The sequence below is a fragment of the Caballeronia sp. LZ024 genome, assembly GCF_031451455.1.
In the GTDB taxonomy this organism is placed as follows: domain Bacteria; phylum Pseudomonadota; class Gammaproteobacteria; order Burkholderiales; family Burkholderiaceae; genus Caballeronia; species Caballeronia telluris.
The window spans coordinates 623,067-680,384 of the sequence record NZ_JARUXL010000003.1 but is presented as its reverse complement, the minus strand read 5'-3'; the positions used below and the strand labels follow the sequence as shown (position 1 = coordinate 680,384).

At 65.7% G+C, this 57,318-nt stretch carries 49 protein-coding genes (2 of these 49 running past the window's edge); 28 read left to right on the top strand and 21 right to left on the bottom strand.

The genetic code is table 11. The annotated features are described in order from the left end of the window. Positions 1–1,565, top strand: the 3' portion of a protein-coding gene (locus QCE48_RS20590) for a DUF3857 and transglutaminase domain-containing protein (RefSeq protein WP_309785031.1). It extends 274 nt beyond the left edge of the window; 1,565 of the gene's 1,839 nt are visible here — the last part of the coding sequence; its start codon lies off the left edge, out of view; its stop codon occupies positions 1,563–1,565. Positions 1,566–1,700: 135 nt separating this feature from the next. After that, a complete protein-coding gene (locus QCE48_RS20585) occupies positions 1,701–4,274 on the top strand; it encodes a response regulator (RefSeq protein ID WP_309794295.1) in 2,574 nt (857 codons plus the stop codon). Positions 4,275–4,304: 30 nt separating this feature from the next. On the opposite strand, the gene QCE48_RS20580 is transcribed toward QCE48_RS20585, so the two are convergent. Together QCE48_RS20580 and QCE48_RS20575 are read right to left on the bottom strand one after the other, a co-directional pair. Further along, the gene (locus QCE48_RS20580; protein WP_309785029.1) at positions 4,305–4,730 is read right to left on the bottom strand and encodes a phasin family protein; all 426 of its coding nucleotides are present in this window, start codon (positions 4,728–4,730) and stop codon (positions 4,305–4,307) included. 269 nt (positions 4,731–4,999) lie between these two features. Then, the gene (locus QCE48_RS20575) at positions 5,000–5,374 is read right to left on the bottom strand and encodes a DUF3564 domain-containing protein (protein ID WP_116561583.1); all 375 of its coding nucleotides are present in this window, start codon (positions 5,372–5,374) and stop codon (positions 5,000–5,002) included. A 582-nt stretch (positions 5,375–5,956) separates the two neighbouring features. Between QCE48_RS20575 and QCE48_RS20570 the strand changes: the two genes are divergently transcribed. Further along, entirely contained in the window at positions 5,957–6,943 is a 987-nt protein-coding gene (locus tag QCE48_RS20570; protein ID WP_309785028.1) for a zinc-dependent alcohol dehydrogenase family protein, read from the top strand. On the opposite strand, the gene QCE48_RS20565 is transcribed toward QCE48_RS20570, so the two are convergent. Further along, complete coding sequence (locus QCE48_RS20565) at positions 6,940–7,593, bottom strand: glutathione S-transferase family protein (RefSeq protein WP_309785026.1); 654 nt, start codon at positions 7,591–7,593, stop codon at positions 6,940–6,942. The genes QCE48_RS20570 and QCE48_RS20565 overlap by 4 nt on opposite strands. 281 nt (positions 7,594–7,874) lie before the next feature. Between QCE48_RS20565 and QCE48_RS20560 the strand changes: the two genes are divergently transcribed. Next, complete coding sequence (locus QCE48_RS20560; RefSeq protein WP_309785025.1) at positions 7,875–9,377, top strand: polyhydroxyalkanoate depolymerase; 1,503 nt, start codon at positions 7,875–7,877, stop codon at positions 9,375–9,377. Positions 9,378–9,435: 58 nt separating this feature from the next. On the opposite strand, the gene QCE48_RS20555 is transcribed toward QCE48_RS20560, so the two are convergent. Together QCE48_RS20555 and QCE48_RS20550 are read right to left on the bottom strand one after the other, a co-directional pair. Continuing rightward, positions 9,436–10,773, bottom strand: a complete 1,338-nt coding sequence (locus QCE48_RS20555) for an ATP-binding protein (RefSeq protein ID WP_309785092.1) — start codon at positions 10,771–10,773, stop codon at positions 9,436–9,438. Further along, positions 10,767–11,480, bottom strand: a complete 714-nt coding sequence (locus QCE48_RS20550) for a response regulator (RefSeq protein ID WP_309785024.1) — start codon at positions 11,478–11,480, stop codon at positions 10,767–10,769. The genes QCE48_RS20555 and QCE48_RS20550 overlap by 7 nt, the downstream gene beginning before the upstream one ends. A 145-nt stretch (positions 11,481–11,625) precedes the next feature. Between QCE48_RS20550 and QCE48_RS20545 the strand changes: the two genes are divergently transcribed. The 11 genes from QCE48_RS20545 (at position 11,626) to QCE48_RS20495 (ending at position 21,189) form a co-directional block, all read left to right on the top strand. After that, positions 11,626–12,504: an RNA polymerase sigma-70 factor gene (locus tag QCE48_RS20545; protein WP_309785023.1), complete on the top strand. Its 879-nt coding sequence runs from the start codon at positions 11,626–11,628 to the stop codon at positions 12,502–12,504. A gap of 182 nt (positions 12,505–12,686) precedes the next feature. Next, entirely contained in the window at positions 12,687–13,166 is a 480-nt protein-coding gene (locus tag QCE48_RS20540; RefSeq protein ID WP_309785022.1) for a carboxymuconolactone decarboxylase family protein, read from the top strand. A gap of 116 nt (positions 13,167–13,282) precedes the next feature. Then, entirely contained in the window at positions 13,283–13,687 is a 405-nt protein-coding gene (locus QCE48_RS20535) for a cupin domain-containing protein (protein ID WP_087631326.1), read from the top strand. Between the two features lie 88 nt (positions 13,688–13,775). Next, positions 13,776–14,786 (top strand): LysR substrate-binding domain-containing protein, encoded by a 1,011-nt coding sequence (locus tag QCE48_RS20530; RefSeq protein ID WP_309785020.1) that lies wholly within the window; start codon positions 13,776–13,778, stop codon positions 14,784–14,786. A gap of 210 nt (positions 14,787–14,996) precedes the next feature. Beyond that, positions 14,997–15,755 (top strand): SDR family oxidoreductase, encoded by a 759-nt coding sequence (locus QCE48_RS20525; RefSeq protein ID WP_309785019.1) that lies wholly within the window; start codon positions 14,997–14,999, stop codon positions 15,753–15,755. Between the two features lie 32 nt (positions 15,756–15,787). Beyond that, complete coding sequence (locus QCE48_RS20520) at positions 15,788–16,315, top strand: Ohr family peroxiredoxin (RefSeq protein ID WP_309785018.1); 528 nt, start codon at positions 15,788–15,790, stop codon at positions 16,313–16,315. A gap of 151 nt (positions 16,316–16,466) precedes the next feature. Beyond that, the gene (locus QCE48_RS20515; RefSeq protein WP_309785017.1) at positions 16,467–17,675 is read left to right on the top strand and encodes an efflux RND transporter periplasmic adaptor subunit; all 1,209 of its coding nucleotides are present in this window, start codon (positions 16,467–16,469) and stop codon (positions 17,673–17,675) included. 1 nt (position 17,676) lies between these two features. Beyond that, positions 17,677–18,369, top strand: a complete 693-nt coding sequence (locus QCE48_RS20510) for an ABC transporter ATP-binding protein (protein WP_309785016.1) — start codon at positions 17,677–17,679, stop codon at positions 18,367–18,369. A 9-nt stretch (positions 18,370–18,378) separates the two neighbouring features. Further along, complete coding sequence (locus QCE48_RS20505; RefSeq protein ID WP_309785015.1) at positions 18,379–19,533, top strand: FtsX-like permease family protein; 1,155 nt, start codon at positions 18,379–18,381, stop codon at positions 19,531–19,533. An 8-nt stretch (positions 19,534–19,541) separates the two neighbouring features. Beyond that, a complete protein-coding gene (locus QCE48_RS20500) occupies positions 19,542–20,708 on the top strand; it encodes an ABC transporter permease (protein ID WP_309785014.1) in 1,167 nt (388 codons plus the stop codon). Positions 20,709–20,844: 136 nt separating this feature from the next. Beyond that, positions 20,845–21,189 (top strand): response regulator, encoded by a 345-nt coding sequence (locus QCE48_RS20495; protein ID WP_309785012.1) that lies wholly within the window; start codon positions 20,845–20,847, stop codon positions 21,187–21,189. A gap of 8 nt (positions 21,190–21,197) precedes the next feature. On the opposite strand, the gene QCE48_RS20490 is transcribed toward QCE48_RS20495, so the two are convergent. From QCE48_RS20490 to QCE48_RS20460, 7 genes are all read right to left on the bottom strand, one after another. Next, positions 21,198–22,445 carry a LysR family transcriptional regulator gene (locus QCE48_RS20490; protein WP_309785010.1) on the bottom strand — a complete coding sequence of 416 codons (1,248 nt, stop codon included), beginning with the start codon at positions 22,443–22,445 and terminating at the stop codon, positions 21,198–21,200. 199 nt (positions 22,446–22,644) lie between these two features. Further along, positions 22,645–23,598: an ATP-grasp fold amidoligase family protein gene (locus QCE48_RS20485; protein ID WP_309785009.1), complete on the bottom strand. Its 954-nt coding sequence runs from the start codon at positions 23,596–23,598 to the stop codon at positions 22,645–22,647. 67 nt (positions 23,599–23,665) lie between these two features. Further along, positions 23,666–25,951 carry a polysaccharide biosynthesis tyrosine autokinase gene (locus QCE48_RS20480; protein ID WP_309785008.1) on the bottom strand — a complete coding sequence of 762 codons (2,286 nt, stop codon included), beginning with the start codon at positions 25,949–25,951 and terminating at the stop codon, positions 23,666–23,668. Positions 25,952–25,963: 12 nt separating this feature from the next. Then, a complete protein-coding gene (locus tag QCE48_RS20475) occupies positions 25,964–27,205 on the bottom strand; it encodes a glycosyltransferase family 4 protein (protein WP_309785007.1) in 1,242 nt (413 codons plus the stop codon). 707 nt (positions 27,206–27,912) lie between these two features. After that, positions 27,913–29,040: a VIT1/CCC1 transporter family protein gene (locus QCE48_RS20470; protein WP_309785006.1), complete on the bottom strand. Its 1,128-nt coding sequence runs from the start codon at positions 29,038–29,040 to the stop codon at positions 27,913–27,915. A 172-nt stretch (positions 29,041–29,212) separates the two neighbouring features. Continuing rightward, positions 29,213–30,553: a metallopeptidase TldD-related protein gene (locus QCE48_RS20465; RefSeq protein ID WP_309785005.1), complete on the bottom strand. Its 1,341-nt coding sequence runs from the start codon at positions 30,551–30,553 to the stop codon at positions 29,213–29,215. Continuing rightward, positions 30,550–31,989, bottom strand: coding sequence for a TldD/PmbA family protein (locus tag QCE48_RS20460; protein WP_309785004.1), 1,440 nt, complete (start codon positions 31,987–31,989; stop codon positions 30,550–30,552). The genes QCE48_RS20465 and QCE48_RS20460 overlap by 4 nt, the downstream gene beginning before the upstream one ends. Positions 31,990–32,114: 125 nt before the next feature. Between QCE48_RS20460 and QCE48_RS20455 the strand changes: the two genes are divergently transcribed. Beyond that, on the top strand, positions 32,115–34,535 hold the full coding sequence (locus QCE48_RS20455) for a penicillin-binding protein 1A (protein ID WP_404982617.1): 2,421 nt from the start codon (positions 32,115–32,117) through the stop codon (positions 34,533–34,535). A gap of 292 nt (positions 34,536–34,827) precedes the next feature. Here the strand turns inward: QCE48_RS20455 and QCE48_RS20450 are convergent, their stop codons facing one another. Both QCE48_RS20450 and QCE48_RS20445 read right to left on the bottom strand, forming a co-directional pair. Next, complete coding sequence (locus QCE48_RS20450) at positions 34,828–35,052, bottom strand: hypothetical protein (RefSeq protein ID WP_309785003.1); 225 nt, start codon at positions 35,050–35,052, stop codon at positions 34,828–34,830. 91 nt (positions 35,053–35,143) lie between these two features. Beyond that, positions 35,144–36,049: a DMT family transporter gene (locus QCE48_RS20445; protein ID WP_309785002.1), complete on the bottom strand. Its 906-nt coding sequence runs from the start codon at positions 36,047–36,049 to the stop codon at positions 35,144–35,146. Positions 36,050–36,395: 346 nt separating this feature from the next. On the opposite strand from QCE48_RS20445, the gene QCE48_RS20440 reads away from it, so the two are divergent. Then, on the top strand, positions 36,396–38,903 hold the full coding sequence (locus tag QCE48_RS20440) for a PAS domain S-box protein (RefSeq protein WP_309785001.1): 2,508 nt from the start codon (positions 36,396–36,398) through the stop codon (positions 38,901–38,903). A gap of 126 nt (positions 38,904–39,029) precedes the next feature. Further along, on the top strand, positions 39,030–39,380 hold the full coding sequence (locus QCE48_RS20435; protein WP_309785000.1) for a hypothetical protein: 351 nt from the start codon (positions 39,030–39,032) through the stop codon (positions 39,378–39,380). Positions 39,381–39,401: 21 nt separating this feature from the next. Here QCE48_RS20435 and QCE48_RS20430 read toward each other — a convergent pair whose 3' ends face one another. Continuing rightward, positions 39,402–39,770 (bottom strand): hypothetical protein, encoded by a 369-nt coding sequence (locus QCE48_RS20430; protein ID WP_309784999.1) that lies wholly within the window; start codon positions 39,768–39,770, stop codon positions 39,402–39,404. A 363-nt stretch (positions 39,771–40,133) separates the two neighbouring features. On the opposite strand from QCE48_RS20430, the gene QCE48_RS20425 reads away from it, so the two are divergent. Both QCE48_RS20425 and QCE48_RS20420 read left to right on the top strand, forming a co-directional pair. After that, positions 40,134–41,114: an aldo/keto reductase gene (locus QCE48_RS20425; RefSeq protein ID WP_309784998.1), complete on the top strand. Its 981-nt coding sequence runs from the start codon at positions 40,134–40,136 to the stop codon at positions 41,112–41,114. Between the two features lie 49 nt (positions 41,115–41,163). Further along, the gene (locus QCE48_RS20420) at positions 41,164–42,552 is read left to right on the top strand and encodes an FAD-binding oxidoreductase (RefSeq protein ID WP_309784997.1); all 1,389 of its coding nucleotides are present in this window, start codon (positions 41,164–41,166) and stop codon (positions 42,550–42,552) included. A gap of 18 nt (positions 42,553–42,570) precedes the next feature. On the opposite strand, the gene QCE48_RS20415 is transcribed toward QCE48_RS20420, so the two are convergent. Next, complete coding sequence (locus QCE48_RS20415) at positions 42,571–43,356, bottom strand: spherulation-specific family 4 protein (RefSeq protein ID WP_309784996.1); 786 nt, start codon at positions 43,354–43,356, stop codon at positions 42,571–42,573. A gap of 191 nt (positions 43,357–43,547) precedes the next feature. On the opposite strand from QCE48_RS20415, the gene QCE48_RS20410 reads away from it, so the two are divergent. Next, positions 43,548–45,830, top strand: a complete 2,283-nt coding sequence (locus QCE48_RS20410; RefSeq protein ID WP_309784995.1) for an EAL domain-containing protein — start codon at positions 43,548–43,550, stop codon at positions 45,828–45,830. Between the two features lie 94 nt (positions 45,831–45,924). Here QCE48_RS20410 and QCE48_RS20405 read toward each other — a convergent pair whose 3' ends face one another. Then, positions 45,925–46,260 (bottom strand): hypothetical protein, encoded by a 336-nt coding sequence (locus QCE48_RS20405; RefSeq protein ID WP_309794294.1) that lies wholly within the window; start codon positions 46,258–46,260, stop codon positions 45,925–45,927. A gap of 30 nt (positions 46,261–46,290) precedes the next feature. Between QCE48_RS20405 and QCE48_RS20400 the strand changes: the two genes are divergently transcribed. Next, positions 46,291–46,587 carry a hypothetical protein gene (locus tag QCE48_RS20400; protein WP_309784993.1) on the top strand — a complete coding sequence of 99 codons (297 nt, stop codon included), beginning with the start codon at positions 46,291–46,293 and terminating at the stop codon, positions 46,585–46,587. A gap of 39 nt (positions 46,588–46,626) precedes the next feature. Next, positions 46,627–48,282 (top strand): PepSY-associated TM helix domain-containing protein, encoded by a 1,656-nt coding sequence (locus tag QCE48_RS20395; protein WP_309784992.1) that lies wholly within the window; start codon positions 46,627–46,629, stop codon positions 48,280–48,282. An 85-nt stretch (positions 48,283–48,367) separates the two neighbouring features. Here QCE48_RS20395 and QCE48_RS20390 read toward each other — a convergent pair whose 3' ends face one another. Next, positions 48,368–50,560 (bottom strand): TonB-dependent siderophore receptor, encoded by a 2,193-nt coding sequence (locus QCE48_RS20390; protein WP_309784991.1) that lies wholly within the window; start codon positions 50,558–50,560, stop codon positions 48,368–48,370. Positions 50,561–50,797: 237 nt separating this feature from the next. Here QCE48_RS20390 and QCE48_RS20385 point away from each other — a divergent pair, with 237 nt between their 5' ends. The 5 genes from QCE48_RS20385 (at position 50,798) to QCE48_RS20365 (ending at position 55,387) form a co-directional block, all read left to right on the top strand. Next, positions 50,798–51,697 carry a LysR family transcriptional regulator gene (locus tag QCE48_RS20385; protein ID WP_309784990.1) on the top strand — a complete coding sequence of 300 codons (900 nt, stop codon included), beginning with the start codon at positions 50,798–50,800 and terminating at the stop codon, positions 51,695–51,697. Between the two features lie 194 nt (positions 51,698–51,891). Further along, positions 51,892–53,214 (top strand): MFS transporter, encoded by a 1,323-nt coding sequence (locus QCE48_RS20380; RefSeq protein WP_309784989.1) that lies wholly within the window; start codon positions 51,892–51,894, stop codon positions 53,212–53,214. A gap of 23 nt (positions 53,215–53,237) precedes the next feature. After that, entirely contained in the window at positions 53,238–54,278 is a 1,041-nt protein-coding gene (locus tag QCE48_RS20375) for an amidohydrolase family protein (protein WP_309784988.1), read from the top strand. Continuing rightward, the gene (locus QCE48_RS20370) at positions 54,275–54,943 is read left to right on the top strand and encodes an RraA family protein (RefSeq protein ID WP_309784987.1); all 669 of its coding nucleotides are present in this window, start codon (positions 54,275–54,277) and stop codon (positions 54,941–54,943) included. The genes QCE48_RS20375 and QCE48_RS20370 overlap by 4 nt, the downstream gene beginning before the upstream one ends. Positions 54,944–55,006: 63 nt before the next feature. Then, a complete protein-coding gene (locus QCE48_RS20365; protein WP_309784986.1) occupies positions 55,007–55,387 on the top strand; it encodes a hypothetical protein in 381 nt (126 codons plus the stop codon). Between the two features lie 5 nt (positions 55,388–55,392). Here the strand turns inward: QCE48_RS20365 and QCE48_RS20360 are convergent, their stop codons facing one another. The 3 genes from QCE48_RS20360 to QCE48_RS20350 form a co-directional block, all read right to left on the bottom strand. After that, on the bottom strand, positions 55,393–56,226 hold the full coding sequence (locus QCE48_RS20360) for a siderophore-interacting protein (protein ID WP_309784985.1): 834 nt from the start codon (positions 56,224–56,226) through the stop codon (positions 55,393–55,395). A 7-nt stretch (positions 56,227–56,233) separates the two neighbouring features. Further along, the gene (locus QCE48_RS20355; RefSeq protein WP_309784984.1) at positions 56,234–56,953 is read right to left on the bottom strand and encodes a PadR family transcriptional regulator; all 720 of its coding nucleotides are present in this window, start codon (positions 56,951–56,953) and stop codon (positions 56,234–56,236) included. 172 nt (positions 56,954–57,125) lie between these two features. Further along, on the bottom strand, positions 57,126–57,318 hold the 3' end of the coding sequence (locus QCE48_RS20350; protein WP_309784983.1) for an ABC transporter permease subunit. Its footprint extends 719 nt past the window's final position; the window shows 193 of its 912 coding nt (coding positions 720–912); its start codon lies off the right edge, out of view — the gene reads right to left on this strand; it ends in the stop codon at positions 57,126–57,128.

Sequence of the window (57,318 nt, the reverse complement as noted above, 5' to 3'; positions counted from 1 at the left end):
TCCGCGACATCCAGGAGCCGCGCTCGGCGGGTGCGCCCACTTTCCAGGACGCGAAGCTGCGCGCCGTGATCTATCCGGGCGTCGGCACCGGGTCGAGCGTCTATCTGCGCTTTCACAAGAGCCAGTCCGCGGCCGTCGTCGCGGGACAGTTCAATTACTTCGTCGAACCGGGACGCCGCCCGGTGCAAAGCCAGAAGCTGATCTTCGACCTGCCTGCCGGCAAAACCCTCTACGCCGATGCGCGCGGTTACGTCGCCCGGCCGCCCGTCACCGAGAATGGCCGCACGCGCTACCAGTTCGACTACAGCCGCGAGCGCTTCGAGCGCGTCGAAAGCGGCTCGGTGGGCTACGCGCAGTACGGCGACCGGCTGATGGTCTCGACCTTTCCCGACTACGCCGCGTTCGCCGCGAGCTACCGCGACCCAGCGGCCGATCCGACGGCCGACGCGCCCGCGATCCGCGATCTCGCGCGCTCCCTCACGCTGAACGATACCGACGATCGCGCCCGCGCGAGGACGCTCTACGACTGGGTACGCCGCAACGTCCGCTACGTGGCGCTCTTCATCGGCCAGAGTCCGGCGGTGCCGCACCGCGCCGCCGACGTCCTCGCGAACCGCTACGGCGACTGCAAGGACCACGTCGCGCTCTATGGCGCGTTGCTTTCGGCAGTCGGCATCCGCAGCGAGCCGGCGCTCATCGCGCTCGGTTCCGTCTACACATTGCCGGCGGTGCCGGGCTACGGTTCCGGCGCGATCAATCACGTCATCACCTGGCTGCCGGACCTGAACCTCTACGCCGACGCGACCGCGGCGAGCGTCGAATTCGGCTATCTGCCGCTCACCGACATGGATCGCCCGACGCTGCTCGTCGATTCCGGCACGCTCGCCCGCACGCCTGCCGTGCAGCCGCTTTCGCGCGACGCGCGCCTGCAAGTGGACGTCGCGGCTGGCGGCACGGCGGCGCTGTCGTACTGGGTGCGGGACGCGGGCTGGAGCGCGGAGATGGAGCGCTCGAACCTGCGCGCGGCGAGCGCCCAGCGCCGCGAGCTGATCGCGGCCGACCGGCTGCGCGCGACCGGCCTGCGCGGCAGCGCGACGCTTACGACGAGCGACGTCGATGCGACCGGCGGCCCGTTCGTCACGACCATCGACGGCTCGCTCGACGAAGTCGTCTGGCCGACCGGCACGACGGCGCTCCCGGCGCTGTCGAGCCTCTCGGGCGGCATCGCGACGCAGGTCCGCAACTGGCTTTCCGAGCGCACGCGCGAGCAGCCCTACGTGTGCGTCGGCGGCGACTTCGACGAGGTGTCGCAGATCGCGCTGCCGAAAGACGTGCGGGTGGTCGAGATACCGGACGGCGCGGATGTCGCGGGCCGTTTCTTCGATTACCGCTCGCGCTATTTGTTCGATCCGTCCTCCAACGTGATTCAGGTGACGCGCCGCCTGCGCGCGGATTTCGGCAAGCAGGTGTGCTCGCCCGCCGATTTCGAGGCCGCGCTCGCGCTTTTGAAAAGGATCGAGCGCGACACGCAGTCGCAGATCATCGTGAAAGCGGCGGCGCGCTGAGCGGCGGCCTACGGCGCTAAGTCTTGTCAAAGTCTGATGGCATAAAATTGGCACGAGGCGCGAGCGCCGGCCAAAACGACAAACCGACAATACCAATAGAAGCCCCATCGTTCGAATGGGCGGAGAGAACGTTACATGCCCTTTTTGATTGAGGATCACGGCTGCCCGGGGTGGAAGGGCGAGATGGCCGGACGCATCAGGACGTTCGAGTGGTCGCAGACCGAACTCGGTCCGATCGAATCCTGGTCGCGCGCGCTCGCGACCGCCGTGCAACTGCTTCTGGCCTCGCCGGTGCCGCTCGTCATGTTGTGGGGGCGCCAGGGCTACATGATCTACAACGACGCCTACGCGGGCTTCGCGGGCGGCCGGCATCCCTATTTGCTCGGCTCGCCGGTCGAGCTTGGCTGGCCGGAGGTCGCGAGTTTCAACCGCAACGTCGTGGATACCTGCCTCGCGGGCGGCACGCTCACGTATCGCGACAAGGCGCTCGTGCTGCTGCGCAACGGCCGGCCGGAAGAGGTGTGGATGGATCTGTACTACAGCCCCGTTCCCGGCGACGACGGCGCGCCGGCCGGTGTCCTCGCGGTCGTCGTGGAAACGACCGGGCGGATCCTCTCCGAGCGGCACCGCGAGACCGCCGAAGCCGCTTTCCGCGCGACCGACGAACGCCTGCAACTGGCGCTCAACACCGGCGCGGTGCTCGGCACCTGGGTCTGGGACATCGCCGCTGACACGGTCACGGGCGATGAGCGCTTTGCGCGCACCTTCGGCGTCGACGTGGACGAAGCCGCGCGCGGCCTGCCGCGCGAGATCGCGAACCAGGCGATTCATCCCGACGACCGCAAGCGGATCGAATGCACGGCGCACGAGACGCTCGTCACGCGCCAGCCGCTCAACGCCGAATACCGCATCCGGCGGCCCGACGGCAGCTACGGTTGGGTGCAGGCGAACGGACGCTGCGAATTCGACGAAACGGGTGCGCCCAGCCGCTATCCGGGCGTGCTGATCGATATCCACGAGCGCAAGATCGCCGAGGAAGCGTTGCGCCACTTGACGGGCACGCTGGAGCAACGCGTCGCCGATGCGGTCGCCGCGCGCGCGGCAGCCGAGGCGCAGTTGCGCCAGGCGCAGAAGATGGAAGCGATCGGCAGCCTGACGGGCGGCGTCGCGCACGATTTCAACAATGTGCTGCAGGTCATCAGCGGCAATCTGCAAATGCTCGCGACGAGCGCTGGCAACGACGCCGCCACGCAACGCCGGATTTCCGCCGCGACCGACGCCGTGCAGCGCGGCGCGCGGCTCGCCTCGCAACTGCTCGCGTTCGCGCGGCGCCAGCCGCTTTCGCCGGCGGTGGTCAATCCGGCGCGGCTGCTCGCGGGCATGAAGGAAATGCTGCATCGCGTGCTGGGCGAGACGGTCGCCGTGGAGACGCATAGCGACGGCGCGCCGTGGAACGTGCTCGTCGATCGCAATCAGCTAGAAAATGCGCTGCTCAATCTCGCCATCAACGCGCGCGACGCGATGCACGGCGAAGGCACGCTGACGCTGACGGCGACCAATGTCGTCATCGGTGCGCAGAAGGAGACGGGCCAGGCGTGTTGTCGCGAGTCCGACGAACTGCCGCGCGGCGATTATTTGCGCTTTTCCGTGTCCGATACCGGAGCGGGCATGGCGCCCGAGGTGCTGGAACACGCGTTCGAACCGTTCTTCACCACCAAGCCCGATGGCCGCGGCACGGGCCTCGGCCTCAGCATGGTGTTCGGCTTCGTCAAGCAGAGCGGCGGGCACACCGCCATCGAGAGCGCGCCGGGCCGTGGCACGACCGTGTGTCTGTATTTCCCGCGCTGCGACGAGGACGAGACGCCCGAAGCCGCCGATACGAGCGGCGTGCCGCTCGGGGCGCACGAAACGGTGCTGGTCGTCGAGGACGATGCCGATGTGCGGATCACCGCCGTCGAGCTCTTGACTGAACTCGGCTACGACGTGCTGACGGCGGCGAACGGCGACGAGGCGGCGAGGCTCATCGAGGGCGGCACACCGGTTGACCTGCTGTTCACCGACGTCGTGATGCCGGGCGAAGTGAAGAGCGCCGAACTCGCGCGGCGCGCGGCGGCGCGCACGCCGCCGATCCCGGTGCTGTTCGCCTCGGGCTATACGCGCGACGTGATCTTCCATCAGGGCAAGCTCGATCGCGGCGTGACGCTCCTGAACAAGCCGTATCGGCGTGACGATCTCGCGCGCAAGATCCGCGCGGCGCTCGATCGCGGTCCGCAAGGCGACGTTCAAACGCGCGCCGAAGCGGACAAAAAATCCGGCGCGGTCCTGGCGCGGTCGTCGGCGCATGCGGCGGGCGTGCATTCGGTCCTGCTCGTCGAGGATGAAACCGACTCGCGCGAAGCAATGCACGATCTGCTGACGATCCTCGGTCTCGACTGCACTGCCGTGGCAAGCGCGGAAGAGGCGCTCGCCGTCGTGGCGCGGGAGAAGTTCGACGCGCTCCTGAGCGACATGAACCTGCCCGGCATGTCAGGAGCCGAACTCGCGCGGGAAGTGCGGCGCACGTGGCCGGGCATGCGCGTGCTGCTGATATCGGGCTATGGCGACAGCGCCGAAATCGGCGAGCCGATTCCGGACGTGCGCATGCTGGCGAAGCCCGTCGACTTCGCGCTGCTCCAAAGCGAACTGACCGGCCTGACCGACGGCGCGTAAAGCGCGCCGCCGTGCTCGTGTTTCAGGGCTTCAGCTGGCTGGCCGGGAGAGCGATGCCTTCAGCTCCTTGAGCGCGTCGTCCATGCGCTGCGCAACGAGCGCATAGGCTTCGGCCTGAGTCTGCTGGGTGGTGCGCGCGATGTCTTCCATGTCGGCGAGACCGTCGCGTAGCGCGCGTTGCACGACTTCGGTGGCATCGAACGAAAGCTTTTTCGGCGACGCTTCCAGTTGCTGCGCAATGACTTCGAGTTCGCTCAGCGTGCGGCGCAGGATTTCGAGTTGCTTGTCGCGCAGTGCCTGCATGCCGCCGAACGCCACCTGATTGGCGGCGGCGAGCGCTTCGACGTCCTTGCGCCGCGATTCGAGGATCGCCGTCACGTCGAAGCCGGGCAGCTTGTACTGCTGGAATATCGCGGCGAACTGGCTGAAAGGATCGGCGAATTTTGCTTGATTCATGCGTGTCTCCCAGGATCTGCGACTTGTCGCGCAGTTCGGTTTCGCAGCGCGGCGGTGCCCTCGCGCGCGCCGAGTGCGTTCGTTCGAACGACCTAGCCGGCCACTGATACTACCAACATCCGGAGACCAACAGAGCCAAGGGAAAACACCAGAGCGCCGCGCGCGTGGGCGGGACGGGGCGCGTGAGGACGCGCCCGCGTGAAGGAGGGAACGGAGCCGCTCACGCGAGAACGATGGCGTGAGCCTCCGGCGAAACCCGAACGTTCTCGCTAGACGTTTTCCTCGCCGGCGAAGACGCTGTGCTCGGCCTTGATGCGCTCGCGGTCGATGCACTGCACATGCCAGCGGCCGGCCGCCGGTTCGGGCGAACCGTGCACGTACCAGAGCGCACGGCCGGCCTGGCCTTCGGCCGGCCCGCCCGCGACGTCGAAATCCAGCCGCTCGAGCACGCAAAGCGGCGAGTCGGCGTGCTGGCCGCAGATGAGCGTGCCGTTGGGCCGTGCCTGCAGGTCGCCCCAGTCGGGCAGATCGACGCTCTGATGGCCTTCGCGCGACCAGCGGCGCGTGTCCTTGTCGAGCCACAGGATGGCGAAGGCGCCGGAATCGACGCGCTCGAACGCATCGAGCTTGACGGTAATACGCATGACATCCTCCACGACTTCGATTCAATTGAATTCGATGAACGGGCGAGGCGCGCGACACGCGCTTCGGTTGCCGGTCGATCGGCTTCGGCATGACGGCGCGGGGTGCGCGCATGCCGGCCATGTCTTGATGCTTGCGGGCGATGCCTTGCATCGCAGCAACTTCTGTCGGCGACGCTCTTGGGCGCCTGGCTGTGTGCTTCCAGTCACGTAAGAAAGCAAGCCCGATGCCGAAGTTCCATTCGATTCGCAACGCCCCATCTTTTGTCGATCCTTCGCCGCTTCTGATTCGAGTCTAGGCGTCGAATCTGACAGCAGCGAGGTGCTGTCGTGCGCCATATCGACGCGGCAAGCCCATCGCCGCGCCGCGCATTGCCTATGCTCGGAAACACCGATGAATGCTTCGTTCCCCGATGTGAACATCGGTGCGCCACGCAGGCATGGACCGTGCAGCACGATGCGGTGCAAGCGTGCACCAAGCGCGGACGCGCCGCCCCAGCAAGCGGCTTGCGCGCCCGATATGCAGATGCAGCATCCGTCGTCATCGGCCGTTGTTTAAACACTTCTATAAGAGGAGCGTTCGTCATGCGCGCGATGGTCTTCGACGGCACGTCGTCCCGGCTGGTCGAGCGCGATCTGCCCGATCCCGTTCTCGACACCGGCAAGCTCATGATCGACGTCCACGCGTGCGGCGTGTGCCGCACCGACCTGCATGTCGTCGATGGCGAACTCACGCAGCCGAAGCTGCCGCTCGTGCCGGGACACGAGATCGTCGGCATCGTGACGGCGGTGGGTGTCGGCGTGACGGACTTCGTGCCGGGCGACCGCGTCGGCGTGCCGTGGCTCGGGCACACCTGCGGACATTGCCGCTACTGCGGCGCGGGCCGCGAAAATCTCTGCGACGCACCGAGCTTCACCGGCTATACGCTCGATGGCGGCTACGCGGAACGCGTCGCCGCCGACAGCCGCTACTGTCTGCATCTGCCGCCGCGCTATTCGGACATCGAAGCGGCGCCGCTGATGTGCGCGGGACTGATCGGCTACCGCACGCTCGCGATGGCCGGCGACGCGGAGCGCATCGGCATCTACGGTTTCGGCGCGGCGGCGCATATCGTCGCCCAGGTGGCGCGGCATCAGGGACGCAGCGTGTACGCGTTCACGCGCCCGAGCGACGCAGCCGCGCAGCAACTTGCTCTCGATCTCAAGGCGCAATGGGCCGGCGGCAGCGATGAAACGCCGCCCGACGAACTCGACGCCGCGCTCGTCTTCGCTCCGGCTGGCGCCTTGGTGCCGGCCGCGCTGAAGGCGGTGAGGAAGGGCGGGATCGTCGTGTGCGGCGGGATCCACATGAGCGACATCCCGTCGTTCCCTTATGCGCTCCTGTGGGGCGAGCGGCGCGTGGCGTCGGTGGCGAACCTCACGCGCGGGGACGGCCGCGAATTCATGAAGCTCGCGGGCCAGTTCCATCTGGAGATGCGCACGACCGCTTATCCGCTCGCCGACGCCAACCGCGCGCTCGACGACCTGCGCGCCGGCCGCGTCACGGGCGCGGCCGTGCTGAAGGTGCGCTAGAACTCGACGTCGAGTTCGTCGATTTCCTCGGCTTCGTGCTGCGCGTCCGAGATCCACTGCTGCATCTCCGGCATCGCGAGAATGCGCTGCCCGTATTCGACGATCTCGGGATCGAGCTTCACGTCGTAGGTCACGAAGCGCGTCACGACCGGCGCGAACATCGCGTCCGCCGCACTGCGCTCGCCGAACAGGAACGGGCCGCCGTACTGCGCGAGACACTCGCGCCAGATCGTCGTCACGCGTTCGATGTCGGTCTGCGCCCGCGCCCAGACCTTGAAGCCCGGGAAGTGCGCCTTGAGGTTCATCGGCAAAGCGGAGCGCAGCGAGACGAAGCCCGAATGCATCTCGCCGCAGATCGCGCGGCAGTGCGCGCGTTCGCGGCGGTCGGCGGGAAGGAGCCGGGCGTCGGGGCAGACTTCGTTCAGGTATTCGGCGATCGCGAGCGTGTCCCACACCTTGATGCCGTTGTGAACGAGGCAGGGCACAAGAATCGACGGCGAAAGCAGCAGCAGTTCGGCGCGGGCGACGGGATCGTCGACGGGCATGACGACTTCCTCGAACGGCAGGCCGCTGAATCGCGCGAGCAGCCACCCGCGCAACGACCAGGACGAATAGTTCTTGCTGCTGATGGTCAGCGTCGCATTTGCCATACGAATCTCCAGCCGGTTAGGAATGCGCGACGTTTTCGGGCGGCGCCGGCGCCGGACCGCGCTTCGATGCACGCTGCCGTGCGGTGGCGCACCAAATCGCGGCAAAACCCGCGCGTGGGCGGGAACGGCGCAAGTGCCATGCCAAGCCGAACACGCTACTATGGGCCGGTGACGCGCTGGTGACTCAGCGCATCATGCAAAGTCGCAGGCGCGTCGCCCTTTGGCATATGTATTGCGTTCTTCAGGGCCTTCGTTGTGTTTCGCGCACTCGTGGGAGATCGATGAACCCGTTCGCCTATCCCGCCTTCCAGGTGCTGTCCGACCTGATGCTGCCGGTTCGCCACGGCGCCGCGCTGATGAATCACTCGCTCGCGGCATGGCAGGCCTTCGCCGAAACGCCGCAGGGCCGGTCGCTCCGGGCGACCTGCGACCTGCTCACGCTGTCGGGCCTCACGCATTCGCGCCCGCCCTTCGAAATCGATTCCGTCGATGTCGACGGCAAGCCGGTTCCCATCATCGAGGAAGTCGCGGCTTCTACGCCCTTCTGCTCGCTCGTCCATTTCGCCAAGGACACCGCGCGTAACGGCTCGGACCACGCGCAGCCGCGCGTGCTCGTGATCGCGCCGATGTCCGGCCACTTCGCGACGCTCCTGCGCGGCACGGTGCGCACGATGCTCGCCCATCACGATGTCTACATCACCGACTGGCACAATCCGCGCGACATCTCTCTGACGCACGGCCGCTTCGGCTTCGACGAGTACGTGCAGCACATCATCGACTTCATTCAGAAGATCGGTCCGGGCGCGCATCTGCTCGCCGTTTGCCAGCCGACCGTCGCGGCGCTCGCGGCAGTCGCGCTGATGGCGGCGGACAACGATCCCGCGCAGCCCGCGAGCATCACGCTAATGGCGGGCCCGATCGACACGCGCATCAACCCGACGCGCGTGAACGAGCTGGCGAAGAGCAAGCCGCTCGAATGGTTCGAGAAGCATCTGATCAGCGCGGTGCCGTTCGGCTTCGCGGGTGCGCACCGGCGCGTGTATCCGGGCTTCATGCAACTGAACGCGTTCATGGCGATGAATCTCTCGCGCCACCTCGATTCGTTCGCGGACATGCACTACCAGCGCGCGAAGGGCGACGAGCATCTCGCCGATGCGATCCGCGTCTTCTATGAAGAATACTTCGCGACGATGGACCTGACGGCGGATTTTTACCTGGAGACCGTCGATACGGTTTTTCAGCGGCATTCGCTGCCGCTGCACGAACTCGAAGTGCGCGGACGCAAGGTCGAGCCGTCCGCGATCCGGCGCACGGCGCTGCTCACGATCGAAGGCGAACGCGACGACATCTGCGCCGTCGGACAGACGCTCGCCGCGCAGGACCTCTGCGACAAGCTGCGGCCGTACCTGAAGGCGCATCACGTGCAGACGGGTGTCGGTCACTATGGCGTCTTCAACGGCAGGCGCTGGGAACGGCAGATCTATCCGCGCGTGCGCGCGCTGATTCACGATAACGAGGCGAGTCCGATCAACGTCAACGCGCGCTCGCAGCCGATCGTGCCGTTGCAGTCGATACCGCCCATCACGAGCGCGGCGGCCGAGAGCGTGCTGAACGAGCCGGGCAAGACCGGCAAGGCGGGCGCGGCGCCGAAGCGCACCCGACGCCGCGAGTCGATCGCACCTGAGCACATGATCGACCCGCAAGCGCTCGCCGACGACGTGCCGGGCACGCAGGCGGTCGAAACCGACGGCGAGGGCGACCGTTCGACTTCGCCGTCGGCGTGAGCGGAGTAATCAGGCGGTTTCCTTAGTCCACGGCGTGCCGGCGGGCGAGCGCGGGCAACTACCCGAGGCGCATCGTGACCACGGCCTCCATGCCGCCGCCTTCGCGCGCACGCAGCATGAGCGTCCCGCCGTGCAGCTTCGCGATGCGCTCCACGATGGCGAGCCCGAGACCCGTGCCCGAAGGGTGTACGGCGCCGCCGCGCCCGCGCCTGAACGGCTCTTTCAGCTTCTCCATTTCGTCCACGGCGATGCCCTTGCCGCGGTCGCCGATCGCGATGCACGCGAATTGCGCATCGGCGTCGAGCCAGGTGCGCACCGAAAGACCGGTCACGCCATACAGCACCGCGTTCTGCATCAGGTTCATGAGGAGCCGCATCGTGCTCACGGGCCGGAACGGAAAGGGCGGCAGATCGCCGAGCGTCAGTTCGAACTCGTGGCCGAGCCCCGCGAAGTCTCCGGCGAGGCTCGCGACGAGCGCGTTCAGGTCGCCGTCGACGGGCATTTCCTTCGCGCCGCTGCCCGCGTAATCCATGAACTGCTGGAGAATCCCGTCGATCTGGTCGAGATAGTTCTCCGACGATGCGACGAACGTCTGATCGCCGCCCGCGGGAATCGCCATCGCCATCGCGAGGCGCAGCTTCGTGAGCGGCGTGCGGATGTCGTGCGAGATTCCCGCCAGCATTAGCGCGCGGGTCGCCTCGGCTTCACGCAGCGCGTCGGTCATCTGGTTGAACGCGAGGCTCACCTGCGCGATCTCGGTCGGCCCGTCGACCGGCAGCGGTTCAGGCTGGCCGCCCGCGCTCAGATGACGCGCCGCGCGCGCGAGGTTGTCGAGCGGGTGGTTCAGGTGGCGCTGGATCACGTAAGCGGTGAGCGTCGCGAGCGCGGCGAGTGCGAGCGAGAGCAAGATCGTCGAAGCGAAGCCTTCGCCGTGCGCCGCTTCGGGAATCGCGAGCGCGATCCAGTAGGGCTCGCCGCCGACACGCAGGCGCAGCCACAGCCGTTCGTCTCCACCGGACCGGCCGTCGGCGATTTGCCAGCGCACCGGCACGTCGGCCGGGAGATGGCGGCGCAGCATCGCGAGGAACGTGCTGCGCTGATACGAGCGGTAGAGCGTCGTCAGCGAGCGCGGCGGTTCCAGCGCGGCTTCGGCGGGCAAGTCGCGCCGGGCGTGCAGTCGCTCGACGAATGCCGCGCGTGCGTCGGGCGGCGCCGCCGCGACGATGCCGCCGAGCGTGTCGATATAGTTCGCGAAGGTCGCGGCGGCGCGCTCGATGCGCGGCGTCTGGACGTAATGCATCAGCACCGTGAGCGAGCAGACCTGGCTCAGCGCGACGAGCGCGACCAGCAGCGCGATGTTGCGCGCGAAAAGAGAACGCAAGAGGCGCGTCACGATTCGATATCCGCGAGCAGCATGTAGCCGACGCCCCACACCGTCTTGATGAAGCGCGGCTTCGACGGGTCCGCTTCGACGATCTGCCGCAGACGCAACACCTGCACGTCGATACTGCGGTCGAGCGCGTCGTGCTCGCGTCCGCGCGTGCGCGCAATCAGGTTGTCGCGGCTGATCGCGCGGTTCGGCGATGAGCCGAGCGCGGCGAGCAACTGCATCTGCGCGGAATGGATCTCGAAGGGTTCGTCGTTGCGGTAGAGGCGCTGCCGGCCGAGATCGAGCCGGAATTCGCCGAAGCGGATCGACTGCGTGGTGAGCGTCGGGTCGCCGGCCGCCATCTTCTGGCGCCTGAGCAGCGCCCGCACGCGCGCGACCAGCTCGCCCGGCAGGAAGGGCTTCGCGAGGTAATCGTCGGCGCCGGTTTCGAGGCCGATCACGCGGTCGACGGGATCGCCCTTCGCGGTCAGCATCAGGATCGGCAAGGTGTGGCCTTCGGCGCGCAGACGCCGGCAGACCGAAAGGCCGTCTTCGGGCTCCATCATCAGGTCGAGCACGAGCAGGTCATAGGGCTCGCGCTGCAGGTAGCGGTCGAGCCGCTGACTGTCGGCGACCGCGCGCACCTCGAATCCCTGTGAGCCGAGAAAGCGTTGCAGCATGTTGCGCAGTTCGGCTTCGTCGTCGAGGACGATGATTTTTGGTTTGGTTTCCATCGAGGGCTCCCGGGCGTTGTACACCGTCTGATGTTTCCGCGCTTGCGTGATCGAATTCCATAGAAGCACAAAACAGCGCCTGTGCGAGGCGCCCTCAACGCGGTAGCATAATCGCTTGCCACGTCGCGAGGGAGCAACCCGCACCATGGACGATGCCACGAGCGTTTTCGACCGCCTGCGACGCCGCTTGCAGGCCATCGCGTACCGGATGTTGGGCTCGGTCGCGGAAGCCGAAGACGTCGTGCAGGATGTCTGGCTGCGCTGGCACGCAGCCGCGCATGAGTCCATCCATAACGCCGAGGCCTGGCTCGTCTCCGTGACGACGCGCCTTTCCATCGACCGGCTGCGCGCCGCGAAGATCCAGCGCGAACATTACGCCGGCATCTGGCTGCCCGAGCCCGAATACAGCGCATCGCCCGCCACGCCGGAAGAGATGACCGAGCGCGCCGACGACGTGTCGGTGGCTTTTCTCGTCCTGCTGGAGCGCCTGAGTCCGGAAGCGCGCGCGGCCTTCCTGCTGCGCGAAGTGTTCGATGCCGGCTACGACGAAGTGGCGAGCGCGATCGGCAAGAGCGAGGCCGCTTGCCGCCAGCTCGTGAGCCGCGCGAAGACGCAGTTGCGCGACGCGCGGCCGCGCGCCACGGTTGCGCGCGACATCCAGCGCAGCCTGTTGCAGGATTTCGCGCAGGCGCTTTCTCGCGGCGATTTCGCCGCGATCCATGCGCTGCTCGCCGACGATGCCGTGCTGGTCGGCGATGGCGGCGGCCGGGTGCCGAGCTTCCCGAAGCCGCTCGAAGGCGGCCGGCGCATCGCGCAACTTTTCTTCGCCGCGAGGCTACGCTACGGCGAAGCGGTGCGCGTCGAACTCGCGCTGCTCAACGGGCAATGGGCGTTGCTGCGCTTCATCGAGGGCAAGCTGGAATCCGCGCAATCCTACGAGACCGACGGCGCGCGCATCGTGCGCGTGCACGTGCAGCGCAATCCCGACAAGCTCGCGCGCATCGCGGCAGCGGTCGGTGTCTGAAGGACGATGCAGGCCGCGCGCGATTGGTGCCGCGCGGGCAACAGCGTGAGCACTTCGGCGGGTCTACCGGCGCGCGCCCGCCGACTCTACGATGGTTTCCGTGCGGCGCTTCGCCGCCAGCAACGCCCCGAACGCCGCGGGCTGTCTGTCCCGATCGTCGGTCCCAATCGCACGGAGAAATCATGACTCAGCGACTCAACTACATTCAACAATCCCCGGAACTGTTTAAGAAATTCCTCGAATTCAGTAACCGGATGAAGGAAGCGGCCATCGAGCAATCGATCGTCGATCTCGTGCAGATCCGCGCGTCGCAGATGAACGGGTGCGCCTTCTGCGTCGACATGCACGTCAAGGAAGCGAAGCTGCACGGCGAGCGCGAACTGCGTCTGCACCATGTGGCGATCTGGCGCGAATCGACGCTCTTCGCACCGCGCGAACGCGCCGCGCTCGCATGGACCGAAGTGCTGACGCGCATTCCGGAAGCCGGCGTTCCCGACGACCTCTACGAGCGCGTGCGCACCCAGTTTTCGGAGAAGGAACTGTCCGACCTCACCTTCGAAGTGATGGCGATCAACGGCTGGAATCGCGCGAACGTCGCGTTCAGGACCGTGCCGGGTTCGTCGGACAAGGTGTTCGGGCTCGACAAGGCGGGGCTCCAGTAAGTCGAAGTCGCTCGCGGCGCCGGACGCGCATCGCGCCCGGCCTTCGCGTGCAGTAGACAAACGGGGCAAACGGCACAAACGGGCCCTGAAGCGCGGGCCGCCATCGAGGACACATCATGTTCAGCCTGACCCCAACCCGCGCGGCGATGCTGCTGTGCGCGGCGTCGCTCGCCGGTCCCGCGCAGGCGGCGCCGGACGCCGTCGTCACGCCGCTGATGACGCAGGCGCTCGCGGACTATCCCGGCAAGGAAGCGCTGATGATCGAGGTCGTCTATCCGCCGGGCGGCGAGGACCCGGTGCATCGGCACGACGCGCACGGTTTTATCTATGTACTGGAAGGAACGATCGTCATGCAGGTGAAGGGCGGCAAGGAAGTCACGCTGAAGCCCGGCCAGACCTTCTACGAAGGCCCGAACGACATTCACACGGTCGGGCGCAACGCCAGCACGACGAAACCGGCGAAGTTCATCGTGCTGCTGCTGAAAAACAAGGACGCGCCGGTGCTGACGCCCGTGAAGTAACGCCCGCTCCAAAAAACTCGAGGGACGATGTCACAGGAAGCGCGAGTCGAACGTCTAGTTGGACATGGACACTTCGGAACGCACTTCCATGCCCGACAACCTCGCTGAAAATCTCGCTTCCACGCCCCGCGCGGGCACCGCCGATGCGCTCGCCAGCAGTTTCGCGACAAGCTACGCGGGCGTCGTCGCGTTCCTCGCCGTCGCCGACGAAGGCAGCTTCGCGAAGGCGAGCGACCGGCTCGGCATCGGCCGCTCGGCGGTCAGCCGCAACGTGCAGAAGCTCGAAGCGCAGCTCGACGCACGCCTCTTTCTGCGCACCACGCGCAGCACCTCGCTCACGCGCGAGGGCGAACTTTTCTACCGCAACTGTCATCCGGGCGTCGAGCGCATCGTCCAGGCGATCGAGGACATGCGCGAATTGCGCAACGGACCGCCGCGCGGCCAGTTGCGCATCGCATCGACGACCGGTTTCGGCCGCAAGGTCGTCGCGCCGCTCTTGCGCGGCTTTCACGAGACGTATCCCGAGATTGCGCTGGAACTGTCGCTCGACGACGGTCCGCCCGATTTCACGTCGGGCCGCGTCGACGTGGCCCTGCGCGACGGGCGCATGGAAGACAGCCAGGTGGTCGCGCGGCAACTGATCCCGATGCAGATGGTCGTGTGCGCAACGCCTGGCTATGCGCGCGAGCATGGTTTGCCGCGCAGCGTCGAGGCGCTCGCGGAGCATCGCTGCATCAATTTCCGGATGGCCTCGGGGCGTGTCGCCGACTGGGAGTTCAAGGTGAGCGGCCATCCGCAAAAGATCACGCCGCACGCGTTCGCGACCTTCAACGACGCCGATCTCGTGCTGCAGGCGGTGCTGGAAGGACAAGGCGTCGCGCAGCTCGCGGGCTATCAGGTTTGCGACGCACTGCGCGACGGACGGCTCGTCGCGTGTCTCGCGCAGCATGCGCCGGACGATCGCGGCCATTACGTCTGTTATCTGAGCCGCAAGCAACTGCCTGCGAGAATCCGCGTTTTCGTCGACTATCTGACCGAGCGCACGCGCGCGCTCGATCTCGACTGTCTGTCCACGCTGCCGGTGCAGGGCGCGCGCTGACCGGCGCACCGATTGATGCGCTGACGGCAACACCGCGCGTCCCGGCGCGAGGCTACTGCCGCGCCGCCCGCACGCCTACCATTCGATCCATGCCTCACGCCGCGCGAAACGCGGCGCGTCGGGCGAAGCGCCGGGATGCCGGCCGCATCCCGCAAGTCAACCCATTGCCGGCACGCGGATGAAGCCGGAGTTCACCATCAAGGGGACATCATGAAGATCGTAGTCATTGGCGGCAGCGGGCTCATCGGCAGCAAGGTCGTCAGCGAACTGCGCGCGCGGGGTCACGAGGCGCTGGCGGCGTCGCCGGCGTCGGGCGTGAACACGGTCACGGGCGAAGGCCTGGACGCCGCGCTGAAGGGCGCGCAAGTGGTGATCGACGTGGCGAATTCGCCGTCGTTCGAAGACCGCGCTGTGCTTGAATTCTTCGAGGCCTCCGGCCGCAACCTGTTCGCCGCCGAAGCCCGGGCGGGCGTGACGCATCACGTGGCGCTCTCGGTCGTCGGCACGGAGCGGCTCGCGGAAAGCGGCTACTTCCGCGGCAAGATCGCGCAAGAGGAGCTGATCCGCGCGTCCGGCGTTCCGTACACGATCATCCACTCGACGCAGTTCCTCGAATTCCTCGGCGGCATCGCGCAAGGTGGCACGGAAGGCGAATCGGTGCGGCTTGCGCCGGTTTACATCCAGCCGATCGCGTCGGACGATGTCGCGCTCGCGGTTGCCGACCTGTCGCTCGGGGCGCCGGTCAACGGTGTGGTCGAAGTGGCGGGGCCGGACAAGGTGCGCCTGACCGATCTCATCGGCCGGTTCCTCGCCGGGACGAACGATCCGCGCAAGGTGCTCGCGGATTCTGTCGCGCGCTATTTCGGCGCGCTTCTGAAGGACGACACGCTCGTTCCCGGCGCGGGTGCGCGTCTGGGCGCCGTGACGCTCGACGACTGGTTCAGCCGGTCGCACACGGCGGCGCACTGAGCGCCGCGGCATCGTCACGAGTCATTTGCACGATGAAACCCCTGGTCCCGCCACCGCTCACGCTGCTCGACAAGTATTACGGGCCCGACTTCCACGGTCTCTATTCGACGACCGTCAGCGTGACGGGCGGCGACACGGGCCACGGCCGGGCGTCGGGCGTCGCGCGCTCCGACGACGGCAACCTAGAAGTGAACCTGCGGCTTCCCGGCGCGCTCAGCGGCCCCGGCGGCGGGACCAATCCGGAACAGCTCTTCGCCGCCGGCTACGCGGCGTGCTTTCACGGGGCGTTGAGCCTGCTCGCGGCGCGCGCAGGCATCCCGATTCCGGGCGCGAAGGTTCAGGCGTCGATCACGTTCGGACGCGATCCCGTCGACGGTCTCTACACGCTGACCGCCGACGTCCGCATTCATCTGCCGGGCGTCGAGCGGGCGATCGCGGAGGAACTCGTGCGTCACACCGAGCGCTTCTGTCCGTACGCGAAGATGGCGCGGCAGGGGATCGTCAATGTCGTGTCGCTCGCGCCGCCATCGGAGTCGGCAGACGACGGACCGAACACGTAGTGCAACATCCGCTTAGGTCAAAGCGCGCGCACGGCGCGGCGCTATACTGGGAGCCCCGTACACGGCGCCACGAGCCGGACGGTCGCTGATCGTCCGGCGTTCCTGCATGACGCTTCATCAAAGTGACCGGCCGCGGGCGCAAGGCCCCAAATTGGCTGATCACGATCTCGACAAACTTAAAATCGACCGGTCGCCTTCCGCGATCGTCCCACGGCGCCGGCGCGGCTGGCTCCGCTACGCCGTCATCGCGGCGATCCTCCTCATCGCGCTCGGCATCGCCTTCAGGCTCACGAGTCCGCAAGCCGTCGAAACGGCCACCGTCACCTCGGTCTATCCGTCGCAAAACTACACGCTGCTCAACGCCACCGGTTATGTCGTGCCGCAGCGCAAGGCGGCGGTCGCGTCGAAGGCGCAGGGGCGCGTCGAATGGCTCGGCGTGCTCGAAGGCTCCGTCGTCAAAGAGGGCGAAGTGATCGCGCGGCTTGAAAGCCGGGACGTGGAGGCGTCGCTTGCCCAGGCGCTCGCGCAAGTGAACGTGGCGCGCGCCAACCTCGAATTGCAGCACGCCGAGATGAAGGACGCCGAGGCCAACCTGCGCCGCTCGCTGATCCTCGCGCCGCAGGGCGCGATCCCCGCCGCGCAATACGATTCGGACCGCGCCCGCTACGACAAGGCGCAGGCGTCGATCAACAGCGATCGCGCCGCCATCGCTTCGGCTCAGGCGAACGCGCGCGCGGCGCAGGTCGCGGTCGACCAGACGCTGATCCGCGCGCCGTTCAACGGCGTCGTGCTCGAAAAGCACGCCAACGTCGGCGACAACATCACGCCGTTTTCGTCGGCGTCGGACAGCAAGGGCGCGGTCGTGACCATCGCGGACATGGAGACGCTCGAAGTCGAAGCGGACGTGGCGGAATCGAACATCGCGAAGATCGGCGTGGGCGCGCCGTGCGAGATCCAGCTCGACGCGCTGCCGGAACTGCGCCTGTCCGGCAGCGTTTCGCGCATCGTGCCGACCGTCGACCGCTCGAAGGCGACGGTGCTGGTCAAGGTGCGTTTCGTCGAGCGCGATCCGCGCGTCTTGCCCGACATGAGCGCGAAGATCGCGTTTCTGTCGAAGCCGGTGCCGCCGAACGAGGAGAAGCCGGTGGTCGCGGTGCAGGCTTCGTCGGTCGTGGCGCGCAATGGCCGGCAGGTCGTGTACGTCGTCAAGGACGAGCGCGTGCGCGAGACGCCCGTGACGCCGGGCGCGAAGATCGGCGAACTCGTCGCGGTGGACGGCGTGAAGCCGGGCGAAACGCTGGTGCTGGCGCCTGGCGAGAAGCTCGGCGACGGCGCGCGTGTTTCCGTGGCGAAGAAATAGCATGAGAACGACGCCGCTCGTCGAAATACGCCATGTCGCGAAGTCGTACCGTCGCGGCGTGCAGACGGTGCCCGTCCTGACCGACATCACGCTCGAAATCGCCGAGGGCGATTTCATCGCGCTGATGGGGCCGTCGGGCTCGGGCAAGAGCACGCTGCTGAACCTGATCGCGGGCATCGACCGGCCGGACAGCGGCGAGCTGCGCGTGGCGGGCCTCGACATCGCGCGGCTCGGCGAAGCGGCGCTCGCGGACTGGCGCGCGGCCCACATCGGCTTCATCTTCCAGTTCTACAACCTGATGCCGGTCCTGAACGCGTTCGAGAACGTCGAACTGCCGCTGATGCTCACGCGCCTCACGCGGCGCGAGCGGCGCGAGCGCGTCGAGATGGTGCTCGACATGGTCAGCATGAGCGACCGCATGAGCCACTATCCCTCGGAACTGTCGGGCGGGCAGCAGCAGCGCGTCGCGATCGCGCGCGCGCTAATCACCGACCCGAAGCTGATCGTCGCCGACGAACCGACCGGCGACCTCGACCGCGCCTCCGCCTCCGACGTGCTCTCGATGCTGCAGCGGATGAACCGCGAACTCGGCAAGACGATCATCATGGTGACGCACGATGCGCACGCGGCCGGCGCCGCGCGCGCGCTCGTTCATCTGGAGAAAGGGGAGCTGATCGATGCAGGCCGGAACTGAGCCGACGTCATGTACCTCGTCAAGCTGATCACCCGCAACGCGCTGCGCCACCGGCTTCGCACGACGCTGACCGTGCTCGGCCTGACCATCGCGGTGCTGGCCTACGGCCTGCTGCATACGGTCGTCGACGCGTGGTACGCGGGCGCGGCGGCGGCGTCGAATGCGCGGCTCGTGACGCGCAACGCGATCTCGCTCGTGTTTCCGCTGCCGTTGAGCTACGAGAACCGCATCCGGGGCGTCGAGGGCGTGACTGTCGTCGCGCGGTCCAACTGGTTCGGCGGCGTCTATCGCGATCCGAAAAACTTCTTCGCGCAGTTTGCCGTGTCGGACAATTATCTCGACCTGTATCCCGAGTTCATCCTCCCCGCCGCCCAGCGCGCGGACTATCTGCGCGACCGCAAGGGCTGCCTGATCGGCCGGCAACTGGCGACGCAGTTCGGCTTCAAGGTCGGCGACGTGATCCCGATCAAGGGCACGATCTTTCCGGGCACCTGGGACTTCGTGGTGCGCGGAATCCTCGACGGGCGCGACGAGTCGACGATCACGCGCCAGCTCATCTTCCACTGGGACTATCTGAACGAAAGCGTGCGCAAGACGACGCCGCGCCGCGCCGATCAGGTCGGCATCTACGTGCTGGGCGTGGCGAACCCCGATGAAGCGGCGGAAGTCTCGCGCCGCGTCGACGGCGTGTTCAAGAACTCGCTCGCCGAGACGCTGACCGAAACCGAGCAGGCGTTCCAGCTCGGGTTCGTCGCGATGTCGAACCAGATCATCGCGGCGATCCGCGTCGTGTCCTACGTCGTGATCCTCATCATCATGGCGGTGATGGCGAATGCGATGGCAATGAGCGCGCGCGAACGCACGACCGAATACGCGACGCTGAAGGCGCTCGGCTTCGGTCCCGCGTTCCTCGGGCTGCTCGTCTTCGGCGAGTCGATCGTGATCTGCGCGATCGGCGGCGGCCTCGGCATTCTGGCGACGCCGCCCGCCGCGAGCTTCTTCAAGCAGGCGACGGGCGGCGTGTTTCCCGTGTTCCGTGTGTCGGCGCAGACGGTCGGATTGCAGGCGGCGTGCGCGCTCGTCGTGGCGCTCGCCGCCGCCATCGTGCCGGCGGTGCAGGCGGCGCGGGTGCGGATCGTCGAAGGCCTGCGGGCCATCGGTTAGGGACGGCAATGGCGATTCCGCTTGCTTATGTCGCGCGCAACCTGTGGGCCCGGCGGCTCACGACGCTCCTCACAGCGGGCGGCCTCGCGCTCGTCGTCTTCGTGTTCTCGACCGTGCTGATGCTCGATGCGGGCCTGCAGAAGACGCTCGTTTCCACCGGCGAAGAGGACAACGTCGTCGTGATCCGCAAGGGCGCCGAGACCGAAGTGCAGAGCGCGATCGAACGCAATCAGGCGAACGTGATGGAGATGCATCCGTCGGTGGCAATGGGCGCCGACGGCCGGCCGCTCGCGTCGAAGGAAACCGTGGTGCTGATCTCGCTTGCGAAGGTCGGCTCGGAGCGGCTGTCGAATGTCGTGATCCGAGGCGTCTCGCCGCTCGGGCTCGCCCTGCGGCCGCAGGTCAGGCTGGTGGAAGGGCGCATGTTCCGGCCGGGGTCGTCGGAGATCGTGGTCGGCAGCAACATCGCGAAAGGATTCAGCGGGACGCGCATCGGCGAGCATTTGCGGTTCGCCCAGCGCGACTGGACCATCGTCGGCCGCTTCGACGCCGGCGGCAGCGGCTTCGACTCGGAAATCTGGGGCGACGTCGACCAGCTGATGCAGTCGTTCCGGCGCTCGGCGTTTTCGTCGATGGTGCTGCGGCTCGCGCGCAGCGATCTCTTCGAGCGCTTTTCGGCCGACATCGACGTCGATCCGCGGCTCGCCGATCAGGCAAAGCGTGAACGCCAGTTCTACAGCGACCAGTCCAAGGCGCTTTCCACGTTCATCAACATCCTGGGCCTCACGTTGTCGATCATCTTCTCGATCGCGGCGATGATCGGCGCGATGATCACGATGTACGCGTCGGTGGCGAACCGCGTGTCGGAGATCGGGACGCTTCGCGCGCTCGGTTTCAAGCGGGCGAACGTGCTCGCGGCGTTCCTGCTGGAGGCGTTGCTGCTCGGCTTCGTCGGCGGTGTCGTTGGGCTGTGCTGCGCCGCGCTGATGCAGTTCACCTCGTTCTCCACCACGAACTTCCAGACCTTCGCGGACATTTCGTTCGGGTTCGTTCTCACGTCGGGCGTCGTCGTGAAAACGCTCGTCTTCTCGGTCGCAATGGGGCTCGTCGGCGGCTTTCTGCCGGCGGTGCGCGCGGCGCGCATGAATATCGTCGATGCGCTGCGCGCGCAGTGAGCGAATGGAGAAACGGCTTAAAAAGACGTAGCTTGGGTGCACCGGCCCGGTGCTTTCGCGCGATCCGGTTCGGGAACGATCGCTGCTTGATCGAAGCGATGTCGACCGACAACCGAACCGGGTCGTGGAGCCCATCATGCGAATTCTGTTTATCGAAGACGATCCGCGCCTTGCGGATGCGTTCGCGGCGCTCGCGGCATCGATCGGTCACGAGCCCGAGGTCGCGTATGACGGGCAGTCCGCGCTCGCCTTGACGGCGGCGAATACCTACGACGCGATCTTTCTGGATATCGGCCTTCCAGACGCCGACGGCCGGACGCTCTGCCAGCAGCTTCGCGCGGCGACCCCGAGCGCCCAGGCGTGCGTGGTCGCGGTGACAGGCCGCGCGAATCTGAGCGCGCAGGAACTCGATGCGTTCGACGGCTATCTGCTGAAGCCGATTTCGCAGGAAGCGCTCGAAGACGCGATCAAGGGTTGTTGAACAATGCCTTAGCGCATCGCGACGAGCGTCGTGCGCGCGACCTTGTCGACGGTCAGACGGATCGCGTCGATCAACACGCGCGCAGCCGGCGACGGCGTGCCGCCCGCCCGCACGATGAGCCCGATGTCGCGCGATGTGTTCTGCATCGTGATGTCGAGCACGACGAGCTGGTCCGACTCGCACTCGTAGTAAAGCTGCTGCGCCGACAGCACGGCGAGCATGTCCGTATGCAACAGCACGCCGCGAATGATGGCGAGGTCGGCGGTTTCCACGCTCGGCATCGGCGGCTTCAGTCTCATGCGCTTGAAGTGCGATTCAAAGAGACCGCGCGCCGGCGCGTGACTGCGCGGCAGAATCCATTGGGTGTCCGCGAGGTCCCTGAGCGTGAGCCCGCGCGCGCTCGCGAGCGGATGGTCGCGCCGGGCGAGCACGACCAGATCTTCGGACATCAACCGTTCGTTGGCGAGGCCGCTCGTTGCATCGTTGGCACGCAGCGCGCCCAGCACGAAATCGATGTCTCCGGCCCGCAGCCCGGCGACGAGCGTTTCATACGCGCTTTCGTCGGTCACGATCCGCACGCCGGGGTAGCGCGCGGCCACGCGCGCGATGGCCTCAGGAAGAATCAGCGTGCGCCCGAGCGGCAATGCGCCGACCGTCACATAGCCCTGGATGCTGCCGTGCAGCGCGGCGATGTCGTCGGGGATGTGACGCAGCTCGTTCAACGCGCGGCGCACATGAAGCAGGAACGTCTCGCCTTCGCTCGTCAGCAGAAGGCCGCGCGGGCTGCGATAAAAAAGTTGCATGCCCGCACCGCTCTCCATGATGCGGATGGCGCTGCTGACGGCGGGCTGGCTGATGCCGAAGGTCTGCGCGGCGCTCGGCATGTGACGATGACGGGCGAGCGCCGAGAACAACTGAAGGCGTCGCGTATTAAGCAGATAGGCGGGCAAAGCGTTGCCCGTTGCAGGACGCCGGCGCGACTGGCGCGCGGTGCACCACTGGGCCAGCTCTTCCAGTTCCGCGAAAATGCGTTCGCACCGTTGCAGCACCGCGCGGCCGGCTGGCGTCGGCAGCATGCCGGACGAGCGTCGCTCGAAGAGCGCCTCGCCGACCGATGCCTCGAGTTCCTGCAACGAACGTGTCACGGCGGACTGAGCGCGAAAGAGCGCGGCGGCCGCGCGCGTGGCGCTGCCGGTCTGCGCGACGAGCCTGAATGCGCGCAGATAGGCAAGGTTCAGCAGTTCGTGATTGTCCATGGTCGGCTCTTTACGGCGCGATCGTGCGGTGCACGGTCGTCGCTACGGAGCCTGAGTATAGCGGCGCGATGGCGCACCCGGCATGTGCCAAAGCGCGCCATGCGATCCCGTTTGCGGGCCATCTGTTTTGTTTATGGCGGCCGCCTTGGCACACGGAGGCGATGATCGTCTCCGCGGCCCTGCGCCCAAGAACCGTCTTTTACCGCTGCGCGAAATCCGCGCTGTGATGCTCTTCCTCGTAGCTTCGCATATCGGGCGTGACGGTTGCGAGCGTCGGCAGCACGGGCTGCGAATGCAGCATGCGCCCCCATTCGTAATCGATGCTCTCCGGGTAGAGCGGATAAACGCCCGCGCCCGGCGTGAACGTCAACTCGCCGAAGTAAATCCGGTCGCCGGGCGCGTAGAGGTCCACGCGCACATAGTCGAATGGCGCGGACAGCGAACGCGCACACGCGAGTATCGCGTCGAGATTAGCGGGACGCGGCGTGGGCACCGTGCTGCACGGATAGTGGCCGATTCTGATGGCGAGCTGATTCCATTCCTCGTCATAGAAATCGCCGCGCGGGTGATCCTTGAAGCGATCCGAGATGTGGAGGATGTACGCCTGATGCGCCCCCGAGGGCTGGTTGAAGCAATGGATCTTGAAATCGGGCGGCACGTTGCCGTCGCTCTCGACGAGCAATGCTTCGAAGAAGAGCTTCGGTTTGATATGGCGGTAGTGGCGTTCTCTGGCAATGTCGTAGAAGTCCGTCTTGAGCCAGCTTTCGCCGAGTGCGCGAAGCTCCTCGAACGACGTCTGCGTCTTGTCGTGGACGATTTTGACGAAGCCGCTTCCATGATTGGCCTTCATCGCGAACGACGAAGGCAAGGCCGCGAAGTCCGCTTCGGTGAAGGTCTCGGGACTTGCCAGCAAAGGGATCAGATGCTCCTCGCCGATCGTGCGCTCAATGAAGTCGCGCACCAGCAGCTTGTCGGTCAAATCGGCGTAACGTGGATCAGGATATAGACAGCGTTGCAGGATCTTTTCGTTGAACGTGACCGGGTGCCTGAGGCGAGGAAAGCGCCCGACCTTCTGCCGATGCGAAAGACTCAGGAAAAGCGCATCGGGCAGCAGGCCCTTCAGGAAATTTTGCGTTGTTTTTGATATCGACATTATTGTGTCCTGCTTTTGCGCATGGGGCTAATTCGTCGAAGCTCTTACGCATTTTGCATGCCTGTGCTCAGGCGGGTGAGTGACCACGCGTGGACGGGTCGGAGTAATGGTTCGGGTAGGGATGCATGCGCTTTTCGCTGCGACGTTTGGGCATCGCGTTGAAAATTGCACCGGCGACACGCGCCCCTGCGCGGTCGAGCCGACGCGTCGTTTCGCCGAGTTGATCCTCGGTTTGTGCACCTGGGCGCACCACGATCGCCGCAGAGCCGGCTGTCGCTGCGATCATCACCGCGTCGCTTGCGGCGAGCACTGCGGGCGTATCGATCACGATGAGGTCGTAGTGAGGCGCAAGGCGTTCGAGCAAGAGCCGCAGCCGCGTCGTCGAAAGGAGCTTCGACGGGTTCGCAGGCGGCACGCCCGACGAGATCACGCTGAGTCCCGCCACGGCACACGACTGGATCACGCGGTCGATCTCCTGTTTCTCCGCGAGCACGTCGGCGAGGCCGAGGTCGTTCGGCAGGCCGAACTCGGTGGCGACCTTGCCCCGTCGCAAGTCGCCGTCGATCAGCAGGACGCGATTGCCCGCGTGCGCATGAATCACCGCGAGGTTCGATGCGACGAAGGTCTTGCCGGTGCCCGGCGCAGCACCAACGATCGCGAGCACGTTGCTGCCCGTGCGCTCGATGTCGCGCATGAGCGATGCGTGGATCGCGCGCAATGCCTCGATGGCGCCTTCGTTCTCCGTGTCGGCGGAGAGCACGAGCGCGGTCTTGTCCGAGGGCGGCACGCCCGCGCGCTGGCTGAGCATGCGCGCCGTGCGGATCGGCGAATCTTCCAGACGCGCCTGTTCTGCGCTGAAGGCCACCGTACCGAAGACAGGCAACTGTAGTTGATATTCCGCGGCGTCCGGACTCAGCACGATGCTGCGCGACGTGAGCTTGCGATAGACGATGAAGAGCATCCCCAGCAGCAAGCCCGCAACCAGGCCAACCGCAATCACAATCAGGCGCTTCGGCTTCGAAGGCTCGCTCGGGAACAACGCAGGATCGACGAGATGCACGTTGCCGAGCGTGCCGGCGCGCGTGACGTCGAGTTCGTTCGACTTGCCCTGCATCGCCACGTAGATGCTCTCCGCGACCTTGGCTTCCCGCGTCAGGTCGGCCGCCCTGCGGTCCGACTCAGGCAACTGGCTGAAGCGGCTTTCCAGTTCCGCCTTCTGCTGCTTCAAGAGCCCAAGCTGCTCGTCGATGGTTTGAATGTCGCGCGTGCCGGGGCCGAAGCGGCTCGCCACCTCGGTGCGCTGCATGTCGAGTGCGGCAATCTGCTTGTCGATGTCGAGCGTGCTCTTGAGATACGAATCCGCTTCCGAACTGGGCGTCATCGAGTCGGCGTTGGTTCGGTAGTCGCTGAGGTTGGTTTCGGTGCGCTTGAGTTGTTCCTTCAGCCGGGGTAGTTCGCTCTGAATGAATTCGCGCGTGCTGCCCGCTTCGGTCCGGCGCTGATCGACATGCGACGCGATATACGTCTGCGCAATGGCGTTCGCGATGTCCTGCGCGAGTTTCGGGTCCTGGTTTTCGTAGGAAATCTGCACGACGCCAGATTCCTTTTGGGGCTCGGATGCCTTGACCTGCTTGCCAAAACGCTGCAACGCCGAATATTCGCTCAGGCGTTCGACCGTGAATTCGGTGCCGGGCCGCGCGACGAGCCGGCTCACCAGGATGGACAAGCCGTCCTTCTGCGCGAGCGAACCCGCGGTGCCTTCGATCAGCGTGTTGCCCTCTTTGTCGATCAGTTGATAGCGCTGGTCGGCGAGTGCGCGCAGCGTCATTTCCTGATTGATGTAGCGCGACGGCACATCGAGCGTCTGCACATCGATCTTTTCGCCGCCCCACGCATAAGAGCGCAGGCCGAGGAACGCTGCCATCGGTTCATCGGACGAACGGGACGCCGCGATCAGTTCGGAGATGCGCCCGATGACGGGTAGCTCATCCGGCGTCACGAGAATATCCTGCTTGTATTTCTGAATGACCGGCCACAATACCGTGCGGCTCAGGATGATCTGCATCTCCGCATCGCTTGGCAGAGTCTTCGGAACGACTTCCTGCGAGCCGCGTCCCGAGCGTGAATTGAGGCCGAGCGCGTTCGAGTTCGGGTATTCGACTCGCACGATGGCGTCGGCCGTATAGCTCGGAACCGACAGCCATGCATAGCCGATAGCCAGGCACGTGACGGCCACTACGATCAACACGACGCCCCAGATGTTGTCGACCGCCGCCTGGTAAAGACTTGCGGTCGTGGACGTCACGGTCGGGCCGCTGCGGGCGGGAACATAGTCAAGACTCGGTGTATTCATACGAAGACTTCCTCATTCGCTCGACACATGCAGCTGCGCCTCGTGGTTTTCTGTTGGAGCGCTCTGCTTGAGCGCGTCGCTGTAGACCTTCAGGTAGGCCGCAACCATCCTGTCGGGACTGAAAGAATCAGCGTAGCGCAAAAGCCGGTCGTGCGTTTCAGGATCTCGCGCCATCTCGATCGCATCGTGGATCCTTTCGATCAGCGATTGCGGCTTGTCGATGTCGAAGACGAGATGGGAAGTCGGTTCGATCACCTCCGGAATGCCGCCGGTGTTTGCGCCGACGACAGGTATCCCTTGCGAATACGCTTCGACGATCACGCGACCAAACGGCTCGTTCCATCGCGACGGGACGACCAGCACGTCGAGTTCGCGAAGGAAGCTCGACGCATCGACATGGCCGAGGAATCGCACGCGTGCGTCGTTGTAGCGCGACTTCAGGCTGGCGACGTAATCACCGTCGCCGGTTCCGCCGATCGTCAGTTTCCAGTTGAGCGAGCTGTCCTTCATCAGTTCGTCGATCAGAAGCTCGATACCCTTTTCGGGCGAAATGCGGCCGAGCATGCCGAGACGAACGGTATCCTTGACTGACGGTGCGGACGAAGCCGGGGGCTCGCCGGCGTCGGAGAAATGACAGTCGCTGATGACGCGCGTCGATGACGCCGCGGGGAAGAAGCCGTTGTCGAGATGCTTCTGAAGCACGAAGCGGCTGACGCCGATGGCGATGTCGACCTTTTCCGACTGTGTTCGCTTGTGACCCGCGTAACACGCACAAAGCGTGCATTGACGCTCGCAACTCCGGTTGTTGGAGAGCATCGTCGCCGCGGGGCACAAGAGATAATAGTCGCGCGTCGTATGAACGACCGGCAGGCCGGCGTTCTTCGCGATCCGCCAAAGATCAACCGACAGACAAGAGAGATTGCTCGTGCTCACGAGATCCGGCTTCTCGCGCGCCACGACGGCTTTCAGCTTGCGCGCCATGATGAGGTTGTGCGTATCGATGGCATGCCATACGAGCTTCGCCACGCGCGATCGCTTGCCCGCGCGATGGGGCCAGTAGACATTCGCAAAGCGGAGTCGCCATATCTTTACGCCATTGAGCTTGCTGATGTGATCGACACCGGTGCCGGTCGCGCATACGACAGTGACGTCGACGCCGGCCGCGGCAAGACCTTCCGCGAGGAGTTGCGTCGAGACTTCGGCGCCCCCCACGACATCGGGGTAATACAGGGTGTTCGCAATCAATACCTTCATAGAGAACTCCTGATGGCGTCGCACCCGATCAGTCGATCTGATTTCATACCTTTCGTTTTGCTAACTATATGCTTGGAAAAAAACATTCCATATCCTATGAGGAATTTCACCGGCAAGGCTTTTAGCGCCAAGGATCAAGTGCGGAGAGTGCGTGCGACAGGTGCGGATGATTTGCTTCGATGGTGAGACGAACCTAACACGTCGCGTAAAGCCAAGTCTTAGCCGGGTCTTTCATGCTGTGCGCGATGACCCTATCGTAATGGATCATCCGTATTGATGTCGGAGACTTTTGCTGCCTGTCTAAAGGCTGTCGGGCATGCGCTCGTCAAAGTTATGACTAAGCGCTGCTGCATCCGAAGTGCGAAAGAAGTACGTTTTTCCAGGCGGGCCAGATGCTGCTTCGGTATGGCAAGGCGCAAATGTAAGTGCCGTGTTACGGGTTTACACTTTGATTGCTGCTGTGCGGCAGATTTGCGGTCATTTGAACCGGATCGGTAAATCGCATGCACGCAGAGCGCGTCCCATGCAGTGCATCATACGCGTCTCTCCGACTTTCAATTTGGCGGATTGATGCTGGATGTTGTCTGGCCCGCATACTGTGGGGCGCATTTGTCTGACGGACGAATGTGCTTTTTGTTTTTTTAAATCGAATCTTAAACGCGATCGTGATGGTGTACCAACCGGATAGTTCGGTAAGTGCTGTTCTCTTAACTCACCGAGACGCCCAGCAATCGCCCGACGCCGAAGGTGAATCCAGCGGCAACGAGTCCGATCACGATCTGGCGGATAGCCGAGAACGCAATGCCGCGTCCGTTAAAGAGCGAGGTGAACATGCCGATCGCAGCGAGGGCGAGCACGCTTAGCGCGATGCATTGAATCACAGCCGTTAAGCCGTTTGCCCAAAGAAAGGGCATTGCGGGGAAGATTGCACCAATTGCGAACAGGCAGAATGAGACCGCCGCAGCCGACCACGGATTGCCACCGAGTTCGGCAGGATCGAGGCCGAGTTCTTCGCGCGTGAGTGCGTCGAGCGCCTTGCTCTTGTCGCGCATGATCTGCGATGCCACGCGCTTCGCGACCGCACTGTCGAGCCCCTTCGCGCGATAGATCAAACTGAGTTCATGCTCTTCGGCTTCAGGGGTATGTTCGAGTTCGTCTGCTTCCCTGGCGATCTGCGTCTTTGCAAGCTCGCGCGCGTTGGTCACGGAGAGCCACTCGCCGAGCGCCATCGAGCAGGCGCCGGCGATCAGTCCGGCGAGGCCCGTCAAAAGGATGGTCTCGTTGCTGGTGCCCGCGCCCGCGACACCCATCAGCAAGCAGAAGTTGGACACGAGGCCATCGTTCGCGCCGAGAACAGCCGCTCGCAGATCGTTGCCCGACGACACGCCCTTGTGCCACGACTCCGCACTCGCGATTTGCGCGCCCTTCGACGCGTCGGGCTTGTCGGCATCGGCCATGGCCTGCACGACGTCCGCGTGCCGAAGTTCTTCTTCCGACATCTCCGCGGTGTCCGGATGTCCCGCGTATTTGTTGCGATCCGCATATTCGGCGGCGGCTAGCGAAGGCAGGACGAAGGCCGGTCCGAATACATGCACGAGGCCGCGCATGAGAACGGTCTTGACGCCCGGGCCTCGCGACTTCACATGCACGCCGTTCGCTTCCAGCTTGTCTGCCCAGACGCGCGCGTGCTTGCGCTCCGATTGCGCCAGTTCGCCGAAGACCTGTTTGCGCAAGGTGTCTTTCTCGACGCGGGCAAGCGTTTCATAAAGCGCCGCGCTGTGAAGCTCGTCGATCAGGTTCGCGCGATATCGCTTGAGTTCGTTGTTCGATGCCATCGCCGTCGCCTCGTTTCGGATGCGAACTGATAGAGGTTAGCCGACGCCGGATGATTCGCGTGCCAAGCCCTTGCTATGCGCTTTTAGCGCGAATGGCAACCGTTCGTATCGTTATTTGCGGTGGCGGCGAAGCACGCGTAGAAAAGACAGCGGCGGGCGCCGCTGTCCGCGCTTAAAGAGTCAGGTCGAATGAACGCGCGAGAAGTCCGGGTAGTTTCATCCCGCCCGTCGACCGTTCGCCCCAGGTCCAGTCGCTCAGCATCAGCTCCGGCGTCGCGCCGAGCCGTTCGAGTTCGCTGCCGAGCAGGCGATAGAGGCTGTCGTCGAAACGCATTGCCTCGACGGGCGCGACGATCTCGCCATGCTCGACCCAGAACGTCGCAAAGCGCGTCATGCCGGTGAGCCGGCAGTTCACGCGATCGGAAAAATTCACGTACCAGAGGTTGCCGACATAGAGCCCCGTATCGAGCGCCTTCAGCACGTCGGCGTCGGCGAGATTGCCGCCTTGCATCGACAACGTGACCGGCATCTCGTTTGCGGGCGCCCCGTTCGGACGCTGGCCGTGTTCGCGAGCCGTGCGTGCGCTGACGAGCAGTCCTGCGCTGCGGCCCTGTTCGATGAGCGCGACGCTCTCGCGCAGATAGCCGTCCTCGTTGAAGCGCGGCGCGATGTCGAGGCCGAGGTCTTCTGTCAGCGTGACGCGCGGATCGAGCGACACCTCGCCCGCGTGCAGCCGATGCAGCTCGCTGCGCCCGCTCGCCTGCTGGCGCGCGGAGAACGCGGTGAACGACGCGGTGCCGATCAGTTCCCAAAGCGCGGCGGGCGCGAGGTAAGCGCGGTACTGTCCCGGCGACAGGACGCGCGGCGTGCGCTCGAACACCCGCATGCGGGCGGCGGCCTGCTCGACGCGGCTCGCGAAAACGTCGTCGCGCCAGTCGTCGCCCGCGTAGGTCGTCTTGATCGCGCGTCCGCCCGCTTCGCACAGCGACCAACTGAAGTTGAAGTTCTCGACCTCGTGCCAGCCGCGGCTTCCGAGCGACGAAGCGAAGCCGCGCACGATCGATCCGCCCGCGTAGAAGCCGACGAAATCGAACCCGGCCGCGCAGCCGGTCACGACGCGCACGAGCGCGTCGATCGCGGGCAAGGTGCCGCGCCGACGCGTCGACTGCGTCCACGGCGAGCGGTCGATGAGCAGGTGCGGATCGTCGGGCGCGTCGCGCAGGCCGTCGCGCAGGATGGCGAGCGTCTCGGCGATATCGCTTCGATCCTGCGCGGGGTCGCCGCAGATCGTGAGCGTCGCATACGCCTGCCGTTCGCCCTCTATGAGCCGCAGCGTCAGCTTGCCCTGCGTCACGCGGCCGATCTGCCGCACCTTGCCCGCGTTGAAGCGAACGAAGTCCGAGTCTTCTGCCGAGAGCGACGTCAACGCGACTTCGCCTTCGCGCAGCCGTGCTTCGATGTCTTCCGCGAGCGAGCCGAAATGACGATGCCAGTCGAATGCCCGTGCGGTCATCGCGCGCCTCCGAACACGTCGACGTTGCTGAACACGCATGCCGGCGACGCATGGCCGACGCGCACGATCTGCATCGGCTCGCCCTTGCCGCACATCGACGTGCCATACACGCGGCGCGTCTCTTCGTTGCCGACCGCGGCGAGGCTGCGCCAGAAGTTCGCCGAGATGCCGCGATAGTTCGGTTGCCGGACCACTTGCGTGAGCCTGCCGTTCTCGATCAGCTGGCCCCACTCGCAGCCGAACTGAAACTTGTTGCGATGATCGTCGATGGACCACGACGTATTCGTGCGCATCATGATGCCGCGTTCGATGCCGGCGATCATTTCGTCGAGCGAACTCGATCCCGGCTCGATGTTCAGATTCGCCATGCGGTCGATCGGCGGACGGTTCCAGCTCGACGCCCGCGAGTTCGCCACGCCGGGAAGCCCCGCGCGCTGTTGCGACAGCGCGCCGCCGAGCGGGCGTTCGAGCACGCCGTCGCGGATCAGATACGCCTTATGCGCGGGCGTGCCGTCGTCGTCGAACGCGTAGGTGGCGGCTTCGGCCGCGTAGCCCGGATCGAAGGTCACATTGAGTAGCGGCGAGCCGTAGCGATACGTGCCGAAATCCTCACGCCTGACGAAGCTCGATCCCGCGAAATTGCGCTCGTCGCCGAGGATGCGATCCAGTTCGAGCGGATGACCGATCGACTCGTGGATCTGCAGCATCATCTGGTCGGGCATCAGGAGCAGGTCGCGCGGTCCCGACGGACAATTCGGCGCGGCGAGCAGTTGCAGCGCTTCTTCGGCGATGCGCTCGCCCGCGCCGTCGAACCGATAGCGCGCGAGCACTTCGACGCCGCCCTGAGCGAGCGTGCCATAGTCGCCGCCGAGCGTGCGGACTTGGGTGTCGCCCGCCGCGTGCGCGACGGCGGTGAATTGCGGCATCACGAGATTGAAACGCTGGTCGATGCGCACGCCGTCGCTCGTGATGAAGGTCTGCTCGATGCGCGTGAGGGTCACGCCCGCGATGCGTTCGACGATGCGCTCGTCGATACGCGCCGTGGCGCATTCGTGCGCGAGACGCGCGAGCCATTCGTTGCGATCGGGCAGGGGCGCTTGTGCGCCGGGCGATTCATATCGGCCGCTTTCGACGGGACGGCGCATCTGACGATGATCGACGAGCGACGCGGCCGCGCACGCGTGTGCGCGCTGCGTGGCGACGTCGAGTGCGGCTTGCAGGCCCGACGCGGAAAGGTCGGGACTCGCCGCGTAACCTGCACCCGCGCCGGCCCACGCGACGAGCATCGCGCCGCGATCGCGCGTGGTGGGGAGCGGCTGGACTACGTCGTTGCGCACGGCATGCTGGTCGATTCGTTCATCGACGATGCGCACGGACCAGAAGTCCGCCGTGCTGCGCAGGGCGCTCGCGGCGCGTGTAACGGATTCCTGGATCATGCGATGGGCTCGCTCGTGCGGACGGCACATTATGGCCGATCGAAAAAAACGTGGAAGCCGCGCCTTGCGGGCCGTCCGTGCCCAATTTGCTAGCATGCTGCCTTTCCCGCAGCCGGCAGGTCAGTGTGAAGCGCCCCGACGTATCCTTTCTTCGAGACCATTTCGACCGCGCCATCGCGCGCACGCGCCCGGTCGCGGCCGCACTCTTGCGCCGCCTGCGCCATCCCACGCGACGCGGTCTCGTGCGGGCGGCGGCAGCGGTGCCCGCGCTCGTGCTCCTCTACGTGCTCGTGCTGATTCCGTTCACGCCCGGCATCGGCGACATCCGCCGTGCCAAGGTCGACGAACCCGCGCGCATCTTCTCCGCCGATGGCAAGCTGCTCGCGGAATTCAAACCCGTCAACCGCGAGTGGGCGAAGCTCGCGGACATCTCGCCGCACGTCGTGGAGGCGCTCGTCGCGACCGAGGATCATCGCTTCTACGAGCATCACGGTCTGGACTGGCGGCGCACGGCGTCGGCGGCGGTTCACACGTTTTCCGGCGACCGGCAGGGCGGCTCCACCATCACCCAGCAGCTCGCGCGCAACCTGTACCCGGACGACATCGGCCGCTCGCAGACGCTCACGCGCAAGCTGAAGGAAGCGATCACCGCGCTCAAGATCGAGATGATCTACACGAAAGCCGAGATCCTCGAAACCTATCTCAACACCGTGCCGTTCCTCTACAACGCGTATGGCATCGAGATGGCGGCGCGCACCTACTTCGACAAATCCGCCGATCGGCTCGACGTGACCGAGAGCGCGACGCTCGTCGGCATGCTGAAGGGCAACAGTTACTACAACCCGGTCATCAATCCCGAGCGCGCGCTGGAGCGGCGCAACATCGTGCTCGCGCAGATGGTGAAGTACGGGCATCTCGCGCCCGCGACTTACGAGTCGTTGAAGCGCCGGCCGTTGCGCGTCGATTTCGAACGCCAGTTGGAGGCGCCCGGCCGCGCGCCGCATTTCGCGCAGCAGTTGCGCAAGTGGCTGATCGCGTGGGCCGACGACAACGACTACAACATCTATTCCGACGGGCTCGTCGTGCGCACCACTATCGACTCGCGTCTGCAGACGATGGCGACGCAAGCGGTCACGTGGCAGGGCAACCAGTTGCAGTCGATCGCGAACGCGGCGTGGGGCGCGCGTGCGGGCTGCGCCGGCGGCAATCCCGACCTCGTGCACGCGTTCGTGCGCGAGTCGCCCGAATACCGCGCGGCGAAGGACGCCGGCGTCGCCGACGACGAAGCGATGAAGCGCTTCGCTTCGGATCGCAACTTCATGCGCACGCTGTGCGAGAACAAGACGCGCATGCAAGCGGCGTTTCTCGCGCTCGATCCGCGCAACGGCTATATCCGGGCGTGGGTCGGCAGCCGCGATTTCAGCCAGGACCCGTTCGATCACGTCAGCCAGGCGCGGCGCCAGCCGGGCTCGACGTTCAAGCCGTTCGTCTACGGCGCGGCGTTCGAGCAAGGCGCCAAGCCCGACGACACCTTCATCGACCAGGCCGTCGAGATCCCGCTCGCGGGCGGCGAAGTCTGGCGTCCCGAGGACGACTCGCCGCCGAGCGGCCGTCCCGTGACCCTGCGCGACGGTCTCGCCTATTCGAAGAACCGCATCACGGCGCAACTGATGCAGGAAGTCGGGCCCGCGCGCGTCGCGCGGCTCGCCCGTGCGATGGGCGTGCGCGACAGCAGGCTCGAACTCGTGCCGTCGCTCGCGCTCGGCACGAGTCCGGTCACGCTGAAGGAGATGGTGTCGGCATATGGGACGATCGCGAACGGCGGCGGCCATGTCGAGCCGGTGCTCGTCACGCGCATCGAGGATCGCAAAGGCGGGGTGCTGGCGCAGTTCGAGCCCGCGACGCCCGAACGCGTGCTGCCTGCGGACGCCGCGCAGAAACTGCTCGACGCGATGCGCGCGGTGATCGATCGCGGCACGGGTTCGAGCATTCGCAGCCGCTTCGGGATTCGCGGGGATGTCGCGGGCAAGACCGGTACGACGCAGGACAACGCCGACGGCTGGTTCATCCTGATGCATCCGCAACTCGTGGCGGGCGCGTGGGTCGGCTTCAACGACAGTCGCGTGACGTTGCGAAGCGACTATTGGGGACAGGGCGCGCACAGCGCATTGCCGATCGTCGGCGATTTCGTCCAGCGTTCGATGCGCTCGCATCTGATCGATTCGCGCGAGCGCTTCGCCAGGGAAGAAGAGACCGGCACGCTGCGCGCGTGGGTCGCGAGCGTTCGAGGATGGTTCGCGAACCTGTTCGCTTCGAAGCCGGCGAGCGAGCCGCCCGCGAAGCCGCGGCCCGCGATGCGGCGCGTTCCCGCGGTGCCGGCCGCGCCGATTGCACCGCCAACGCCGGCCGCTTCGGTATCGCCGGCGCCGCCGCAGCCGCAGGCCGTGCCGCCGATCATCGCATCGCCGATGCCGGCCGAGATGCCGCCGTTGCTGCCGGTGCCATCCGAACAGCAGCCCGCCTCTGGCCCGAGCGCCGCGCCGTGAAGCGAGCCGCCGGGCGTCGCGCTATTTCGCGAACTGCGTGCGACGCCCCACACAGGCGGCATTTATTTGTATGTACATTGGGACATCCGCCAGAGAGTGTGAGAGCCGATGTAAGAAGCGTTCTGGCGCGGCAGGACGGCGCCGCGCCTACTACTTCCCATCGACGAACTATCTTGAGAGAAGGCCCCGCCGCATTGCGCGACGGGGCCTTTAGTTTTGCAGACGCTCGCGGCCGTCCGACCGCCCGCGCCGCGTCGCTCCAAAGCCCGCGCCCGGCGGTGCTCGCAGCCGCTTAATGGCGATGACGCAGCCAGCCGTGATGAGCCTCGCGTGGCGCATGGCCGCGCAGCGCCTCGCGCGAGCGGCGCGATTCGATGCCCTCGTGCACCAGCAGCACCAGCGCGACGAGCGCCAGCAGCGAGAGCGCGAACAGCACGTTGACGACGTCGCCCACCGTCACGCGTGAATTCAAAGCCGAACCGGACAACCGGATCAGGGTACCCACAAACTCGTTCATCGCGGCCTCCGCATCCGAGCCCGACCACGCTTATATTTTAGGTCGCGCGCGGACCTTCTGCGTACTGCTTCTCGGCTGCGCGGCGGCCGTGTCATTCGCCGCGCGACGGCGCGTCGGTGCGGCGCAGCGCAAGTCCGACGCCGCTTAACGTCAGCGCCATCGCCGCAGCTTCGCGGGCGCCGAGCGGCTCGCCGAGCGCGATCGCGGCGGCCACGATGCCCATGACCGGCACGAGCAGCATCCCGATCGACGCGACTTCCGGCGGCAAATAGCGCAGCGTCGCGAACCACGCGAGATAGCAGACGCCCATCGGCACGAGCGCCATGTAGACGAGCACGGCCCAGCCGTTCGCCTTGAGCGCCGCGAAATCCGGATGCTCGAAGAGCAGCCCGGCGATCACCATCGGCACGCAGCCGATCCCGACCTGCCACGCGACGAGCGTGACCGGCGCAACCGGCACCGCCGTGCGCGCGACCACGGTGCCGAGCGCGAACAGCACCGCCGCCGACAGCGCGAAACCGATGCCGGCGAGCTTGCCCGCGTCGAATGCGATGCCGTGCCCGCCGAGCAGCACGACGACGCCCGCCAGCGCCAGCGCGAGCGCGGCGAAGCCATGGCGCGTCGGCCGGCGCGACTGGATCGGCCAGGCGAGCAGCATCGCCCAGACCGGCATCGTGTAGACGAGCAGCGCGCCTTCGCTGACGGAAAGCCATTTCATCGAGAGCGTGGAAAAGCCCATCCACGCGAAGACGTTGGTGCAGGCGGCGAGGACAACCCGCGGCATGACCTGGCGCGAAATACGCGTGTTCTCGCCGATGGCGGCAGCGATCGCGCCGAGCAAAAGCGCGGCCGCGACGCCCGCGACGCCGCGCGAAAAAAGCGGCGGCCATTGCTTGAGCAGCACTTTCATGGCGGGCCAGTTGAGCGCCCAGCCGACGGCGGTCACGAAAAGGAAGATCAGACCGGGCCAGCGCGAGCGCGTCGTCGAATGGATCATGTTGTTGTTATGGATTCGCGAGGCCCGATGATAACCGCCCGGACGCTATCGGGACCTTCGCGTGCAATCGTCGGAATTTTCTTCGCGATGCGCACCGAATTAAAAAGTCGTATTTACATGCCTGCAAAAAAACCTTCGGAAAATTCGGAACGTGGTGTATGTAATCGATTATGTCGGGGGATTGGCGGAGCTAACATCGGTCCAATAAAACTAATATTGAAAGCTCGCGGACAAGTCCGATCGACGTGCGCAAACGTTTGCGCGAGTTTTGTGTTTCAATCGCACGGCGTTTCGCGGACACGTTCCGCGCCACCGAAGCGAATTCAATAACAAATGGAAACGGGCCATGCACTTCCAGTACGAGGCGTCATCCCCTGAAGAGCGACAGTCGAATCCCGTTCGGCACGCGCATTTTCAAAGATGGTTTTCGACCTTTGCGAGCCTCGCGCATTCCAGGCTGCCGCTCGATCCCTATCTGCAATCCGTGACCGATACGCTCAAGGAAGTCGCCGGCGTGGCGTCCGCGGTCGTCGAATGGATCGAAGGCGATCAACTCGTCTATCGCGCCGTGAGCGGCGAGGCCGCCCGTCACATCGGCACGCGGATCGCCCTGGAGGGCAGCCTCTCGGGCCTGTGCATCACGCGACAGCAGCCGCTCATCTGCCGCGATGCGTCGACCGATCACCGCGTCGACCGCGCCGCGTGCGAAGCGGTCGGCGCCGTGTCGATGTTGGTGGCGCCCGTCGTCTACGAAGGACGCTCGGTGGCCGTACTGAAGCTGATTTCGCGCCAGGTCGATCAGTTCAAGGCCGCCGACGTCAGCATCCTCGACGCGTTTTGCGCCTGCATCGCCGTGACCATCGCGCGGGAAGAGGTCGCCCAGGAAAACGAGAAGCTGTTGCGGGCGAACGAAAGCGTCGCCGCGGATCTGAACGTCGAGTCGTCGCTGCGCATCGAATACGAGAAAAAGCTCGCCGACGCGCTGCGGCGCCGGCGCACCGTGCTCGACAACGCGCACGTGGCGTTCGTCGCGATCGACGAAGCGGGGCTCATCGCCGACTGGAACGAGGCCGCGGCGAACCTGTTCGGCTGGCGCACGCATGAGGCGATCGGCGAGGAACTGTCCGCGCTGATCGTGCCCGAGCGCTTTCGCGACGCGCACCGGGCGGGCCTCACGCGCTACCTCGCGACGGGCGAAGCGCGCTTCATCAACAAGCGCGTCGAGTTGCCGGCGCTGCGCCGCGACGGGCGCGAATTCCCGGCGGAACTCACGATCAGCGAGGTCTGGTTCGAGAGCCAGCGGCAGTTCACCTGCTTTATCCACGACATTTCCGACCGGCGCCGCGCCACCGAGGCCGACGAACGCCTGCGCCTGCTGATCAATTCCGTCAGCGACTATGCCATCTTCATGCTGGACCAGGACGGCTTCGTGCGCTCCTGGAACGACGGCGCCCGCGCGATCCACGGCTATAGCGCGGACGAGATCGTCGGGCGGCACTTCACGCTGTTCTTCTCGCCCGACGACGTCAGTAAGAAGAAGCCGGAGGCCGAACTACTGCGGGCGGCGTCGCAGGGACGCGTGGAGAACGAAGGCTGGCGCCTGCGCAAGGACGGTTCCGCGTTCTGGGCGCGCGTGATCCTGACCGCGCTGCGCGACGGCGACGGACGCCAGCAAGGCTTCGTCAAGATCACGCGCGACATGACCGCGCGGCGCAGGCTCGAAGAACTGGAAGCGTCGAGCCGACGGATGAACGAATTCCTGGCGCTGCTCGGCCACGAACTGCGCAATCCGCTCGCGCCGATCCGCAATGCGGTGAGCATTCTCAAGCTCAAGTCGACCGACGACGCCGACGTCGTGCGCAGCCGCCAGATCGTCGATCGCCAGCTCGCGCACCTGACGAAGCTCGTCGACGATCTGCTCGAAGCGGGCCGCGTCAGTTCGGGCAAGATTCGCCTGTCGAGCGACACGGTCAACGTCGCCGACGTGATCCAGCTGAGCGTCGAGGCGAGCCAGCCGCTCTTCGACGAGCGCCAGCAACGGCTCGCGGTGAGCGGCGCCGACCAGCCGCTTTTCGTGAAAGGCGACACGACGCGGCTCGTCCAGGCGCTCAACAACTTGCTGAACAACGCATCGAAATTCAGCCCGGTCGGCTCGACGATCACGCTCGAAACCGGGCCGCATGCGAATTCGGTGGTGGTCCGCGTGATCGACCGGGGTCGCGGCATTTCGCCGGACGCGCTCGACAGCGTGTTCGACCTGTTCGTGCAGGAACATCCGCCGGGCGCCCATGCGGACGAGGGCGGCCTGGGCATCGGCCTGACGCTCGTGCGCGCGATCGCGCAACTGCACGGCGGACACGTCGAAGCGCGCAGCGGCGGCGCGGGCCAGGGGAGCACGTTCAGCATGTGGTTGCCGCTCGTGCAGGCGCCGACGCGCGCCGCGAGCGCGCCGCCGGCGCCGGATCAGCACGCGAACCGGCCGCTCGACGTGCTGGTCGTCGACGACAACAAGGATTCCGCCGACAGCATGACGCTGCTCGTGGAAATGCTCGGACACACCGCGCGCGCGGCCTACGACGGCCCCGACGCGCTGCAGTCGTTCGGGCAACGCGCGCCGCAGGTCGTGTTGCTCGATCTGTCGATGCCGGGCATGACGGGATTCGACGTGATCCGGCGCATCCGCGAGGCGCAGAGCGGCGAAGTGATCGTCGCGGCGATGACGGGCCTCGGTTCCGACGAGGACATCGCCCGGACGCGCACGGCGGGCTTCGACGCCCATCTGACGAAGCCGGTCGACTTGCCCGAACTGGAAGGCGTGCTTGCGCGCGCGGCGCTGCGGGCGGCAGAGGATTGAAGCGGCGGTTGTAGTTTCGACTGAGAATCTGGCGTTTTTTGCTGTACGCGCGGCGGTTTCGACGGAAGGCAATGTCGGGAAATCCCTTGTGCGCGGGGGCGGGGCGGCTTTGCGTCGCGTTCAGGTATGAAGATTGCCTCAGGTCGCCACTCAATCTTGACCCGCAGGCAGACGATGCACAATCGAGTTCATATCGACGAAAAAACGCCCAAGGTGTATCGCCATGCCGCGTGTGCGGCCGAACCGGCGATCGCTCATCTGGAAAGGGTGATCCGGCATTACGTCAAATCCGGCCGCCACGATACGCCGGCGCCGTTCACCGCGCAGTACTGGCTCGGACGCATCGCCGATCTTCAGATGCGCTTCGATCTGCTCCCGCCGCAGAAAGTGAGGCTCGACCGTCTCCGCAATGAGCTTTCGGCGTGCATCGCCCGCGAGCAGCAGCCGGACGCAACGATGGCGCGCCGCGCTGCCTGAGGACGCGAGCGTTTCGGCGCGCTAGATGTCTTCGGTTTCGAGCACGACGGGCTCGGCTTCGCCGCGCGACACTTTCTCGGCCGCCGACGCGCAAATCTCCTGCGCGTGCTGCAGGAACAGCGCCATTTCCGGCTCGTGGCCCGCATCACCGTGGCGAATTTTCAAAGCGTCGTAAGTCACGAGGCCGCGGTGCGTCACGCCGTGCATCTCGAAACGGAAGTTGACCGCCTCGGAATAGCAGTCGTCGATGACGCCAACCACGGCCGGATCGCCGGCTGGCGTCTCACCGGGCCCGTCGCCACGGGGCTTCGTCCATAGCGCCGCGAGTTGTTCTGCCGCTCCGCGGGCGATTCGTTTCAGATCCAGCTCATGTGTCAATGCGATCCTCATGGCGTGCTCCCATTCATGGTCGCAGAACTAGCACCGAACATGCCATCGCGTGGCAATCCTTCGATTCCCGGCGGCGGCGCTTGCGCCGTTCGGTGCCTTAGTGCTCATTCCGACAGTTTCCCGGCCAATCAGTTCATCAGGAACGCGCCGAGCGGGCGCATGACGAAGCCCGCGCCGAAGGTCGCGAGCGACAGCAGCAGCGACGAAGCGGCGTCGTGCGAAGGAAAGAAGAGCCGCCCGATGATCGCCGCCGAAAAGCTAGAACGCTTTCAGTTGCCATGCGAAACGCCACGCCCGGGAACGGCGCGCCGTGTGCGCCGGTCACAGGCAGACACCGGCAACCTTCCATCAAGGAGCGAATCCATGGAGTACGTGAAACTCGGCTCGACGGGACTCGACGTCTCGCGTCTGTGTCTTGGCTGCATGACTTACGGCGTGCCTTCGCGCGGCAAGCATCCGTGGACGCTCGATGAAGACCAGAGCCGACCGCTCATCCGGCAGGCGCTCGAAGCCGGCATCAATTTCTTCGATACCGCCAATGCGTATTCGGACGGCACGTCGGAGGAAATCGTTGGACGGGCGCTGCGCGATTTCGCCAAGCGCGACGACCTCGTGATCGCGACGAAGGTGTTCAACCGCATGCGTCCGGGTCCGAACGGCGCGGGACTGTCGCGCAAGGCCATCTTCAACGAAATCGACAACAGCCTGCGCCGTCTCGGCACCGATTACGTCGATCTTTACCAGATCCATCGCTGGGACTATCACACGCCGGTCGAGGAAACGCTCGAAGCGCTCCATGATGTCGTGAAGGCGGGCAAGGCGCGTTACATCGGCGCGTCGTCGATGTACGCGTGGCAGTTCAGCAAGGCGCTCTACACCGCGCGCGAACGCGGTTTCACGCCGTTCGTCACGATGCAGAATCACCTGAACCTGCTGTATCGCGAGGAAGAGCGCGAGATGCTGCCGCTGTGCGAAGACATGGGCATCGGCGTGATGCCGTGGAGTCCGCTCGCGCGCGGGCGCCTGACGCGCGACTGGAACGAGTCGAGCGAACGGCAGCGAACCGACGACTTCGGCAGCGGCCTCTACGAGCGCTCGCTCGAAGCGGACCGCGCGGTGATCGAAGCGGTGGCCGCCCTCGCGGCGGAGCGCGGCGTGCCGCGCGCGCAGGTCGCGCTCGCGTGGGTCGCGCAAAAGGCGGCGGTGACGACGCCGATCGTCGGCGCATCGAAGCCCGCGCATCTGACGGACGCGGTCGCCGCGCTGTCGCTCGATCTGTCGGCCGATGAAATCGCGCGTCTCGAAGCGCCATATGTGCCGCATGCGATCGCGGGCTTCGTCTGATCTGTTTATGATGAAGGCCGCTATCGCGATAACGACAGGAGACAGCGTCATGGCAGCAGGCGAAGGGGTAAGCGCGTTGCGGGAAGCGCTCGGCGCGCAAGTGGTGATGCTTCCCGGCGAATTCGGCGACCGCCGCGTCGAAGACTGGAGCGGGCTGCCGAGCGCCGTGCCGCTTGCGCTCATCAGGCCGCGCGATACGGCCGAAGTCGCGGCGGCGCTCGCCCTTTGCACGCGCCATGCACTGCCGGTCGTCACGCAAGGCGGCCTGACGGGACTCGTCGGCGGCGCGAACCTGCGCGGCGACGAAGTTGCGCTGAGCCTCGACCGCATGAACCGCATCGTCGAAATCGATGCTGTGTCGGGCACCATGACGGTCGAAGCGGGCACGCCGCTGCAAGTGGTCCAGGAAGCGGCGAGCGCGGCGGGCTTCTACTTTCCGCTCGATCTCGGCGCGCGCGGCAGTTGTTCGATCGGCGGCAATCTCGCGACCAACGCGGGCGGCAACCGCGTCATCAAGTACGGGATGATGCGCGATCAGGTGCTGGGCCTCGAAGCCGTGCTCGCGAGCGGCGCCATCGTCGGCGGGCTCAACAAGATGATCAAGAACAACAGCGGCTACGATCTTCGTCACCTGCTGACGGGCAGCGAAGGCACGCTCGCCGTCATCACGCGCGCGGTGCTGCGTCTGCGGCCGAAACCCACGGCGACGGCGACCGCGTGGTGCGGCTTGCCCGACTTCGCGGCCGTCACCACGCTCCTCACCCGCGCGCAGGCGGGACTCGCGCCGGGCGTCTCCGCGTTCGAGGTGATGTGGGCGGGCTATCACGATACCGTGCTCGCCAATCTCGACGCGTTGCGCGCGCCGCTCGCCTCACCACATCCGTTCTACGTGCTGCTGGAAAGCGTGGGCACGGACCCGGTCCGGCACGGCGAAGCCTTCGAGGAGTTTCTCGGGACGATGCTCGAAGAAGGCATCGTGAGCGACGCGGCGCTGGCCTCGTCGGAAGCGCATGCGCAGGCGTTCTGGGCGATCCGCGACGCCCCCGGCGAATACCAGCGCTTCATTCCGAACCATGCCGCCTACGACGTCAGCTTTTCGATCGCGCAGGTCGGCGAGGCGGCGGCGCTCTGCGAGGTGCGTCTGCGCGAGCGCTGGCCGGATGCCACCATCTTGGTCTACGGACATCTCGGCGACGGCAACATCCACATCGTCGTGGACGTGCCGGGCATGCCGAAGCACGATCACGACGACATCGACCGCATCGTCTACGACGTCACGCGCGAATTCCACGGCTCGATTTCGGCGGAGCACGGCATCGGCGTGAAGAAGAAGCACTTCCTGCACCAAAGCCGCACGGAAGCCGACGTCGAATCGATGCGGGCGATCAAGCACGCGCTCGATCCGCTCGGCATTCTCAATCCGGGGAAGATCTTTTAGGCGCGCGTTCCCGGGTCGTCACCGGATCGCCGCGGCGGCGACTTCCTGATTCCAGTAGGCCGGCAGGTTCTTGTACGGATTCGGCAATCCGGTCGAGGTGACGAACACGCCGCCCGCGCCATGTGTGGTCGCGAACTGGATCGTCTTCGCCAGTTGCGAAGCGTCCACGCCATAGACGACATGCACGAAGCGCGATTTCGGATAACGCGCCTGCCAGGGCGCGCTCACGTAGCTCGCGTAGCGTTTCGCGCTGTCCTCGAATACGACGAACTGGTCGGCGGCCGGCAGGCTCGCGTAAAGCTCGGGCACGCTCGTGCCCGGATTGCCCATCACCGAATAGCGCGGCGACAAGCCCTTGATGTAGTTGTACACCGACTGATAGAACTGGACGTGCGACGTGACGCCGTCGTTCGTCATTTCGTCGATGAAGAAGCCATCGATCCTGTAGAGCGACACATACCGATTGATGTCGCTCACCACGGCGGAAAGCGAACGCTTCGCATACGACGACGACACATAGCCGATCACCTTGCCGCCCGCCGCCCGCACCTTGGCGATGGCCGCCGTATAGGCGGGGTCTTCGCGCAGGCCCGGGCCGCTGTTCGGGTTGAGGATCACAATGGTGGGGACTTTCGCGGCGGCCGTCGCGAGTTCGTTCCAGAAGGCCGCGCCCTTGCCGACGGGATCGAAATACGCGGGCACGACGAGCGGCAGGCCGGTCGCGGCGGCGAACGATGGCGCCGGCGGGATGGCGAGGAAGAGCGCCGTCGTTAGCAGAGCGATTCGAATGCGGATGTTGAACATCGGTTGACTCCTGAACGGGCGTCTTTTAAAGGACTTGCGTCGCCGGATTGCTCCGGTTTTGCCATATGCGCTTTACGGCGCGTTCGTGGCGAACCTTGAGTATGCGGCCGACTGTCACGGATCGAACGCTAAAGACCCGTCACCGCACGCCGTTAAGAAGCGAACAGCGAACAGTAGAAAGGGGTGGTGCGGTGCAGGTAAAGGCGACCGATTTCCTCGGGACCATCGACAAAACGATCCTGAGGAGATTTTCCTACGTCACGTGCGGCCGGCGCCTCGACGGCTTCGCGCTCGCGTGCGCCGCCGTCGCGCTGACGGCCGCCGTCTCGGCGTGGGCGCCGCTGCCGTGGAACCTGATGCTGGCCGTCTTCATCGCTGGCGGGGCGGTCGTCGCGCAACACATGCAGCAATCGAAGCGTCAGGTTTTCGTCGCGCAGCAGTTCGCCAAGGGGTTGCTCGGCATCGCCGAGGACTGTCTCAAGCTGCTCGATCTCGATGGCCGGATCGTTTGCATTTCGGACGTCGGTACGCGTCTCATCGAAGCCAATGCCCCCGACGACATGGTCGGCGTCGACTGGCTCGGTCTCTGGGACGGTCCCGACGCGCGGCACGCATTCGCGCGCGCCATCGCGGGGGAATCGACGTCGTTTTCGGGCGCCTGCCGCACCGTTACGGGCTCGATGAAATGGTGGACGTCGACCTTCGCGCCCGTGTTCGGCGAGCGCGACAAGGTCGTCGCGATCCTCTGCAAATCGCGCGACATCACGGCCGAAGTGGATCTGATCGCCGAGCTGCGCGGCAATGCCCAGGTCCAGAAGGACATGGAAGATCACGTCGATGCCGTGTTCTGGACCGCAAGCCAGGACTTCCGCACGCTGCTTCACGTGAGTTCGGCGTTCGAGCGGATGTGGGAAATGCCGATGTCCGCGCTCGAAGCCGATGAAACCTCATGGGCCGAACGCGTTCATCCCGACGACCTGCCGCAACTGCGCGGCAGGATGCGCGATGCCGTCCAGACGGGCGCGCCGGCGCAGAGCTATTTCCGGCTGTGTCTGCCCGAGGCGCGCATCCGCTGGGTGCGCGCCGACATCTATCCGGTCATCGAGGCGGGCACGGTGGCGCGCGTGGTGAGCGTGTGCGTCGATGCGACCGACGAGCAGGAGCGGCTTCGCGAACTGCACCGCCTCGCGAACATCGACAGTCTGACGGGACTTCACAACCGCAATTCGATGACCGAGGCGCTGCTCGCCCACTGCAATGCCGGCGAACCGTTCGCTTATCTCTTCATCGACATCGATCGCTTCAAGTCGATCAACGATACCGCCGGCCATTCGGCGGGCGACACGGTGCTGAAAGCCATCGCCGAGCGCATTCGCAGCGTCCTGCCGGACAGCGCGATCGTGGCGCGCCCGGGCGGCGACGAGTTCACGATTCTCCTGCCCGGCGTGCCGGACCCGGACCGGATCGCCCAGGCGTGCCGCCGGCTGGCGGTCGCCTGCCATCGTCCGATCAGCATCGACTGCAAGACCGTCACGATGACCTGTTCGATCGGCGTCGCGATGTATCCCGAGAACGGCAGCACGCCCGAGGCGCTGTTCACGAGCGCCGACCTCGCGATGTACGCGGCGAAGCGGGCGGGACGCAACACGTTCCGCGTGTTCGGCGAAGAGGAAAAGGTCGACCTCGCGCGCGCGCATCTGGAGACCGAGCTTCACGACGCGATCCGCGACGACCAGTTCGTCCTGCATTACCAGCCGCAGTATCGCGTCGATTCGGGCGCGCTCACGGGCGCGGAGGCGCTGCTGCGCTGGAATCATCCGCAGCTCGGCCTGCTGGCGCCGGGCGCCTTCGTGCCGGTGCTCGAAGAAAGCGGGCTCATCGTGGAGGCCGGTCACTGGATCATCCGCAAAGCGGTGCAGGCAGCCAGCGACCTCGCGATCTCGGCGCCGGAGGTGAAGTCGGTGTCGATCAACGTGTCACCGAAACAGTTCCGCGATCCCCGGCTCGTTTCCGTCCTCAAGCAGACGATCAAGCGATGCTGCATCGACGCACGCCGCATCACGCTGGAAATCACGGAATCGGCGCTGATCGAAAATATCGACGGCGCGCAGGAAGTGCTTACGCAGATCCAGCGCATGGGCGTGCGGATCGCCATCGACGATTTCGGCACGGGTTATTCGAGCCTGAGCTATCTCGCGCGTTTTCGTCCCGATGTCCTGAAGCTCGACAAGTCTTTCGTCGACAACATCGTATCCGACGAGACGGTCAGAACGGTAGTGGAAGGCGTCATCGATCTGGCGCACAAGCTCGGCATGACGGTGGTCGCGGAGGGCGTCGAAACGCAGGATCAGATGGACATTCTGCGCGACGCACACTGCGACAAGGTGCAGGGGTTTCTGTTGAGCAGGCCGGTATCGCTCGGCAGGCTGCTCGAACAAGGATCGCAACGCCGCCTCGAAGCGATGACGCACTGACGTTTTGCGGATGTTCGCGATGGCGTGGCCTTCGCGATCACGCGAAAAAAATGCAACTAACGGTCAAACCAGTGCGCCTACGTTTGCTGATGAGTCAGCCGAACGACACGAAAAACCGGTCAACAGCAAAGGCGACTTCTGTATGATAATCATTCTCATTTGAGTAACAGACGTCCGCCGGTCGTTTTGCCAGATCCATGAACAACGCTTTTACCGTCGCGTCGGCGCTCGCCAGCGCGCTGCTATTCCATGCCAGTTCGCCTAACCAACGATGGCTTCGCCGCCCCTGGCCCGCCCGGCCGTCGCGTATCGCGGCCGTCGTCTGCATCGTCGCGGCGCTCGTGAGCGCCGCGCTCGGGCTGCCAATCGCGACGTCGCTTTCCGTCGTCACCGCGGCTTCGATGGCGTTCCTGACCGCGTGTCCGTTCATCGGCGTGCTGATCGAACGGATGCGCGCACGATGACGCGCGCCGTCAATCCGATCGAACGCGGCCTGATGACGAAGTTCATCGCGGGCGTCACGGGCGGTCTCGGACTGGCGATCGCCGCCAGCGCGCTGTTCGCGCGCCTCTCGCCGGGCGGTTTGACGGCCGCGAGCAAATTCCAAGTCGCGATGTGGCTCGTGCCGCCAGTCTGGATCGCGGTCGCCTCCGCCGCGTTTCTGTTCCGCAGCGGCGCGCGCGCAGTCGCGTGGCTCGCCGCGTTCAACGTCGGCGCATTCGCGCTCGTCGTGCTCTGCCAGCGCGTCGTGACCTGAGCGCATCAACCCACTTCCCCGATTCGGCTTCCCTTCAGCATGCGCAGCGACGTCATTCGTGTCTACAAGACCGTCCACACCTGGACCGGCATCGTCGCCGGGCTGTTGCTCTTCATCGCGTTCTACGCCGGCGCCGTCACGATGTTCAAGGACTCGCTGACCGCCTGGACGACACCGCCCGCCGCCAGTGCGACGCCGTCCGTGCCGATCGAACGCGCCGATGCCCTGATCGAGCGGACGCTCGCCGCGTATCCGGCCGCGCGCAAGCTCCTGAACCTGTCGCTGGTCGACGAAAACCGTGTGCGTCTTTCCTGGCAACCGTCGCCGGGACGTCGCTGGCATGCGTGGCTCGACGATCAGGGCCAGTTGCACGCGAGCGAAAACCGTCCCTCGGACGCAGCGCGCGTCATCGACTTGCTGCACATGACGGGCGGCGTCCCGGGCGGCTATGAATTCGGCGTCGGCGTGATGGGTGTCGTGTCGCTGCTGTACGGGCTGGCGCTGGTGTCCGGTGTGATCGTGCTGCTGCCGACGCTCGTGAAGGACCTGTTCGCCCTGCGCATCGGCAAGAACCTGAAGCGGATGTGGCTCGATGCGCACAACGCGGTCGGCATCCTGAGCCTGCCGTTTCATCTGGTGATGGCGCTCTCGGTGGTCGCGTTCGGACTCGGCGACTACCTCTACGGCGCGCAGGACAAGCTGATCTACGACGGCGCGCTCAAGTCGATGATGGCGGCGCAAAACCCGTACTTCGCAAAGGCGCCGGCGCACCCGAGCGCAGCGGGCGAACGCGCGCCCGCGATGCTGCCGCCCGCGCAACTGCTCGCGAAGGTCCGCGAGCGCGCGCCGCACTTCGAGCCGACCGCGCTGCGCTACCGTCGCGCGGGCGAGCCGGGCGCGACGGTCTTCGTCGCGGGTGACGACGCGCGCTTTCTCGCCCGCGACGGCGGATTCGCGCTGATGGACCCCGTCTCCGGCGCGTTTCTGAACGCGCAATTCCTGCCGGGCGACGGCGGCGGCAGCAACTGGTCGGCGGCGACGAGTGCGTTCTACGCGCTCCACTTCGGCAGCTACGGCGGCGCGCCGGTGCGCTGGAGCTATTTCTTCCTCGGACTGGCGGGCGCGTTTCTGTTCTATTCGGGCAATCTGCTCTGGATCGAGAGCCGCCGCAAGGCGACGCGCCGCGATGGCGTGCAACTCGCGCAACGCCGCTCGACATTCGTGATGGCCGCGCTGACGGTCGGCGTGACGCTCGGCTGCATCTGCGGGATTTCGCTGACGCTCGCGGCGGCCAAGGCGCTCGCCGGCCGCGTCGGCGACTTGCATGCGTGGCATGTCGGCATCTATTACACGACCTTCGTCGCCGCGATCGTCTGGGCGATGGCGCGCGGCGCGGCGCGGGCATCGGTGGAACTGCTGGCGCTCGCGGCGTTCAGCACGGCGGCAATTCCGCTCGCGAGCGTCGTCGGCTGGCTGGCGCCATCGAGCGGCCTCTGGTTTTCCGGCGATGCGAACGCCGTCGGCGTCGATGTGGGCGCGGCGCTCGGCGCATTGTGCTTCGCGTGGATGTGGCGCAAGACGCGCCAGCGCGTTGCATCGGCGCGCACGGACAGCGTGTGGTCGCTGCGGGCGCGGCCCGCGCAGAAAGAAGAAGCGCGCGCCAAGGGTGGTGAGGAGCAGCAGGGCGCGCGCTAGCCAGCCACAGGACAGCGCAAAAAAACGCCGCCGGTTTTCAGAAACCGGCGGCGTTTTCGTTAGCGGCTCGCTCGATGGATGGAAATCAGAAATCCGTCGTCATCGAAAGCAGGAACGTGCGCGGCGCGCCTTGCGTCAGATAACCGCCGGCCGTCGACGCCCAGTACGACTTGTTCGCGACGTTCGTCACGCTCGCCCGGAACGTGGTCGGCTTGCCGAACACCACGGTCGCGTAACGCGTGCCGAGGTCGAAGCGGTCCCACGCCGGAATCGACAGCGTGTTCGTCACGTTCAGATACTGCGGGCCGGTGTGAATCCAGCGCGCGGAGAGCGTGAGCCCGGTCAGCATCGGCACGTCGTATTCCGCGCCGATGTTGAACATGAAGCTCGGCACGCCGATCGGCCGGTTGCCGTCCGTCGCGCCATTGGCCGTGTCGAGTTGCTGCGCGTTGATGTAGGTCGCGCCCGCGATCAGCCGCACGCCTTTCACCGGCTGGCCGTACACCGACGCCTCGACGCCGCGATGGCGCTCGTTGCCGTCCGCGACGAAGAAGCCCGCGCCGTTCGTGAACGTCGACGGCTTTTCGATCTGGAACGCCGCCAGCGACGCGCCGAATTTCTCGTTGTCGTATTTCACGCCGACTTCGTACTGCTTCGAGCGCTCGGGCGGCAGCAACTGCCCGAAATTGGTCGCCGTCGACGGCGCCTGGTCGCCCGCGGCCAGCGCTTCGCTGTGATTGGCGAAGAACGCCACGTTCTGCCACGGCTTGACGACGAGCCCGAAGAGCGGCGTCGTGATCGAATCGTTATAGGCCTCGGTCTGCTTGCCGGTGTAATCGTAGGCGTTCGACACAAGCCACTGATGACGCGCGCCGATCGTGAACAGCACGCGGTCGTTCAGGAAGCCGAGCGTGTCGGACACTGCGACGCTGCGCATCAGCGTGAGCGCGGTCGTCTGCGGATCGGACAGATCGCCGCCCGAGAACGCCGTGGCCGGCGACGGCACTTGCTGCGTGTCGTAGAGGCTCGTCGGGAACGAACGGCTGAGCGTGTAGGCCGATTGCGAGTCGACGCGCACGATCGACGCGCCCGCCGTGACGAAGTGCGAAACCGGCCCGGTGTTGAAATGCCCGCGCACGCCCGCTTCGGCGGACGTCGCGTCTTCCTGGTGCGGCACGCCGAGGCGCGAGGCCGTCGTGCCGGCGTTGCCGACGACGGGCGTCGAGTATTCGCCGTGCTCGTTGGTGTGACGCGCGCCGCCGGCGACATAGGCCGTCCAGCCGGGCACGAAGTCGTATTCCGCCCGCACGATGCCGACCGTGTCTTCGAGCGAACTGAAGCTCCAGGTCTGCGCGTAGTTGTACGACGCCGAAGGCGGTTGCGGCACGACATCGCCCGTCACGCGCACGACCGGCCGGCCGTCGTTCACGCGCTGGCGCTGGTACAGGAAGTCGCCGTAAAGACGCAGTTTTTCGCCGCGCCAGTCAAGCGCGACCGCTGTGGTGTTCTCGCGCCGATGTTCGCCGTCGATGCTGGTTTCGCCGTCGCGATTCGCCTGATTCACGCGAATGCCGAACTGGCCTTCGCTGCCGAAGCGCCGGCCGACATCGAGATGCGCGCCGAACTCGCCCGAGCCGCTGCCTTCGACCGTCACGCGCGTGAGCGGCTTGTCGTCGGCGCGCTTCAGTTGCAGGTTGATGCCGCCGCCGATCGCGGTGCCCGTCGGCGATGCGCCGCCGAGGAACGCATTCGCGCCCTTGAACACGTCGACGCGTTCGAGCGCGTCGGTCGAGACGAGCTGGCGCGGCGTGATGCCGTAAAGGCCGTTGAGCGAGATGTCGTCGCCGGTCATTTCGAAGCCACGGATCACGAATACTTGCGAGAAGTTGCCGAAGCCGTAGGCCGTGCGCACGGCCGGATCGTTGTCGAGGACGTCGGCGAGCGTGCGCGCCTGCTGGTCTTCGATCAGCTTCGACGTGTAGGTCGTCATGCTGAACGGCACGTCGATGTTCTTCTGCTGGCCGAGCACGCCGAAATCGGAGCCGCGGGCAACCTGTCCGCCGGCGAAAGTCGGTTCGAGGTCGCCCGGCAGGGCTTCCTTCGAAGCCTGGATCTTGACGGCGGGAAGCGTGGTTTCAGCCGGTGCGGCGGTGTCGGCCGACTGCGCGAACGCGGCCGGAACCTGGAAGGCGAGGGCGATTGCGGCGACGATCGACGCGCGATGAACGGAGCGCCGGGGAATTTTGAACTGCGAATTGCACAAACGGGAAGCGGACATGAACGGAACGATGCGTGATGGTGAGTCTTCCGTCCCGGGCAAAGGGATTCCGGGCGGCACTTGCGGCGCCCGGATTATACTCAAATGCGAATCGTTATCATTAGATGTGTTGTAAGTACATGACGAATGTGTGTGAAAACTGCAATATGACGGGGATGAGCAGAAGGAAACGAGGCGCACGGCGCGGCTTATAGTAGGCGGCGCCCCCTCCACGCCACCTCCCAAACACCAGTCGATATGAATCTTCGGGCTTTGCAATGCTTCGTGATCCTCGCGGAGGAACTGAACTTCAGCCGTGCGGCCGAGCGTCTTCACATCGCGCAACCCGCGCTGAGCCAGCAGATCCGCCTGCTGGAAGACCGGCTCGGCACGCAACTCGTCGACCGGGCGCGGCGGCCGCTGCGTCTCACGGAAGCGGGCCACTATCTCTGCACGGAAGCGCGCCAGATACTCGGCTCGTGGGAGCAGGCGAGCCTCGGCGCGCAGGAGATCGGCATCGGCCGGCGCGGCTGGCTGTCGATCGGCTTCACGCGCTCCGCGATGTACAGCATCCTGCCGCCCGCGCTCAAGGCGTTTCATCACGCGTATCCGCAAGTCGAACTGAAGCTCTTCGAAATGCTCACCGAGGAACAGACCGACGCGCTGCGCGACATGCGCATCCATATCGGCATCGGACGCCAGCCGCTCGCGATCCCCGGCTGCACGTCGTATCCGCTCTTGCGCGAGCATGTGGTGGCCGCGCTCGCGCCGGATCATCCGCTGGCGGCGCGCAAGAAAGTGCGCATCGCCGAACTCGCCGATACGCCGCTCATCCTCTATCCGAAGCATCAGAACGCGCAGTTCAAGCGCATGGTGCAGTCGCTTTATCGCGATGCGGGCGTGACGCCGTTCGTCGCGCATCAGGCCTACGAAATCCAAACCGCGATCGCGCTCGTCGCGGCGGGTCTCGGCGTGACGTTCGTCGGCGAGTCGGTGGCGCGGCACGGGCGCACGGATGTCGTGTTCCGCCATCTTGCCGGTCCGGGCGCGTCGCAATGGTCGACGCTCGCCGCGACGTTCCGTACCGACGACGCCTCGCCGCATCTGCGTGCGTTTCTCGGTTGCCTGCCCGCGCCGCTCGGGGACGCCGCACTATAAGAAAAATCTTATAGAAGAATAAGGAAGTCGTCTTGGACGCGTCGTGCTCCGATTCTTATCATCGACTTCATGCCTGCAAGCGCATCGAGCGAAGGCGTTTGTAAGGCATGAAGCGAAGTGCGGGCCGCGAGGCACGCGACCGACGATAAGAACGCGGCGACGGCGACGACCGAAGCCGACGAGCAGGAGACGGCATGACCTCTTTCAACGAAGCAGCGACCATGCGAAAGGTGTACGGGCGGCTCATGCCCTTGCTCTTCGCGATGATGTTCTTCAATTACCTCGACCGGATCAACATCGGCTTCGCGGCGCTCGACATGAACAAGGCGCTCGGCTTCAGCCCCGCCGTGTTCGGCTTTGCGGGCAGCATCTTCTTTGTCGGCTACATGCTGCTCGAAGTGCCGAGCAATCTGCTGCTGCATCGCGTGGGCGCGCGTCGCTGGATCGCACGCATTTTGCTGACGTGGGGCGCGGTGGCGGCCGCGACCGCCTTCGTCTTCGACGACAAGAGCTTCTACGTCCTGCGCTTTCTGCTCGGCGTGATGGAAGCGGGCTTCCTGCCGGGCGTCGCGGTCTACCTGACGAAGTGGTTTCCCGTGCGCTACCGGGCGCGCGCGGTCGGCGGCTACATCATCGCGGGTTCGTTTTCGGCGGTGCTCGGCGGTCCGATCTCGACCGCGCTGATGACATATGCGAACGGCATACTGGGCCTGCAGGGATGGCAATGGATGTTCATCCTCGAAGGCGTCCCGGCGATGCTGCTCGGGCTCCTCACGCTGCGCATCATGACCGAGCGCCCCGCCGACGCCGACTGGCTCGCCGCCGACGAAAAGCAATGGCTCGAATCGACGCTCGCGGCCGAGCGCGCGGCAGTCGGCGGAGACAAGCATTTTCCGCTGCTGCGCGTCGCGGGCGATATCCGCGTGTGGAGCCTCGCGTGTCTTTTCGGCTGCGCGCTGGTCGGCATCTACGGCCTCTTTTTGTGGCTGCCGCAGATCGTCAAGAGTCTCGGCCAACTAAGCAATATCGAAGTCGGCTTTCTCTCGGCAGCGCCGCCGCTTCTCGGCGTGCTCGGCACGTTCATCATCAGCCGAAGCTCGGACCGCACCGGCGATCGCAAGAAGCATCTCGCCTTCGTCTACGGCATGAGCGCCATCGCGATCGCGGGCAGCGCGTATGCGCCGAATCCCGTGATTGCCTATGCGCTGCTGTGCGTGACGGGCCTTTTCATCTACGCGGGCAATCCGCTCTTCTGGAGCCTCGCTTCATCGTTTCGGACCGGCGCGGCGGGCGCGGCGACCATCGCGCTCATCAACACGATCGCGCAGTTCGGCGGACTGGTCGGGCCGTGGAGCATCGGCCTCGTGCGCGGTGCGACGGGCAACTTCAAGCTCGCGCTGCTGACCATCGCGGCGTTCCTCGTCGTGGCGACGGTGATCGCGCTCGTGATGCGCGTCAAACCCGCCGACGACGAAGCCGCCGCGCTGCCCGCCGCCGATCCGGCCGCGCGCACCTGAGTACACGCACTGGGACTGAACACATGATCATCGATTGTCACGGCCACTACACGACCTCGCCGCCGCAACACGAAGCCTGGCGGACGAAGCAGGTCGCCGCGCTGAAGGACGGCCTGCCGCCGCCGCCGCGTCCGTTCATCTCCGACGACGAAATCCGCGAGAGCATCGAAGGCGGGCAGCTTCGCCTCCAGCGCGAGCGCGGCACCGATCTCACGATCTTCTCGCCGCGCGCCGCCGGGATGGGCCATCACCTGGCCGGCGCCGAGGCCAACGCGGTCTGGTCGAGCGAATGCAACGACCTCGTGCAGCGCGTCTGCGGGCTCTTTCCGCGCAATTTCGTGGGCGTCTGCCAGTTGCCGCAGGCACCGGGCGTCGCTCCTGCAAATTGCATCGCCGAATTGCGGCGGTGCGTGGAGGAACTGGGCTTCATCGGCTGCAATCTGAATCCCGATCCGTCGGGCGGCCACTGGTCCGGACTGCCGCTGACTGACCGCTCGTGGTATCCGCTCTACGAAGCGATGGTCGAACTCGACGTGCCGGCGATGATCCATGTGTCGTCGTCGTGCAATCCGAACTTTCACGCGACCGGCGCGCATTACATCAACGGCGACACCTCCGCCTTCATGCAACTGCTCCAGGCGGACCTGTTCGCGGATTTCCCGACGCTCAAGTTCATCATCCCGCACGGCGGCGGCGCGGTGCCGTATCACTGGGGACGCTATCGCGGACTCGCGCAGGACATGAAGCGGCCGCTTCTGACCGAGTATCTGCTGAAGAACGTCTTCTTCGATACTTGCGTCTATCACCAGCCGGGCGCCGAGCTGCTCGCGAAAGTGATTCCGGTCGACAACATCCTGTTTGCTTCGGAGACGATCGGCGCGGTGCAGGGCATCGACCCCGAAACCGGCCATTACTACGACGACACGCGACGCTATATCGACGGCATCGAATGGCTGAACGACGCGGACCGGCAACGCATCTACGAGGACAACGCCCGCGCGGTGTACGGGCGCCTGTCCGCGCAACTCGAACGACAACGATCAACCGAAGGAGCAACCTCATGAATCCGGCCGGATGGCGTGAATACGAATCGGCTGCCCAGGCGAGCCCGGCGACGCTCGACGCGCTGCGCGAACTCGCGGTATCGCTCCTGAGCGACAACATGGCCCGTGTGAGCGGAACGACCGGCCTGCGGCCGTTTCACCGGCCCAAGCCGATGGCCGGCACCGCGGTCACCGTCCGCACGCGCGGCGGCGACAACCTCGCGATCCATCGCGCATTCGACTACTGCCGCCCCGGCGACGTACTCGTGATCGACGGCGCGGGCGAGCTCACGCAGGCACTGATGGGCGACATCATGGCGAGCTACGCGGAGAGCCTCGGCGTGCAGGGACTCGTGATCGACGGCGCGATCCGCGATGTCGGCGCGCTGAGCCAGCGCGATTTTCCGGTGTACGCGCGCGGCGTGACGCATCGCGGACCGTACAAGCACGGGCCGGGCGAGATCAACGTGCCGGTGACGGTGGGCGGCATGGTGGTGCATCCGGGCGACATCGTCGTCGGCGATGAGGACGGCGTGCTCGCGATCGCGCCCGCCGATGTCCACGCGGTGATCGAAGGCGCGCGCCAGCAGGCGGCGAAGGAAGCGGCGGCGCTGGCATCGATTGCCGAGGGACGGTTCGACCGTTCATGGGTGGCGCCGCAGCGCGACCGGATGATGAACGGCTGACAGCTTGCCGTGCGAGGTGCGCACGCGCATCATGGCGCGTTCGGTTTAACGACTCTCCCTCCTATGAACGCAGCCACCCTGATCGACCACGCGCGGCGCGCGGAAGCGAAGGCGCCCGGTCCGTGCGGATGCACGAAGACGCCGCTCGACGGCTGGCAGTCCCAGCCGCTCTCGCTCGACGAAACGCAGTTCCGCGAGATCGGTACGCTCGCGCCGGAGAACGATCCGGAGCCGACGTTTTCCGAGTACCTGCCCGCCAAGACGAACTACTGGTCCGCCGATGCGCCCATCGCGCCGCGCTATTTTCCGTACAACCGGTGCAGCGTGTGGGAATGTTCGGTCTGCGGGCGTCTTTATCTGCGCTACACCGAAGGCGGCGGCTATTTCGTCGATCGCAGGATTCGCGCGGTGCGCGCGGCCCTGATCGAAGACGTGCCGCTCTGAGCGCCTTATTCGTCGATCGTTTCGTGCACTGCCTGCGCGCCGCGTTTCCAGTAGGCGGAGGCGCGAATCCGGCGCTTATCGATGCCGCGTTCCGCGCATAGCAACTGACGCACGGCGCGCATGAGCGTCGCTTCGCCCGCGGCCCAGACATAGCCGTCGCCGTCGGGCAGGAACATTTCCCGCAGCGCGAGCAGCAGGGCGCCGCCGTCCGGATGAACGGCGTCTTCGCGATAGCGCCACTCCGCGTAGAGATCCGCTTTCGTTTCGAATTCGATGCGCGCCGACGGATCGGCCACTTCGATCACGGTCGCCGCGCGCGTGCCGGCCGGCAATTCCTCCAGACGACGCGCGATGGCGGGCAGCGCGGTTTCGTCGCCGACGAAAAGATGCCAGTCGAAATGCGCCGGAATCACGAACGACCCGCGCGGCCCGCCGACGCCCAGATACTGTCCGACCTTCGCCTGCGCGGCCCACGCAGTCGCGGGGCCCGCTTCGTGCAACGCGAACTCGATGTCGAGTTCGCGCGCTTCGCGGTCGTAGCGGCGCGGCGTGAAATCGCGCGCGACCGGGCGCGGCTTGTCCGGATCGAACACGGGGCCTTCCGGGCCCGCGACCGGCACCTCGGGCTTGTCTTTGCCCGGCTCGGGAAAGAAGACCTTGATGTGATCGTCGAACGAGGCGGACACGAAGTCGTCGAGCGCTTCGCCCGTGAGCGTCACGCGCGTGAGATGCGCATTGAGCGCCTGCACGCGCTTCACCTGCAGAAGGCGGAATTTGAGCGCGTGGCGCACCCGCGTGACTTCCAGATCGGGGCGGCTTTGCAAGGTGTTGTCGTTCATTGGTGGATTACTCCTTGTCCCGGGCTGCGCCCTGTTCGATTTCGTCGGTGGCGCGCGCAAGGATCGCGGCGATGCGGCGCTGTTCGTCCTGCGGCGCGTCGGTGCGCAGAAGCAGCGCGCGCTTGAGCGCGCGGCGAGCCGCGGTCAGTTCGGGCACCCAGCCGCCTTCGCTGGCGTCGTCGGCTTCCTCGCCCGCGAAGGCGCGGCGCACCGAGTCCATCTTGCGGGCGAAATGCTTGAGCTTCGCGAGCATCAGGTCCACGCGTTCGCGGTTTGCGGCGAGATGCTCGCGGCCGGCGTCGGACAGCGCGTAGCGCTTGCGGTTGCCTTCCAGTTCGACGGTGGCGTAGCCCAGTTCCTCCAGGTACGTGAGCGCGGGATAGACCATGCCGGGGCTCGGCGCGTAAAAGCCGTTCGACCGGTCTTCCAGCGCCTTGATGAGTTCATAGCCGTGACGCGGCGCCTCGGCGAGCAGCGCGAGCAGCAGGAGTTGAAGGTCGTCGGAGGTGAATTTACGGGCGCGCGGCATGCCGTCTTCGCCGCCAAAGCCGCCCCGGCCACCGCGTCCGCCGCGTTCGCCGGGGCCGCCGGGGCCGCCCGGAAAGTCGCCGCCGCCGTGTCCGCGGTGCCGGCCGATCGCCTGCGCGATGCAGCGCCCGACGTGCGAGTGGTGGCCGAAGTGCGCCGCGATGTCTCTGCCGCCGCCGAAAGGGAAATGGTTTTTCATCGATTGACTCCAAGTATCGTAAAACATATCTTAAGTTATATATCTTAAGAGTGTTTGTCAAATGGAGTTTGTTTCGGAATTTTTCGGCGGGACAGACCGCGCGGCGCGCGCTGATGAAAAAAAAGCCACGACGCCGGCATTCCGGACGTCGTGGCTCATTGAAAAAGGGCGTTTAAACCTTGCCCTTCCAAGGTACCAGCACGCGCTCGATGTAACGCATCAGCATGTCGAAGCAGAGCGCGAAGAAGCCGATCACGATGATCCCCATGATGACGACATCGCTCGCGAGGAACTCGGCGGCGTTGAGCACCATGAAGCCGAGGCCGCTCGACGACGCCACCATTTCCGCCGCGACGAGCGTCGTC

What these genes read in the sequence shown, in the direction of transcription:
- QCE48_RS20585 (WP_309794295.1), top strand. Translation starts at nt 1,701, where the DNA reads ATGCCCTTTTTGATTGAGGATCACGGCTGCCCGGGGTGGAAGGGCGAG.
- QCE48_RS20580 (WP_309785029.1), bottom strand. Translation starts at nt 4,730, where the DNA reads ATGAATCAAGCAAAATTCGCCGATCCTTTCAGCCAGTTCGCCGCGATA.
- QCE48_RS20575 (WP_116561583.1), bottom strand. Translation starts at nt 5,374, where the DNA reads ATGCGTATTACCGTCAAGCTCGATGCGTTCGAGCGCGTCGATTCCGGC.
- QCE48_RS20570 (WP_309785028.1), top strand. Translation starts at nt 5,957, where the DNA reads ATGCGCGCGATGGTCTTCGACGGCACGTCGTCCCGGCTGGTCGAGCGC.
- QCE48_RS20565 (WP_309785026.1), bottom strand. Translation starts at nt 7,593, where the DNA reads ATGGCAAATGCGACGCTGACCATCAGCAGCAAGAACTATTCGTCCTGG.
- QCE48_RS20560 (WP_309785025.1), top strand. Translation starts at nt 7,875, where the DNA reads ATGAACCCGTTCGCCTATCCCGCCTTCCAGGTGCTGTCCGACCTGATG.
- QCE48_RS20550 (WP_309785024.1), bottom strand. Translation starts at nt 11,480, where the DNA reads ATGGAAACCAAACCAAAAATCATCGTCCTCGACGACGAAGCCGAACTG.
- QCE48_RS20545 (WP_309785023.1), top strand. Translation starts at nt 11,626, where the DNA reads ATGGACGATGCCACGAGCGTTTTCGACCGCCTGCGACGCCGCTTGCAG.
- QCE48_RS20540 (WP_309785022.1), top strand. Translation starts at nt 12,687, where the DNA reads ATGACTCAGCGACTCAACTACATTCAACAATCCCCGGAACTGTTTAAG.
- QCE48_RS20535 (WP_087631326.1), top strand. Translation starts at nt 13,283, where the DNA reads ATGTTCAGCCTGACCCCAACCCGCGCGGCGATGCTGCTGTGCGCGGCG.
- QCE48_RS20530 (WP_309785020.1), top strand. Translation starts at nt 13,776, where the DNA reads ATGCCCGACAACCTCGCTGAAAATCTCGCTTCCACGCCCCGCGCGGGC.
- QCE48_RS20525 (WP_309785019.1), top strand. Translation starts at nt 14,997, where the DNA reads ATGAAGATCGTAGTCATTGGCGGCAGCGGGCTCATCGGCAGCAAGGTC.
- QCE48_RS20520 (WP_309785018.1), top strand. Translation starts at nt 15,788, where the DNA reads ATGAAACCCCTGGTCCCGCCACCGCTCACGCTGCTCGACAAGTATTAC.
- QCE48_RS20510 (WP_309785016.1), top strand. Translation starts at nt 17,677, where the DNA reads ATGAGAACGACGCCGCTCGTCGAAATACGCCATGTCGCGAAGTCGTAC.
- QCE48_RS20505 (WP_309785015.1), top strand. Translation starts at nt 18,379, where the DNA reads ATGTACCTCGTCAAGCTGATCACCCGCAACGCGCTGCGCCACCGGCTT.
- QCE48_RS20500 (WP_309785014.1), top strand. Translation starts at nt 19,542, where the DNA reads ATGGCGATTCCGCTTGCTTATGTCGCGCGCAACCTGTGGGCCCGGCGG.
- QCE48_RS20495 (WP_309785012.1), top strand. Translation starts at nt 20,845, where the DNA reads ATGCGAATTCTGTTTATCGAAGACGATCCGCGCCTTGCGGATGCGTTC.
- QCE48_RS20490 (WP_309785010.1), bottom strand. Translation starts at nt 22,445, where the DNA reads ATGGACAATCACGAACTGCTGAACCTTGCCTATCTGCGCGCATTCAGG.
- QCE48_RS20485 (WP_309785009.1), bottom strand. Translation starts at nt 23,598, where the DNA reads ATGTCGATATCAAAAACAACGCAAAATTTCCTGAAGGGCCTGCTGCCC.
- QCE48_RS20480 (WP_309785008.1), bottom strand. Translation starts at nt 25,951, where the DNA reads ATGAATACACCGAGTCTTGACTATGTTCCCGCCCGCAGCGGCCCGACC.
- QCE48_RS20475 (WP_309785007.1), bottom strand. Translation starts at nt 27,205, where the DNA reads ATGAAGGTATTGATTGCGAACACCCTGTATTACCCCGATGTCGTGGGG.
- QCE48_RS20470 (WP_309785006.1), bottom strand. Translation starts at nt 29,040, where the DNA reads ATGGCATCGAACAACGAACTCAAGCGATATCGCGCGAACCTGATCGAC.
- QCE48_RS20465 (WP_309785005.1), bottom strand. Translation starts at nt 30,553, where the DNA reads ATGACCGCACGGGCATTCGACTGGCATCGTCATTTCGGCTCGCTCGCG.
- QCE48_RS20460 (WP_309785004.1), bottom strand. Translation starts at nt 31,989, where the DNA reads ATGATCCAGGAATCCGTTACACGCGCCGCGAGCGCCCTGCGCAGCACG.
- QCE48_RS20450 (WP_309785003.1), bottom strand. Translation starts at nt 35,052, where the DNA reads ATGAACGAGTTTGTGGGTACCCTGATCCGGTTGTCCGGTTCGGCTTTG.
- QCE48_RS20445 (WP_309785002.1), bottom strand. Translation starts at nt 36,049, where the DNA reads ATGATCCATTCGACGACGCGCTCGCGCTGGCCCGGTCTGATCTTCCTT.
- QCE48_RS20440 (WP_309785001.1), top strand. Translation starts at nt 36,396, where the DNA reads ATGCACTTCCAGTACGAGGCGTCATCCCCTGAAGAGCGACAGTCGAAT.
- QCE48_RS20435 (WP_309785000.1), top strand. Translation starts at nt 39,030, where the DNA reads ATGAAGATTGCCTCAGGTCGCCACTCAATCTTGACCCGCAGGCAGACG.
- QCE48_RS20430 (WP_309784999.1), bottom strand. Translation starts at nt 39,770, where the DNA reads ATGAGGATCGCATTGACACATGAGCTGGATCTGAAACGAATCGCCCGC.
- QCE48_RS20425 (WP_309784998.1), top strand. Translation starts at nt 40,134, where the DNA reads ATGGAGTACGTGAAACTCGGCTCGACGGGACTCGACGTCTCGCGTCTG.
- QCE48_RS20420 (WP_309784997.1), top strand. Translation starts at nt 41,164, where the DNA reads ATGGCAGCAGGCGAAGGGGTAAGCGCGTTGCGGGAAGCGCTCGGCGCG.
- QCE48_RS20415 (WP_309784996.1), bottom strand. Translation starts at nt 43,356, where the DNA reads ATGTTCAACATCCGCATTCGAATCGCTCTGCTAACGACGGCGCTCTTC.
- QCE48_RS20405 (WP_309794294.1), bottom strand. Translation starts at nt 46,260, where the DNA reads ATGAACGGACACGCGGTCAGGAACGCCATCGAAGCCGCGGTGACGACG.
- QCE48_RS20400 (WP_309784993.1), top strand. Translation starts at nt 46,291, where the DNA reads ATGACGCGCGCCGTCAATCCGATCGAACGCGGCCTGATGACGAAGTTC.
- QCE48_RS20395 (WP_309784992.1), top strand. Translation starts at nt 46,627, where the DNA reads ATGCGCAGCGACGTCATTCGTGTCTACAAGACCGTCCACACCTGGACC.
- QCE48_RS20390 (WP_309784991.1), bottom strand. Translation starts at nt 50,560, where the DNA reads ATGTCCGCTTCCCGTTTGTGCAATTCGCAGTTCAAAATTCCCCGGCGC.
- QCE48_RS20385 (WP_309784990.1), top strand. Translation starts at nt 50,798, where the DNA reads ATGAATCTTCGGGCTTTGCAATGCTTCGTGATCCTCGCGGAGGAACTG.
- QCE48_RS20380 (WP_309784989.1), top strand. Translation starts at nt 51,892, where the DNA reads ATGACCTCTTTCAACGAAGCAGCGACCATGCGAAAGGTGTACGGGCGG.
- QCE48_RS20375 (WP_309784988.1), top strand. Translation starts at nt 53,238, where the DNA reads ATGATCATCGATTGTCACGGCCACTACACGACCTCGCCGCCGCAACAC.
- QCE48_RS20370 (WP_309784987.1), top strand. Translation starts at nt 54,275, where the DNA reads ATGAATCCGGCCGGATGGCGTGAATACGAATCGGCTGCCCAGGCGAGC.
- QCE48_RS20365 (WP_309784986.1), top strand. Translation starts at nt 55,007, where the DNA reads ATGAACGCAGCCACCCTGATCGACCACGCGCGGCGCGCGGAAGCGAAG.
- QCE48_RS20360 (WP_309784985.1), bottom strand. Translation starts at nt 56,226, where the DNA reads ATGAACGACAACACCTTGCAAAGCCGCCCCGATCTGGAAGTCACGCGG.
- QCE48_RS20355 (WP_309784984.1), bottom strand. Translation starts at nt 56,953, where the DNA reads ATGAAAAACCATTTCCCTTTCGGCGGCGGCAGAGACATCGCGGCGCAC.